Origin of the sequence: Flavobacterium branchiophilum NBRC 15030 = ATCC 35035 (assembly GCF_002217205.1) — a bacterium.
Lineage (GTDB): Bacteria > Bacteroidota > Bacteroidia > Flavobacteriales > Flavobacteriaceae > Flavobacterium > Flavobacterium branchiophilum.
The window spans coordinates 1-57,671 of the sequence record NZ_MUGT01000014.1 but is presented as its reverse complement, the minus strand read 5'-3'; the positions used below and the strand labels follow the sequence as shown (position 1 = coordinate 57,671).

The window sequence follows — 57,671 nt, the reverse complement described above, 5'->3', positions numbered from 1 at the left end:
TATAGGGCGAATTGTTTTGGTCGGTTTCTGAAATAAACGCATAAACCAAACAAAAATTTTCAACCTCTTGAACATACACATCAAAGCGGGTTGTCCTATTTTCAAACTCTAAAACAGCCTTGGTTTTCAAATCGTTTTTTTGAAAAGAAGCTACCTGAATATGGTCTTTAAAACTGATTCCTTTTTGATTTTGAATTTTAAATATAGCTTCTTTTGCTCCCCAAATATGTGTCAAAACAATCAGATTTTCGGCACTGTTGGTTATAAAATTCATTTTTTGAAAATCGATAAATTTGTTTGCAATTTTCAGAATCTTATCCCGTTGCAACTCTACATCTATCCCCACTTTTTGATGGCTAATAATTAGACAAGCCAAGTCGTGCGAATGACTAATAGAAATATATTTTCCGTCGGATAAATGGGGTTTGCCCGAATCATCATACCACAAATCAACATCCAAATAACCCGCCAGTAGCAGCAAATGCCTTACACACAAAAAAGCTTTTTGATGCACTTCAGATTGCATTCCTTGCAATCGAGAGGCACTTTCAGGTTTTAACTCAATTGTAGTTTTTAAATCCGTAAGTTTTTCTGTTATTTTCCAAACAAAAATTTGGGTTTCTGGCGAATGATCTATGATTTTTAATAAAGGCATAAGACTAATTATAAAAGCAAATTTAATTCAAAATATTTGGATTTCAAAATGTTAGCATAATAAACAATTCACAATTTTTGATAAAAATTTTTAAATTCATAACTTATTATGTAATTTTGCAAAAAAATTAAATCTACAAATATACAATAAATGAGTACTACTACATCTATGCCTTATGTGGCTTACAAAGTAAAAGACATTTCTCTAGCAGCATGGGGAAGAAAAGAAATTCAATTGGCCGAAGCTGAAATGCCAGGTTTGATGGCACTTCGTGCAGAATATGCAGCCGAACAACCCTTAAAAGGAGCTCGTATTGCGGGTTGCTTGCACATGACCATACAAACTGCCGTTTTGATCGAAACTTTGATTGCTTTGGGAGCTGAGGTAACTTGGTCTTCTTGTAACATTTTCTCAACCCAAGACCAGGCTGCTGCTGCAATTGCTGCTGCTGGAATCCAAGTATATGCTTGGAAAGGTCTTGACGAAGAGTCTTTTGACTGGTGTATCGAGCAAACCTTATTCTTTGGCGAAGACAGAAAACCGTTGAACATGATTTTGGACGATGGTGGCGATTTGACCAATATGGTTATCGACCGTTACCCTCATTTAGTAGAAGGTATCAAAGGATTGTCTGAAGAAACTACAACAGGAGTACATAGATTATATGAAAGAGTAAAAGCAGGAACATTGCCAATGCCAGCAATTAACGTAAATGACTCGGTTACCAAATCGAAATTTGACAACAAATACGGTTGTAAAGAATCGGCTGTTGATGCTGTTCGTCGTGCAACTGATATCATGTTGGCCGGAAAAAGAGTTGTCGTTTGTGGCTATGGCGACGTAGGTAAAGGCTCTGCAGCCTCTTTCCGTGGCGCTGGTTCTATTGTAACCGTTACTGAAATTGACCCAATTTGTGCTTTGCAAGCCGCAATGGACGGTTTTGAAGTAAAAAGATTGGATACCGTTATTGCAAATGCAGACATTATCATTACTACAACAGGAAATAAAGACATTGTTTTGGGTGCTCATTTCGAAAAAATGAAAGACAAAACCATTGTATGTAACATCGGACACTTTGACAACGAAATAGACATGGCTTGGTTAAACCAAAACTTTGGACATACCAAAAACGAAGTAAAACCACAAGTCGATATCTACAACGTAAACGGAAAAGACATCATCATCTTGGCCGAAGGTCGTTTGGTAAACCTTGGTTGTGCCACAGGACACCCAAGTTTTGTAATGAGTAACTCGTTTACAAACCAAACCTTGGCTCAAATCGAATTGTGGAAAAACAGTGCAGCTTACAACAACGACGTTTACATGTTACCAAAACATTTAGACGAAAAAGTTGCCGCCTTGCACTTAGCAAAATTAGGGGTAGAACTAGAAACTCTTCGTCCAGAGCAAGCAGCGTATATTGGCGTGGAGGTTCAAGGCCCTTTCAAACCAGAATATTACAGATATTAGTAGTAAGATTTTAGTACTAAATATTAAAATAAAACCCCGATTTCATAAAGAAGTCGGGGTTTTTTATACCAAATATATTTNNTTGGACTATTTTATATGTATATTTGGTATTATTTGGAGCTATTTCCAGCTATTCGTTACAATCTTTTCTTTTTTTAAAGAAAAAAAAGAAAAGGATTTCCACTGCTATCTGGGCTAGTGATACCAAACATACATTCGTACTAAAATGAGGCATTTTTTTTCATCGAACGGTTTACAATATAAATCCCCACAAGCGTAACAAAACCACCAATAGCAAGAGCTACCGTTAATTTTTCGTCAAACAAAACCGCTCCCAACAAAACCGCTACTATTGGATTGATATAGGCATAAATACTATTAACATCGGGAGGCAAATGTTGTAAGGCATAAATAAAGGCAATAAATGTAAGAATAGAACCAAATACCACCAAATATGCAATACTCAACCACGAAATGGCAGGTATTTTCAAAACATTAACTCCAGTTCCTGTTGCTCCCACAAAAGCAAATAGCAACAAACTAGAAATAAACATTTGAATTCCTAACCCAAAATAAGGATTAAAATCGGCTGCTTTTTTCTTGGTATATAAACTGCCAAAAGCCCATGTAATGGTAGAAATAATAGAAATAATGATTCCAAAACTAAAATCAGGATTCAAAAAATCGGCCAAATGATCATAAAAAATAACACACACCCCCGAAAAACTAACCACAAATCCTGTAATGGCAAGTGCTGTAGCTTTTTGCCCCCTAGATATATTGATTATCAAAATCCATAAAGGTACACAAGCCCCAATAATGGCCCCCAAACCACTACTAATATACTTTACACCCCAGGTACTCAATCCATTGCTCAACACAAAATTCAATATACTCAAAATGACAATCATTTTCCATTGTTTGCCTTTTGGCCAAGGAGCTTTTTTATAAGTAAAAAACAAAATGTACAACAACCCACCCAAAAATTGCCTCATACCTGCCAGTTGCAATGCGGGCATGTGTTGTACCCCTTCTTTTGACGCTACCCAAGTAGTTCCCCAAACAATACTAACCCAACAAAGGGCCAAAATAGGCAAACCAATTTGATGAATTTTTGAAGATAAATAGGTTTTTAATGGAATAGTCATTTCAAAAAAGGTGTTAGAATTGAACAAAAGCACTCAATATTAGTTGAGCAAAAATAATTTATTTTAACGACATCATGATTGTTTTAAACGTTAAAATTCTAAATCATCTAAATGGTGGTGGTCAAAATGATAATGCAGCACTTTACTTAAACGATAATTGGCTATGTATTTTAATTTAGATACTGATTGGTCATCAAACTCGGGCATGGGCAAATGCCATTTTTGAGCCAACGATTGATAAAACATTTTCTTACTCGGATGATAAGGAGCAACCGCATTAAAAAGGGTATTCCAAACATTTTTGACTACAATTTGCATCAGTATTTCGATAGCATTTTTTTGATGAATCAATAGTATTGGTGCCTCTGGATTGGCAATGTTTTGTTGTCCAGAAAGACTCCAAACGGGGTGTCTTTTAGGACCAACAAGCCCTCCAAATCGAACAATTGTAGTTTCAAATGCCCCATTAGACTGCAACAAGTCTTCTACAATGGCAAGCTGTTGGCCACTTTCGGTTACAGGGTTTGGAGGCGTTTGCTCTGTAATAATCATAGTACTATCAGCATATACCGATGTCGAACTCACAAAAAGTACTTTGCTCACTCCACTATGTTCTATATAAGGCAAAAGGTTTTGTATTTTTTGAACAAAAACCTGCTCGGTGCTCCTTGAGTTTGCTTTTCGAAGCTGTGGCGGAATATTGATAATCAATACCGAAACCCCTTCTAAAAATGTGGCTATATCGCCACGAACGCCCTCGCTATCGAGTGAAATACAAAACGGAACGATACCTGCCTCTTTAAGCTCCGTTAATTTTGATGCTGTTGTTGTAGTGCCATTTACTTCAAACCCTTGTTTGATAAAAGCTTTGCACAATGGAAATCCTAACCAACCACAACCCAATACTGCTATTTTTTTGCTCATGCTTTGATATAAAAAAACGCATCAGAGGTGTTCTAATGCGTATAATTTTTTTAAAAATAAATTAACCCACTATTTTTTGTAAAGAGGTTTTAATACCTTTTATCAACGACGAACTAAACCCTTCGTGTTCCATTTCGTTGAGGCCCACAATAGTACAACCTTGTGGGGTTGTTACCCGATCAATCAACTGCTCGGGATGTATTTTTTCGACCAAGGCCATTGTTGCGGCACCTTTGGCGGTTTGCGAGGCAATGGCCAATGCCGTTTGAGCATCAAAACCAATTTCTATTCCCGCTTGCATCGAGGCTCTTATGTATCGTAGGGCATAAGCCGTTCCGCAGGCTCCCAAAACCGTGGCTGCATCCATCAATTTTTCGTCTATAACAGATACGGTGCCTAAATAATCAAATAATGTAATCACTTTTTCAGCCTTGACTTTGTCTTTTGGCAAATAGGATATACAAGTAGCCGACTCGCCAAAACGAGCTGCAATATTAGGCATTATATGTACAATTGCATGTTGTGTGCCTGTTATTGCTTGTATTTCCTCGATAGACAAGCCACTTACGGCCGATGCTATAGTGGCTTGATTCAAATGGGGCAAAATTTCTTCCAGCACCGCCTGAACCTGATAGGGTTTTATAGTCAAAATAACAATATCAGCTTCCGAAATATGTGTGGTATTGTTTGACGATACTTGAATACCTTCTTTTTCTAAATAACTTATTTTGTCAATGTTTCTGCGGGTTACGGTAACTTTATTCCCTTTGGAAAATTTTGAAATACCCAAAGCAATGGCCACCCCCAAGTTGCCCCCTCCAATGATGTGAATGTTCATAATATTGTTGTTGTGTTGTTGTTTTGAAAGCACAAAGATAACAATACTTTCAAACTATTTCAAATCTTAATATTATTAAATTAATACTAATTTTTAAAATATTATTACATTAAATTCTGATATTATTTATGCAATATAACCCCATGACAATTCCATCAAATATTTGAAGTGTCTGTTTTTTATTTCCCTATAATTACCATCAATTGACAATATATTTTTGCAGCCTTTCATTTTCAAAAAAGTGCAACTTCAATCATTTAAAATAATTGAAAACCAGAATTTTAAATTAATTTATCAAAAGTTTTAATTCAATATTTTTGAGTCATTTGAATATTTCTTTTTTCAAATCATACAAAATAATTTCTTATTTTTGTTTCCTATTTTAAATCATCTTTGATTTTTTATTCCTAATATGTATTATACCCGATGGTTTTGGATATAATAATCTGTAATTGTGAGTTTTTATGGCTCAACTTTTGTTTTTGTATTACAAATAAAATAGAATTTTTATTGTCTATTTAAGTGCGACGCATCGGGTTGTAGGACTGTAATTAGCGTTATGGTATGGATGTGTTTTTTTACAAAAAAATGTTTATGTTTTAAAATAGCAAGCAATAGGCAATAATAAAAACAAATTCCTTAAATTTGCTGGCATTATTTAAAACAAAAAACAATGTTACAAACTGCATTTATTAGAGACAATCAAGAAAAAGTAATCAAAGCCTTGGCCAAAAGACATCTTGACGCTAGAGCTGTTGTGAAAGAAATCGTTGAATTAGATGAAAACCGTCGGGCTTCGCAAGTGGCTTTAGATACTATTTTGTCTGAATCTAATAAATTATCGAAAGATATTGGCGATTTGATGAAAAACGGCGAAAAAGCCAAAGCCGAAATTTTAAAAGCCAAAACGGTTTCGTTGAAAGAAAAAAGCAAAGAACTTGCCGAAATAACCGAGCGATTGTCGCAGCAGCTTACAGAAAAATTATATACGCTTCCAAATTTGCCTGCCGATATTGTGCCAGAAGGCCAATCTGCCGACGACAATTTGAATATTTTTCAAACGGGCGATATTCCAACCTTGTATGAAGGGGCGTTGCCACATTGGGATTTGATAAAAAAATATGATATTGTTGATTTTGAGCTTGGTACCAAAATCACAGCACCTGGTTTTCCTGTATATAAAGGCAAAGGGGCCAAATTGCAACGGGCCTTGATAGCTTATTTTTTAGATAAAAATACCGATGCGGGCTATAAAGAATACCAAGTGCCTCATTTGGTGAACGAAGCTTCGGCTTATGGTACGGGGCAATTGCCCGACAAAGAGGGGCAGATGTATCATGATGCCAAAGACGATTTGTATTTGATACCCACGGCAGAAGTGCCTGTTACTAATATATTTAGAGATGTGATTTTGAACGAAAACGAACTGCCTGTTTTGTGTACGGGTTATACACCTTGTTTTAGACGAGAGGCAGGATCGTGGGGGGCTCATGTTAGGGGGCTCAACAGATTGCATCAATTTGACAAAGTAGAAATTGTAAGAATTGAACATCCTGATCGATCTTATGAAGCGCTTGAAGGCATGGTAGAACACGTGAAGGATATTTTGAATGAATTGAAATTGCCTTATCGAATTTTGAGGTTGTGTGGTGGCGATATGGGATTTGCATCGGCTTTGACTTATGATTTTGAAGTTTTTTCGACTGCTCAGGATCGTTGGTTGGAAATCAGTTCGGTGTCCAATTTTGAAACTTTTCAGTCTAATCGTTTGAAATTGCGGTTTAAAGACAAGGAAGGGAAAAACCATTTGGCACACACTTTAAACGGAAGCTCGCTGGCTTTGCCAAGGGTTTTGGCTGGGATTTTAGAAAATTATCAAACGCCCGAGGGTATTGTAATTCCAGAAGTTTTGAGAAGGTATTGTGGATTTGACCTCATAGATTAAGCGGTATTTTTAATTATTGCAAAAGCATGTTGTGGTTTTACATTTGTGTGAAACAAATTTTTAGAAAGCCATTGTTTTAGGATTGAAATGACAAGCTGTTTTGAAAGCGGGCATTTGAAATGTTGTTTGGATTTGCGTGAGGGATAGCAGTGGAAATTCTTTTTTGCCCTTTTTTTGGGCAAAAAAGATTATTTCACAATATGATATTTCTTTTGGAGTTCAAAAGATTGTTGTTTGAAACGGATAGCCCGACCCGTAGTTTACGGAGGGGCACGCCCAATTTTTTTTTTTGGATGTAACAAATGGTGTTGTTATTTATTTTGCCTGTTTTTTTGAAAATATATTATGAGAAGCCACGATAAAAAATAAATATCGATTAGAAATATGAAATTCAAGTATTGTCTGTGTTTAATAATTTTTTTGCACTCGTTGTTGGTTTTGTCTCAAAACGAACAATTGGCACAATATTATTTTGACAAAGGCGAATTTGAAAAAGCACAATTGAGTTATGAGGCCTTGAGCAAAGACATGCCGCAAAATGCCACCTATTTTTTGAAAACGATAGCGTGTTTGCAACAGCTGGAAAAATATGACGAAGCCCAAAAGCGGATAGAAAGTAAGCTCGACAGCCATCCGATGGCTGTATTGTGGATAGAGTTGGGCTACAATTATCAGCGGCAAAAAAACGAAGAGCAAGCCCAAAAATATTATCAAAAGGCGATGGCAATGATTCAAAAAAATCCAGATGAGGTGTATGGAGTGGCTAGTTGTTTTGAACAAAAATCGTTGGTAAATGAGGCATTGCAAGCCTATCAACTGGGTGTTTCCTTGAATCCGAATTTTAATTTTAATTTTCAAATGGCCGTGCTTTATGGCCAAAAAGGACAATCGGATTTGATGGTAGAGAAGCTGTTGGACGAGTCTGCTGCCAATCCTGGTATGCTGCCTGTTATTCAGAATGCGTTGTCGAGGTATTTGGCAGAGGATGCTTCAGGACATTTTGCCGATGTATTGAAAAAGGCATTGATTTTGCGAACACAAAAGGCCCAAGACATTTTTTGGAACCAATTTTTGAGTTGGCATTTTGTGCAACAAAAAGATTTTGGCAAGGCATTTATACAGGAAAAAGCGATTTATAAACGCAGTCCTGATATGTTTTCAAACCTCATCAATTTGGCACAAATGGCAGCAAATGAAGGCGAAATAGCTACAGCCAACGAGGTTTATCAATTTGTATTGGACAACACGAATGACCCTTATTTGAAAGTTCAGGCTCATTATTTTATTGAAAAGATTAAAATTCAAAAGGCCGTTGCTACGGATTATGCTGCAATAGATGTGGCATTAGAAGGCTGGATTCAACAATATGGTATCAATCAAATTACGTTTGATTTGCAAAAACTGCAGGCTCATTTTGTGACATTTTATCTAAAAAATCCTGAAAAGGCCCAAATGATATTGAAAAGGGCATTGGAATTGCCGTTGAGTTATACCCAAATGGGAGAAGCCAAAATGGAATTGGCCGATATTTTATTGTATCAGGAAAAATTTAATCAGGCTTTGATTTATTATTCGCAAATAGAAAATGACTTAAAGAATGATGTTATCGGGCAAGAAGCGAGTTTGAAAATAGCCAAAACGAGTTATTTTCAAACGGATTTTGAATGGGCCAACAAGCAATTGTCTGTATTGAAAACGGCTTCGACACAATTGATTGCAAACGATGCGATAGATTTGTATTTATTGATAAGCGATAACACGGTGTCCGATTCGACACAAACGGCTTTGAAAAAATTGGCCCATGCAGACTTTTTGGTTTATCAAAACAAAAATGAGGCTGCCCTAGAGGCTTTCAAAAAAATACTGACCGAGCATGCTACAGACGAAATTGTGCCAGTAACACTGTATAGAATGGGCAAAATATATGAAACAATGGAGCAATGGGATATGGCCTTAGCACATTATCAGCACATTATAGACCGCTTTCAAGATGGGATATATGCAGACGAGGCTTACTATTTTTCGGGAAATATTTGGAGTCAAAAACAAGATGTAGCAAAGGCCAAAGCCTGCTACGAGGCCGTTATTATGCACCACGAAGACAGTATTTATTACACAGATGCCCAACGAAAGTACAGGCAACTACGGGGAGATAAGGCTTTATAAACAATAGCAAAAGCACTACAAAATGATGATAATATACAATGTAACAATAAATATTCAAGAGAGTGTCCACGACCAGTGGCTGCAATGGATGCACAACATACACATACCCGAAATGCTGGCCACGGGCAAATTTTTGTCGGCCCGACTAGTCAAGGTATTGATAGAAGAGGACATGGGGGGCATTACTTATTCGGTTCAATATACAACCGATAGCAAAAATACATTAGAGCGGTATTATTTGGAAGATGCACCAAAACTTCGAGAGGCATCGTTGAAACTTTTTGGGGATAAAATGTTGGCTTTTAGAACAGAATTGGAATTAATTGCAGACTATCAATAACGTTTTAAAACCCTATCCAATTCTTTTTTTATTAACAAACAATTTTTGCCCATTGGGCTAAAAAACATGGAACAAGTAAAAGCCAAAAAACACCTCGGACAACATTTTTTAAAAGACGAAAGCATTGCACAAGCCATAGCCGACACTCTTGAATTGGAGGGTTATGATCATGTGTTGGAAATAGGGCCAGGTATGGGGGTTTTGACCAAATATTTGTTAGCCAAGCCCATAACAACTTATGTAATAGAAATAGACAAAGAATCTGTAACGTATTTGGATGCCAAATACCCAGCCTTGAAAGGCAAAATAATATCGGAAGACTTTTTGAAATACAATATTCAAAAAATATTTGAAGACAAACAATGGGCAATTATTGGGAATTTTCCGTATAATATTTCGACTCAAATTGTGTTTAGGGTGTTAGAATATCGAAATCAAATACCTGCCTTTTCGGGTATGTTTCAAAAAGAAGTAGCCGAACGGATTTGCGAGAAAAAAGGGAGCAAAGCTTATGGTATTTTATCGGTATTGGTACAGGCTTTTTATGAGGCAACTTATCTTTTTACGGTAGATGAACACGTTTTTAATCCGCCGCCAAAAGTCAAATCGGGTGTATTACGATTGATACGAAAAGACAATTACAGTTTGCCATGTGGCGAAAAATTGTTTTTTACGGTGGTTAAAACCGCTTTTCAACAACGACGAAAAACATTGCGAAATAGTTTGAAAACATTAAATTTGTCGGACAAATTGCGAGAAGACAGCCTTTTGGATAGCCGTCCGGAGCAATTGAGTGTTGCAGAATTTATAGCTTTAACCCAAAAAATTGAAGCCGATGGAGTTTAAAATAAGCAAAGATTTGATTGTTCAGATAGAACAACTTATTGAAAATAAAGCCGATAACGAACTAGAAATTTTGTTGTCGGATTTGCATCATGCCGATATTGCCGAGGTTTTAGACGAATTGAATTTTGACGAAGCTACTTATATTTTTAGGCTTTTAGAGTCAGACGTGACCTCTGAAATACTTTTGGAACTAGAGGACGATTTGCGAGAAAACATTTTGAAACGCTTGTCGCCCAAAGAAATTGCCGAAGAGTTGGACGAGTTGGATACAGATGATGCGGCAGATATTATTGGCGAATTGTCTCAAACTAAGAAGCACGAGGTTATCTCGGAACTTTTGGACGTAGAGCATGCCAAAGATATTGTAGAATTGTTGCGTTATGACGAAGATACAGCAGGAGGATTGATGGGGAAAGAGTTAGTCAAAGTCAATGAAAACTGGAGTGTCATTACCTGTATGAAAGAAATGCGGATTCAGGCCGAACACGTTTCAAAAGTACATTCGATTTATGTGGTTGATGATGAAAACCGCCTCAAAGGGAGGCTATCGTTGAAGGATTTATTGACTACATCTACCAAAACTCAAATTGCCGATGTGTATATTCCGAAATTGAATTTTGTAAACGTAGATACTAAAGATGTAGAAGTGGCACGAATCATGCAAAAATATGATTTGGAAGCCATACCCGTAGTAGATGAATTGGGCAGACTCGTAGGCCGTATAACGATTGACGATATTATTGATGTGATAAAAGAAGAGGCCGATAAAGATTATCAATTAGCAGCAGGTATTACGCAGGACGTTGAAACAAACGACAGCATTTTAGAACTCACAAAAGCTCGAATCCCTTGGCTTTTGATGGGCATGCTTATCGAGTTGCTAGCTTCGCAAGTATTGGACAACAACCAAGCCGCCTTTAAAAAATATACTACCCTGTTTATATTTGTTCCTTTGCTTTCGGCAACTGCTGGCAACATTGGGGTACAGGCCTCGGCCATTGTGGTACAAGGATTGGCAAATGGCACACTAAAAGAATTTAGTCGTAATTATTTTAGCAAAGAAATTGCGGTTGCAATGATTTCTGGAACCATCATTTCGATGATCCTTTTAGGCTATCATACCATTATGTTTGGTCAAATTCAAGTAGGAATTGCTATTTCTATTTCTATTATTGTTGTTATTTTGTTTGCAGCCACGCTAGGAACATTAGTACCTCTTTTTTTACATAAAAATAAAATAGATCCTGCTATTGCAACAGGGCCTTTTATCACAACTACTAATGATGTTATAGGTATTTTTTTGTATTTTAGTATAGCTAAATTGATTTTGAATTTTTAATTATTGTTTCGTCCCAACCTTTTGTGTCAAATAAGGCTCTATGTTTTTAAACCTTAAAAATGTATGGCCATGAAAAAAATTCTTTTTGCAATCTTAATCGGTATTTCGGCAGTTTCTTTTGCTCAAAAACCGATTTTTACGACCGCTAAAATCAAAAGTGCAACTGTTTATAGTAATGGTGCCGAGCTAAACCACACCACATCAGTAGCTTTGCCTATGGGGGTGAGTGAAATTGTGGTTAAAAACGTGGCCGATTATGTTAATGAAAACACCATTCAAATTGGTGTGCCTGCCCATGTTACGGTGCTTTCGGTTCAATTTACCAAAAATTATATTTCCGAGTTTGAAATAGACGAAACCAACCCAACCATCAAAAAAGTGCGAGACAGTATTGCAATACTTCAGAAAGAATTGAGTAAGTTGGATACGGAAAAAACCGCCCATACCAAAAGCATCGAACTGCTAGACAAAAACCAAAATGTGGCTGGAGCCAATACAGGATTGAACGTTGCCGAACTCATGAAACTAGTGGATTACTACAACCTGAAACATCGAGACTTGCGAAATGCCATTCATTCCATTGAAGAAAAAGAAGCCAAAACAAATTGGAGGCTTGAAAAATTGAACAACAAACTGGAATTGAACACCCAAAAAGAAGAAAGTGCCTCGCAAGGAAAATTGATACTGCAAGTTATGGCAGACATGACCAGCACCGTAAATTTTGACATCAATTACCTTACTGCAAATGCGTCGTGGCAACCGTTTTACGATTTGCGTGCCGACAACATCAACACGGCAATCAACCTAAAATACAAAGCAAAAGTAACCCAAAACACAGGAATAGACTGGAAAAAAGTAAAATTAACCCTTTCTAGCGGCAACCCAACCCAAAACAATACCGCCCCAATTTTGAATGCGTGGTTTTTGAAATATGGTAATTCATACAAACAAGGTTATTTGAATAGCACTTCAAATGTAATCCAATCTTTGCAAGGACAAGTAGCTGGTGTGCAAATAAGTGATACTTCTGGAGCTCCTGGTATTGATAAAAAGATAATGATAAGAGGAGCCGCTTCAAAAGAACCTTTGTATGTTGTAAACGGTTCTATAATTTCTAAAGAAGCCATTCAAAGCATCAATCAAAATGCCATAAAATCCATGAACGTACTCAAAGGGGAAAATGCAACCTCGGTTTATGGCAGTGAAGCAGCCCATGGTGTGATTGAAATAACCACCAAAAATAGTGACGATTATACCTCCATTGAAGAACAAGAACTCAACATTTCGTTTGATATAGACATTCCTTACGATATTTTATCCAACGGCAAAGCCCATAGTGTAGCCCTGAAAGACCTTAAAATTCCGGCAACCTACAAATATTATGCTGCACCAAGAGTAGAAAAAGAGGCCTTCTTATTAGCTGAGGTTAGCGATTATTCTAAATTCAATTTGTTGCCTGGCGAAGCCAACATCATTTTTGAAGGAATGTATGTGGGCAAAACAACCATCAACCCCAACCAAACCGCAGACACCCTGAATTTGAGCATGGGCAGAGACAAAAAAATAGCCATCAAGCGAGAGAAAGTAGCAGACAAGTCGGGGACAAAATTCCTTTCTGGCTACAAAGAACAAATGTTTACGTATGACCTTACGGTAAAAAACAACAAAAAAGAAGCCATAAACATGCTGCTCAAAGACCAATACCCTATCAGTACCGACAAAGACATTACAATAGAATTGCTAGAAAATGGCAAAGCAAATACCAATGCCGAAACAGGTATATTAACATGGCAACTCAAACTAGAGGCTGGCGAAAGCAAGAAAATAAGAATTAGCTACAAGGTAAAATATCCAAAAGATAAAATTATTGAAAATTTGTAGCATATATTATTATTTTTTTTGATAAACAACCTTCAAAACCCACTTGAAAATTAATGCCCAATATATTTTATATGTATATTTGGTATAACCTTCAAGTGGGTTTTGGTTTTCATAAAAAATAGAGGTAATCAATTTTAACAAAAATATAAACAAACACCGTTTTTTTATAATTCAAATTGATTACTTTTGTATTTAGAAAAATTCTAAATAAAGAGATGTTTGATATTCAAAAAATAAGAGCCGATTTCCCAATTCTGGGCACCCAAGTAAACAACAAACCATTGGTTTATTTTGATAATGGTGCTACGTCTCAAAAACCTCGAGTTGTAATAGAGTCCATTGCCCATTATTATGAAAACACCAATGCCAATATCCACAGAGGGGTGCATACCTTGAGCCAAAAAGCAACAGACGCTTATGAACTGGCACGACAAAAAATTCAAAAACACCTCAATGCCTTGCATCCACACGAAGTAATAATGACTTCTGGAACCACGCATAGCATCAATATAGTAGCCAACGGCATGGCCCATTGGCTAAAACCCATGGACGAAATTTTGGTTTCGGCGTTAGAACATCATAGCAATATTGTGCCTTGGCAAATGCTTTGCGAACGAACGGGAGCGGTACTAAAGGTAATTCCAATGGATGCCAACGGAGCTTTAATTTTGTCGGAGTTTGAAAAATTATTATCGGACAAAACCAAGTTAGTAGCCGTAAATCATATTTCAAATGCACTAGGCACCCTCAATCCTGTGGCCTATATGGCACAAAAAGCCCATCAAGTTGGGGCCTTAATTTTAGTAGATGGAGCACAGGCAGTACCTCATTTGAGGCCCAACGTTGTTGCATTGGATTGCGATTTTTATGTTTTTTCTGGACATAAAATGTGTGGCCCAACGGGAACAGGAGTTTTATATGGCAAAGAAGTTCACCTTAATGCACTAGCACCTTTTCAGGGAGGAGGCGAAATGATTAAGGAAGTAACCTTTGAAAAAACAATATATGCAGCATTGCCTCATAGGCTAGAGGCAGGCACTCCAAATATTGCTGGAGGCATCGTATTGGGAGTTGCCATCGATTATTTAAACGAAATTGGTTTTGAGGCCATTGCGGCTCACGAAAAAATGCTTTTAGATTATGCTACACAAGCATTAACTCAAATAGAAGGATTACAAATTTTTGGCACAACGCCCGAAAAAGCCTCTGTAATTTCGTTTAATATCAAAGGAATTCACCCTTATGACATTGGTACAATTATTGATAAACTTGGTATAGCCGTAAGAACGGGGCACCATTGTGCACAACCCATTATGAATTTTTTTGAAATTCCAGGCACCATCAGAGCTAGTTTTGCATTTTATAACACCAAGGACGAAATTGATTTGATGGTTGCAGCTATTAAAAAAGCCATGACAATGTTGCAGTAAGAATACTAATTTTATTAATAGATAAAAAAATGAAAACCCTAACTTTTGTATTATTTTCTTTTTTAGTTTGTAGTTGCAAATCAACAAGTACAAATGCAACAAACCAGAACACCATGACTACCAAAGAGCCTGTTGCAAATGCAACAGCAACCCAACAACAGCAAGATTTTAAATTGGTTTATACGGCCAATTCAAGGGGAAGTTTTTTTAAAATTGAAATAGCAAATCAATCCATACAAATTGTAAATTCGAGAGACGAATTTGAAAAGCCTAAAATTTTTGCCCTATCAGATGCAGATTGGCAAAACATTGTAAGTGAAGTTAAATTGCTACAATACAATGAAATAGCTACTTACAAAGCTCCATCTCAAGCCCGATTTTATGATGGTGCAGGCATTGGAAAATTTGTTATAACATTGGAAAATGAAACTTATACTTCAAAAGATTTTGATGCTGGAAATCCTCCTGTTGCTTTGTCAAAAGTAGTATCATTGATGATTTCGCTTTCAAATAATAAACAATAACAAATGGAAATACAAAAAATACAAGAAGAAATAGTTGAAGAGTTTTTAATGTTTGACGATTGGATGCAACGGTATGAATACATTATTGAATTAGGAAAAAACTTACCATTGATAGACGCATCATTAAAAACAGATGAAAATTTAATAAAAGGTTGTCAATCAAAGGTTTGGATGCACGGAGCCATTGAAAACCATATCATTTATTTTACTGCCGATAGCGATGCTATTTTAACAAAAGGTATTGTAGCGTTATTGATAAGAACTTTTTCAGGACAATCGGCACAAGCTATTTTAGAGGCAAAATTGGATTTTATCGATCAAATTGGACTCAAAGAACACCTTTCGCCAACAAGGGCCAACGGATTGCTGTCTATGATCAAACAAATAAAAATGTATGCTTTGGCTTACAATTCAAAATAAAAGAAACAAATAAAATATGAGTACAGAAAATAAGATAGATACTTATTCGTTAGGCGAATCGATAGTAGAAAAATTAAAAACCATTTACGATCCAGAAATTCCAGTGGACATTTATGAATTAGGATTGATATATGATGTAATGGTAAATGAAGCATTTGATGTAAAAATTTTGATGACCTTAACCTCGCCAAATTGTCCTGTGGCCGAAACATTGCCATTAGAAGTAGAGGAAAAAATAAAAACGATAGATCAAATACACGAGGTAGAAGTAGAAATTACTTTTGACCCCCCTTGGAGCAAAGATTTAATGAGCGAAGAAGCCAAACTTGAGTTGGGAATGTTGTAAATTTTTTTTTAAAAATGGAAGACGAAATACTCAACAAAGTGGCTCAAAGTGCCTTGGTTGTATTTGATTTAGAAGATTATTATCCAGCGGGTCGTCGGGAGCTCATCGATTTGTCTCAATGGCTTTTTGAAGGGTATATCCTAAAAGAAAAAGCATTTAGAACGGCACTTGCTCAACACAATTGGAGCAATTATCAAGATGCTTTTGTGGCCATTACATGTAGTACAGATGCCATTATACCAAAATGGGCCAGTATGCTGGTAGCCGTTCAGTTGCAGCCTTTTTCAAAAAAAATAGTTTTGGGAAACTTAGAAACATTGGAAACCAGTATATATCAAGATATTTTAAATGAATTAGATTATACACAATACCAAGATAAACCCATGATTTTGAAAGGTTGCTCCAAAAAACCCGTACCAGAAGGAGCATACATTTTAGCCCTACAAAATTTACAAACTGTGGCCAAGAGCATTATGTTTGGCGAAGCTTGCTCGGCCGTGCCCATGTATAAACGCAAATAAATATGTTAATTCTTTTGGGCAATCCGTATGGAATCTGTACTTTTGTAGCAAATAATAATTAACAATAATGAAGAAAATTTTTTATGCAATAGTCTTATTATCAGGACTTTGCTCAAACGCACAAGAAAGAACGGTTCAAGATTTAGAAAAAATCAAAAAAGAACTCGATGCCAAACCTAATGGTTGGAAAAAAGGCGGATTGCTAACCCTAACTTTCAATCAATCAGCTTTTAATAACGATTGGACGGGAGGTGGTGTTTCAAATATGTCGGGCAATATTGGTTTGAATTATGATTTGAATTACAAAAAAGATGACGTATCGTGGGACAACAAATTTATTGCTTCTTACGGTTTGACAAAAATCAAAGGCGAAGATTTAGTAAGAAAAACAGACGACAGATTGATCATCAATTCTATTGTTGGAAAAAAAGCCTCAGGATATTGGTTTTATTCTGGATTTGTAAATTTTAAAACACAGTTTGATGCAGGATTCCTTTTAGACGGAACAGGAAAACCAACAGGTGTCAAAAATTCACACTTTATGTCGCCAGCATATATTCAGGCAGGTCCGGGTATGCTATGGAAAAAATCTGACAATTTGAAAGTGAATATTGCACCTGCTACTTCACGCTTAATTTTAGTAGATTCTTATTTTACACAATATGGTTCGTCTTTTGGTGTAGCACAAGGCAAATCCTCTAGATTTGAATTTGGAGCATCTGTAAATGCTTATTATAAAACTACCTTGATGGAAAATGTTACGATTGAAAATAATTTAGGTTTATATGCCAATTATTTAGACAAACCTCAAAATATTGATATAGATTATAATATGAATTTAGTGATGAAAATCAATAAATATATTTCTACAAATTTAGCTTTTCAAGCAATTTATGATGATAATACTATTGGAGCTTTTCAAATCAGAGAAGTATTTGGATTGGGAGTCAATTATGGTTTTTAATTCATTTTGCACCACATCATATCAAAACCTTTAGCCTCATATGCTAAAGGTTTTTTTGTATATCAACAACAAAAGTATCACCGTCGTTCAAAAACGGAAATTTTTTTCGGGCCTCGTTTAAAGCTTTTTTGTCCAGCTCAAATTCAAAAAAACCTTCAGTAGTTTGTGGTGCCAAAATCAGGTTGCCAAAACAATCAACACACTGAGAATGACCAGGATATACTAATTGATGAGCATCTGAACCCACCCGATTAACTCCAATTACATAAGCCATATTTTCGATAGCACGTGCTTTTAGCAAAGCATCCCATGCTGCAATTCTAGCATTTGGCCAATTGGCCACATACAACAAGGCATCATAGCCCATAGTGTTCCGACTAAAAACAGGAAATCGCAAATCATAGCAAACTTGAAGGGCAATTTTAAAACCCTCGAACAATATTATTTGTGGCTGGCTACCTGCAGTATATATTTGATGTTCGCCAGCCAAGGTAAATAAATGCCTTTTATCATAAAATAGCACTTTGCCCGATGGCAAAACAAATAAAAAACGGTTGTAAAAAAGGCCATTTTCTTGTATAGGAATACTACCTGCAATGGCAGCTTGGTGTAGTTTTGCCATTTTTTGTAGCCATAAAACGGTTTGTTCCTGCATGGTTTCGGCCAGCAATTGTGCATTCATCGAAAAACCCGTAGTAAACATTTCGGGCAAAAGGATAAGATTTGTATTTGAAGAAATTTTAGAAAAAATGACCTCTAATTTATTGATGTTTTTGATTTTATTTTCCCAAATTATATCAAATTGTACTACTGCTATTTTCATTTATTATCATTTATTGTAATTTATTATTGATATATAGTATATTTTTTAATCCTATTATCTGATATTGGCATGTTTTATAAATATTTGGATTATTCATTAAATAATTTGTATTTTCGCCAATAAAAAAGTAAACTCTACATATATGTTAAATTTACATATCAAAAGTGCTCAAAACTTTATCAAACTCCATTTTTTAATTGTGAGTTTTTATATTGTTACGTTTATTTTTTTTCTATATTTATTTGGCCAATCGCAATATACTTTTCCTGTTTTTATAGCTTTAGTTTGCAATAATATCATTTATTATATTGTAAAAGAAATGAACAGCAAAAAAGGTATTTTGGTTATGTTTGTTTTTTATAACATCTTATTTTTAACCGATATTTTGTTGGTTTGGAATTTTTTACCATTAGAATACGCTTGGTTTATCAATTTGATAATTATATTGTTTTTTAATTTTAATATCAGATATGCTGTAACCTATTTGATCGCTTTGGCATTTGTATTGCCACTAACTCCTTATGCTTCAGAATATTTTGTGCAATATTTTGGCTTCAATTCCATCAATGTATTTACTACACAAAAATCTGTTTATATTTGGAATGTTGTACAATTGTTTACCATATTTTTGTTTATGTTGTTGGTTTATCATTTTAAAAAAGAATTAAACCAAATTTACAAAAAAAATAGCGAACTTAAAAAATCGGATACCCAAAAAATGCAAAATACAGAAAAACATTTTGTAGAGGCAGAAATTGATTATGACCAAGACCACAGAAAAAACAACAGAAAACTACAAACTAAAAACAAAACAGAGTTTGTTAAATCAGACAACTTTGTTATTCTGTTTAAAGATATTGTACAATATATAGAAAAAGAAAAACCATACAAAGACCCTAATTTTTCTTTAAATGATTTAGCCGAACATTTTCAAACCAATATTAATTATATTTCAAAATCGATTAATATCAATCAAAACGGCGAAAATTTCAAAAACTTAGTCAATTACTACCGTATTGAATATGTCAAACAAGAAATAGATAACGGATTGAAAAACAGAAAGTTAAAAGATTTATATACCGCAGCTGGATTTGAATATCAGGCCACTTTTAATCGTGTGTTTAAAGAGTTTGAAGGAGTAACGCCATCAGAATACATCAAATCCGTTAGAGGCATTACCGATGCTCAAAATAATTAATACTTTTTTATTTATAATTGGATTGCAAATGTCAATCGTAATGCCAAATTGTCTTTGATATTTTCAAACTGATATGGCCCATATCTATAAAATCCACTCAAACCAAATCCTTTGTAAAGCTGATTGATTTCTATCCCCGATTCGTAATAGCCTTTTTCGAGTGTTTTAAATGGAAGTCCAATATGTTGCGACATGCGATTCATGTTTCCGTAAGCAAATCTTGATACTAATACAATGGTAGGTTTCTTTTTTTGAAAAAGCGGCACATCGACAAAAGCATGTTTGGCTTGTAAAAAAACATAATTGCTCGAAAAAAATTCGTTGTAAAACATTGTTTCAAAACTATTTTTACCCGCCGTTGTTAGTCTTTCCCACAAATTGTCTTTTGTAGGATTGTTGGGCAACATGTTAAACAAATGGGTTATTGGAACATCGCCAACCGTTAGTCCGGCATTTAGTATCAGCCCCGTTTTTTGTTTGTTCAGATACTCTTTTTCATAATCAAATTTGAAATCTATTTTAAAAAAATCAAAATCGTTTTCAATAATTTTTGGCAATGTTTGGGTCAATTGAAATGTAAATTTTGGGAACCTTTTTTCTATTTCAAACCTACCAATTGGCGTTTGCATATAATCGCTAAACGGATTCCATTGAATAGAAACCTGTGCCGTTGTTAGGTTAAAAATGCGGTATTCTCTACCCAAATGGGCAAACATATAGTTGAATTTAGGCTCAATAATGTTGTGTGATATTTCCCAAACGCTTTCGGTTTTTGGAATAATTCGAGTTTCAATATAGGCTCTTAAACTAACAATGTTATAAAAATTGGTAATATTAAAGGGCCTTCCATCATATATTTTGAATGGTGTTTTTTCTACTAAAAATTTGGTACTTCCCAGCTCTCGAACATCATCTGTATAGGACATTCCAATCCATGAATTTGAAAAATTCCCAACCCGAACACTACTTCCAAGATGGTATTTAAACACCCCATCTTTGGTTCCATAAGCCGTATAACCCTCTAGTTTATAAAGGCTCGACAGTTTTTCGTTGCTCATACCTCCAATACCAAATCGCAAACCTTCGTGGTTGTTAAATGTAAATATCTTTTTCAAATCCACATCTATTTTCCCAATTGGCAAATAGCCAAACCTAAATTTTCGGGCAATGGCTATTCGGGATTCTAATTTGTTTTTGACAGACAAACTGTCCAAAACCCGATAGGTATTTGGGGTTCTATCGTCTAAATGTTGTATGCAAAGGCTGTCCATCAATTGCCGATGCACTTTTGTTGGTTCTTCCTTGGCCTGAATGGCAATAGAAGGGCGTTTGATATTTACGGGCTGGTCTATTTGGATGTCAAAATTTTTCGATTCTGAAATTAAATACAAATAATCTGATAATTTTTTATCATGCGATGGCATTTCTAATATATCATTATTATCAAAATGAATTTTCAAACCTAAAATTTGAATGTCTTCGTTGTTTTTGCCTTTTGTAATGATAAATTTTTTGTGTTTTGGAAACCAAATGTCTTTTTCAACACTATATTCAAAATCATGAACCCCCGAAATGTTCAAAATGCCACCTACTCCTAAAACAGCTTTTGCTACTCCAAAATTGGATTTGTCTATATAAAGCACCCCTTCTAACCCCTTGGATTTACTCTTTTTTTTGTTTTTAAAATATATAACGGCAGTTTTTCGGCCTTCTACCCATGCCTCGTCTAATAGTGTAAATTCATATTCATTATACAAATGGTCTGATAATGGACTAATGTATTTGGTTTCGGCTAACTCGTAGTGGTTGTTATATACCGAAAAAGATTGTAAGTTGAAACCTAATATTTCATACAATGGTTTTTTGAATCCAGCCATTTTGGCGTCTAAAATGGTTTCTTTTAAATTATTTTTTGCATATTGAAAAAGCGATAATTTTTCTAATAAAAACAAATGATTTTTTGTAATAATTTGTTTTAATTTATAGTCGGAGGAATCTATTTTTGTTAGTATTTTAAATCCATTTCGGGTAATAAAAACACTGTCAATATTGCCTTTTAACGAATCGGGTGTTGCTGTAACTAAAGTTTTGTTATACGTTTTAAAATCAAATGTTTTAAATCGCAACAACGGATCATTATGTTTTTTATAAAAAATAACGTTTTTTATGATTTTTTGTGCTGTATTTTTTTTGGATAAGGCTTCTTTATTTGTATCAAATGGTTTTAAATAGATGTTTTTATAGTATTGATGGGCCTTTACTTCTAGTTTTTGACTTTCAAAACCAACCCTCGAAATTTGGATGGTGGTTACGGTATCCAAAATAGTGAGCAAAAATTTGCCTTTGGCATCTGTAAAATAAAACATTCCATTGTTTGTTTTGATGCTCACAAACGGAATGGGAGCATGGCTAGATGCGTCTTTTACAACGCCTTTAAATGTTGTTTGAGCTTTTATTGGCAGGGCTAATAGCATCAAAGCAATAAAAAACCAATAAGTTTTAAACGACATATAGAATCAAATTTTCAACAAAAATAGAAAATTATGTTTATATTAAAAGTTTTTTTTTAAATGTTGTGGCTAAATAATTTTTACAATTGCCTTTGTGGTTTTGAATCAAATAAGTAGAATGTCGGGTTTGAACAAATAGAAATGAAAACAATTGATTTTCAATAGAATATATTGATTTCTATGGGTTAAAATACGGATGCTTACTTGGTACGAATAAATCAAACTGTGATAAAAAATCCTTGTCAATCTACCTCATTTTGACAAGGATTTAGTTGTTGATGTTGTGCATTTAATATTCAGATGAATATCGATCGAAATTTAGACAAACAATACAACCAACAACGGAATAACCAAACCTGCTGCGGCAAGTTTCCAGCCCCGTTTGCTAAAGGTATTTTTGCCAACGGTAATCATCAGCATGCCCGAAATAGCAATGGTTATCAACGATATACCAAAAATATCCGAGTAGTAAATCCACCAGTTGGAGGTGTTTTTGTGCAACTTCATGGTCTGGCTGATAATTGGTGTTTTCACAAATGTTTCTATTTCGCCTTTGCCAGTTTTTAAGTCAATTTCGACATCATTTTTTTCAAAGGATATTTTTAATTTATCTTCTTTTACTTTGTAACGGCGAAATTTATCCTCAATGCCCAATTGTTGGCCAAGGTCTTCGGCAAATTTTTCGGTTATTTTTTGGTCTTTTGGTAGGTTTACTTTTATTGACTTGGTTGCTACGGTATATTTTTCGGGATGCCACATATCTCTGTGGTTCATCATAATACCTGAAAATGCAAATGAAATGATCAGGCCTACATAAAAGTAGCCTAAATCTCGGTGAATGTTTCGGGCAGTTAGTTTTGCCATAGTTTTATTTTTTAGTTTATATATAGATGGTATTTTATGTCAATGGTTTAAATAAAATTTATTAAATTTTTATCGAACCATTAAGATATTAAGTTTCATGAAGTCTTAATTACCTTAATTTCTTAATGGTTTACATTTTTGAATAGTTTTTTTATAATATTAAACATTTGTAAGAAACCAATACATTACGTCGTAAAACCTTTTTTTTGAAATTTTTGTTTAGAAAATGTCTTTTGAAATCTATTCGTCATGTCTAGCCCCGATAGAGCCGATATCCTTTTTGTTTTTTTTTTTTTTAAAAACAAAAAGATAAAGGCGAAAGCGGGACAGATTTTCTGTTGAAACGAAATTGTCTGCTTCTAAAATTTATATTTTAAACTCGTCATAATTTGGCGAGGTGCAATAGGATTGACGCTGTAATTTTCGTGAACGGTATAGTTTAATTCGTTGGTAATGTTGGAAAGTTTGCACAAAACACTCCATTTTTTGCAGGTGTAACCTGCTGATATATCGATAGTTGTGTAGCCTTGCAACGGAATATCTCTGTCGTTGATGGTTACGGCTCCAGTGGTTGGATTGACAACATATTGATCGTTCCAACCACCAAGACGGTTGCCAATGTAGTTGGCAATGGCACCCATAGAAATGCCTTTGAACTTGCCCGACGGAATGTTGTAAAAAAAGCTCAAATTGGCTGTATTTGCTGGCGTTCGAGTCAATCTGTCGCCTTCTATAAATCCGCCATTTACAATGTTGGTTTTGCTGAAACGGCTGTCGTTGTAGCTGTATCCTGCGGTGATATTTAAACCTTCTATAGGTTTTGCGGTGATGTCAATTTCGATGCCTTTGCTTGTGGTTTCGCCATTCAAAACCTTGATATTGGTGTCGGTATTTGGAGTAACGCCATCGGCTTTGAACTCGGCTGTTTGTGCCAAATTGCTGTTGGTGATTTGGTAAACGGTAATGTTGGTGCTCAAAATGCCGTTCCAAAAATCTTTTTTTACACCCACTTCATATTGGTCAATTATCGAAGCTTCGATCGGTTTTAAGTCGGCTGTAGTTCCGGTATTTGGGGTAAATGAATTGGAATAACTTGCAAAAATAGCAGCGTTTTTATCAGGTTGGTAAATGAAACCAATTTTGGGCGAAAAGGCTTTGTCTTTTAATTTGATTCTTTTAGAAATGGTTACAGGATTTGCAAGGAAGTTGTGCGTTGCAGCTTGGGCTTCTTGCCACGACCAACGGATTCCAGCCAGCATTTTGAATTTTTGGGTAAACGAAATCAAATCCTGAGCATAGATTCCGAAACGATTGGTTGTTGTGATTACTTTTTGAGTATTGACAGCGTTTGGCTCGGTAATGGTTTGATTGTTTGGGTCAAATGTAAAGACGTTTATCGTATCATAATTGGCAGGCGAAAACACAAAAGTATGTGCGGTAGCTACTGAATTTTCATAATCCATGCCCGAAAAAGTTTGGTGTTTAATTTTACCTGTTTTAAAACAACCTTGCAAGCTAACTTGATTGCCCAAAATTTCTTCTAGGTTTTTGTATTGACCCAAAGGGCGGCTCCAAGTACCGTTTGGATTGGTAATTTGAATACGTTCGGTGCCTTTCCATTCACGGTCATAATTTTGGTAAGACGAATTGAAATTAAGCTTCCAATTTTTGGAAAACGAATGGTTCAATAGGGCAGAGGCACTAGCGGTTTTTGTATTTCCGTTGGACCACAAAGCACCATAATAATTACCTCTAGGCACATCAAAAATTTGTTTGCCAATAAGTATCGTACCAAAATCGGGCGTCCAATCATCATTCATAAAATCACCTTGAAGGGTAAGCTGTGTTTTTGAACTTATATTCAATAAAAAAGATGGGTTGATGTAATAACGCTCTCTCTTTACGACCTCTCTAAAACTTTCAGCATTTTCGTAAGAAGCGTTCAATCGATATGCAATTGATTTGTTCAATGGACCATAAAAATCGATAGATGGTTTGTAAAACGCAAAACTACCTGCTTGCATGGCAATTTCGCCTCCTTTTTTGAAAGATGGAGTTTTGGTTACTAGATTCAAAATGCCACCAGGAGCCACATTGCCATACAATAAAGCCGAACCGCCTTTGAGAAATTCTACTTTATCTAAAGAAGAAACCTCTGGAATAGATCCAGAGTTGTAACGAAATCCGTTTTTAAACATATTATTGGCCGACATATCATAGCCACGAGACCAAAACGATTCTTGAGCACCACCACGAGCCGAACCTACATACACACCATTGGCATTTTTAATAACTTCGCTTAATCGAATGGCTTGTTGTTGTGTAATGATTTCATTATCAATAGTTTGCATACTTTGCGGGATGTCCATAGGTTTCAATCCAGACCGAACGGCACTTACTTTTCGTTTGTTGGGACTCTCTTTAATTACGATTACAATTTCTCTTAGTGTTTCCATTTGTTCCTCCAGAGTAAAAGTAACTTTGGTAGTTTCGTTGGCAATTACTTTAATATCTTGAGTTTGTTTTTTCAAACCTTCTGCTTCAATGGTTATAGTGTGCAAACCAACCGGGAAATTTTTAAAAAAGAATAACCCATTTTCATCTGTTTTGGACACCGATGTTTTTTTGCCTAGCTTAATAGAAATATCCGAAAGCGGGTAGCCGTCCTTTGAAATAATTTTGCCTTCAATAGATCCCGTTTCTTGGGCATAGCTTATAAAACAAGAGATTAATGCGATGATTAGGAAGTTGATTGTCTTTTTCATGATATATATTTACCAAATACGTTTATTTAGAATAATTAAAAATAACGTTACAAATATAAAACCAACATTTTGATTGTGCAAATTTTATATAGATTAAATTTTAATAACATTAATAAATTTAACCAACTATCTGAAAAACAGTTTGTTAATATATTTAAAAACAGTAGTTCAATCTTAAAAAAGGTTTTTTTGTTGGAAACGGTTGATGAATAAAAGCTATGTACAAACAGATTGCATCAAAAAAAATAAATGAACCGAAGTGCAATTGAAATGTATAATTTGATAAAGCAATATAACCATTTGATTGCGATGCAAAAAAATTTAAAATCATTTTAACCTTATTTTATAGAACAGTAACTGCGTCCAAACGGACATAATCATCAGTAAAATAGTGGAACTTAAAACCTGTTTTTGATGTAAATAACATTCATCGACATAGAGACAACAATCAAAATACTAAAAAAAGAAATGGAATCATTTGAGAGAGATGTATTTTTGAAAAACTTTTTTTATAATGATTCAAAAAGACCAATAAAATCACAAAATCAAACTAATGAATACTTAAAATAATTGTGCTTTATGATATTGAAAAACGTCTAATTACACCTATTTGAATAAAAAATAAAAAACGGCATTAATCCACAATGGCAAACCATTCATCCGACATTTTAAAACTTTGGTCTAATAACAAAAATATATGCTATTTGAAAGAGAGTTAAAAAAAGAGTCATTAAAAAAAATTAAATAAATGTAATTCAATATACTATTGCAAGTTAGTGTTTTAAAAATTCAAATTTAGGGTTTTTAATTTAATTTAATTTTTATATTTGCATGCACAAATATTTTACTTTATAATGAAATTCAAATTGCATTTATACCTACTATTATTATTTGCTCCGCTTGCATTTAGTCAAGCTGTAGCAGATAGTACGACTATGTATATTAATGGAATGGTTTATATTCAAAAAGGAAGTGTATTAACGGTAAAAGAACTTCATATTAATTTGCATGATGCTTCTATTGAAGGTGAAGGCATACTAAAGCTAGAAACTCAAACCAAACAAACCATAAAGAGTAACAATGCTACAATTGCCCATTTGGAGGTTGAAAATAAAAACAAGCTTGAAATAGAGGGGCAAATAACTTTTGTAAACGAAATTGTTTATACTAAAGCTATTCAAATAAAATCTTTAGAACGTTGTGGCAATCCTATTCTAAAAAGTGCCATAGCCTACGAAAAAGCAAAGTACACAGAAAAAAAACCACTTTACTTTAAAAATGCTAAATTCAAATCTAGTAAACCCTTTGACATCTCATGTCAAAATGTTTTGGATTGGCAAATACAAAAGTTATTGTTATTTGAACCAAATCATTTTGTAGTCATTACACAAAAGACTACCATTTCATTTAAAAACATTATTTTTAAAAATAATACACTTCTTCCACATTTGATGCCTCCTTTAGTCTAAATGAACTTACTTTAACAAAGGACGCTACATTCATATATTTTTATAACTAAAAAGGAGCTACTATAACTACTATTGAAATATAATAAGTAGGTAGTTTGTTGTGAATATACGAAATTAAATATCATATAATAAAATTAATTAATTCGAGGTGTATTTTATAGACACCTTATAAACAACGATAATTATTTATCAAAAAACCATAATTTATAATCGCTAAATTTTTTTTAAAATGAAAAAACCAAAATTACTATTATCACTATTACTGCTTACAGCAGCAGGCACTTATGCACAAGTAGGAGTTGGAACAACCAATCCGCAAGGCATTTTTAATGTCGATGGAGGCAAAGATAATGCAAGCTCTGGAACTCCTACAACTGCACAACAAGCCAATGATCTTGTTGTTTTATCTACAGGAAATGTAGGTGTTGGAACAACATCTCCATTGAATAAACTAGTTGTAAGAGGCACAAATAATCAGCCATCAGCACAAAATGTGGATGCTACTAATGCTATACTAAGAGTAGATGGCAGTTCAAACCACGCATTGGATTTTGGAGTTTTAGGCAATTCGCCTTATGGAGCCTATATACAGTCTCAAAATAAAACTGGAGCAACTGGATTGCCTTTAGCATTGAATCCTTCGGCAGGAAAAGTTGGTATTGGAACAGTAGATCCTAGTGAAGCATTAACTGTTATAACAAGTGCCAATGCAGCGGATTTTGGTTTATTTTCAAATGTTACGGTTCCGCCTGCATCAGATGTTGTGGCAGCTCAAATTAAATTAGGGCATTCAAAAGATTGGTTTACAGGTATTCGAAGTGTATTGCCTTCAGGATCTGCCAATACAGGACTAATGGATTTGCAATTGACATCAGGTACTGCCTCTAATGACAATACTCAAGTGGCAAGACTAACTGTGAAAGCAGTGTCTGGAAGAGTTGGTATTGGCACTACAACTCCAGCTCAAATGTTGGACGTGAATGGTACCATTAGAGGAAAATATGGAGTATTATTAGAAACACAATATGGTACAGTTATTGAAAATTTTTATGCAGTTAATGGCGGAAATAATGATTATGTTGGATTAATTCCTTCAGGTGCTACAAACAATTTAGGAATTCTTTTCAAAGCATCGACAAGTGGAACTTCTGGATTGGCGGAAGTAATGAGAATTGCACCTAGTGGGAATGTAGGGATTGGATTGCTTCAAACCAATGCTACTACTGCAACACCTAATGCAAAATTGGATGTGCAATCTGCTGTAAAAGAGGTAGCACGATTTACAAGTAGCCAAACTTTAACTAATTTTGGTCATATTGCCATTGGTAATGCTACTGGTTCGTGGGCAAAATTAGCGGCAGGGTCGGGTGCATTTGCTTTAAGAAACTACTCAGATGATTCTACGATTATTTATTCTGATTTGGTAACAGGTAATACAGGTATAGGAACTACTGATCCTAAAACAAAATTAGAAGTGAATGGTGCTGCAACCAATACATCATCAATTGCTGCAACAGGAACTACAATCAATTTTGCATTAAGTAACCTAGCTGGAACTACAGCAAGTGCGGGAGCTTTTACCTTACAAAATTTAAAAGATGGTGGTTCATATACTTTAGCAGTTAAAGGAACTACATCTGGTACATCAACATTTTCAGCAACAAATATTGCGGGCACTACATTGACGGTTCACTTGCCATCTGACAACGGTGCAACAACATCTGGAAAACACACGTTATACAACTTTTTAGTAGTAGGAACAGATGTATATGTATCTTGGGTGTCTGGATTGTAATCATAAAATTAATCATAAACAGATGAAAAATCTCAAATCGATATTTACAGTTTTATTGCTACTCCTTCAAACGGTTGTAGTAATAGGACAAGTAGTAGGAACCCCAATACCCGTTTTTAAAAAGAAAGCGGTTATTAATATTCCTGCTACTCTTACTCTTGGTCAAGACTATTCCTATTTTATTGCATCGGCATTTGATCAAGATTATTTGCCATATACAAGCCCTACCTCTGCGGCTGTAACAACTGCGGTTGCAGCAGATGGTACCAACGAAGCTGTTGCAGTTGATGTTCAAGGAGTTATTACAACTTCTGGATTTACTTATAAAATACCTATTTCAGCTACTGGATCTGGTACATTACCTGCTTATAGTACAAATATTACAATTGATGCTAGTTTAACAGAAGATGGTATAAGTAGAGATTTAAATTTGTCTTGGGCATCACAATCATATACTGCTAGTACTACAAGCATTACTGCAACCATAAAAGCTGTGGGCGGTACACTTAACGTCAAGAAATTGGATATAAATGGAGGTATTGGAGACGATGTATTAGGTGTTTTATTAGGTACATTTAGTTATCCATACAACAGTTTTGGTAGTAACTCCTATTTTAGTATTCGTGCAATTTCAGGTATTCCAGATAAGAAATTTGGTTTGGCCGACAATGGAGGTGCAGGAACCGAAAACAGACACCAATTTTTGTATTTGCCAATAGAAGCTGAAGATGGTAATATTTGGTTGAATAACAATTTGGGAGCCAATTATACCAATGTAAATAGTGCAAGTTTTAATCCAAATGGACAAGCTACTTCTAAAACAGATACAAATGCTTATGGAAATATGTTCCAATGGGGAAGACCAAGCGATGGACATGATTTAATAACTTATACTACTGCTACCGTAGCAGCACAAGTAAATGGGGAAACTTTAACACAAAATGATGCACCAACAGATGCACTTTTTATTAAAAAAGACGACTGGAGGGTGAACTCTTCAACTACACTCTGGGAAAGCGAAACTAGTACTAATAATCCATGCCCTTATGGATTTAGAGTACCTTCGTTAACGGAGTGGTCTAACTATATCACAGCGGCAAACATTAATAACCACACAACCGCTGCCGCTGCTACCTTAAAAATTACCATACCAGGATTTCGGGCTTCATCAACAGGTCAAGTAGATTTTGAAGGACAAGAAACTTTTTATTGGAGTAATACCAACGCAGCAGAAGTATTTAGAGCTATGCGAATGAGAATTTATAATGCGGGTACACAAACTAGTAGCGGACTTAAAGGAGATGGATATCCCATTAGATGTATAAAAGACAACACTCCAGCAGCTACGCTTACTACATTAAATTGTGCTGGAGCTACACACACAGGAACTCTAAAAATGGGATTGGCTCTTAGCAATTTAACTACCTCTGTACCATATTCTGGTGGAAATAGCGGAAAATTCAATCAAGTAACGGTCAATTCAACTGGAGTAACAGGGCTTACTGCAACACTTGTACCTGGACTAATTGGTACCTCAGGAAACTTAGTATTTAGTATCACTGGAACACCAAGTGGCCCTGGAACAGCCAGTTTTCCATTAACCATTGGTGGGCAGTCTTGTACGTTTACACGTACTGTAGATCCAGCGGCTACTTTCAGTTGTGGAAGCACTATTGTTTCTACAAACGACTGGGTACTAACAAATGGCAACTCCTACACAGGAACCATTGCAATTCCATACACTGCGGGTAATACAGGACAAAACTACCCAGCCGAAACTATTACTGCAAATGGAATCACATTTACTAGAAATTCAGGTACTTATGCTACATCAGGCAATATGACTTATAGTTTTACGGGAACATTCACAGGTACAAGCAACTCGGTTTTCGATATCACTGTAGATGCTTTTGCAGGCGGTTGTACCATTCCCATTTTTGATGCCATTAGAGGAGCTTTAGCACAAGCTGGTTGTGCAAGTTGTACCAATTATGATGCTGCTGCTATTAATAATGCGGTAGCCATAACCAAAACTGAATATGATAAAATTGCTTTGATTTTAGGAGCTGGAAAAAGTGGATTATCAGATGCTACTATAGCTACAAACTCAGCAAATCCACAAAGTTTTGCGGGCGGTACTACATTGTCAACAAATAGTAATAGTAATACTAAAATACCTGCTAGTAACTACATCATGGCATTTCAGGTGAGAACATGGGGTACTTCAGTAACCTCTATGGCGGGAATGCAATTAAAAACAAGTACAACACATATTTCTGGATATACTAATTATGGAGGGACAACCCCTTCTACAGGTTCTGCAAATGCAAGTACCAATTATTATTTTGTATTCAAAAGACCAACTGCTACAACTGCAGCTGGATCAGACTCCTTTTTTGCAATATATATAGCACAATTAGGACAAGTACAAACTTATCCTATTGGAACAGGTACAAGTTATTCTTCAAATTCTAATGCTAATTCATTTGCCTCTGCATATCCAACTCCGTTTACGCTTTATGCTCAAACACTAAGTACTGCAACAAAGCAATGGTAGTGCTATATTAATATCATTTTTTTTATAATAAGGCTCTATTAATTTTTTTTAATGGAGCCTTATTTTATATAGGCTATTTGTGCTCAAAAACAGAAAGTTTTATGTAAATTTGGCGTCTATTCTAAAACAAAATTAAAGATGAGAATTTTTATCTGTTTTTTATTATTGTGTACGGCTCATCTAAAAGCTCAAAGTATCAAAGGTCGTTTTTCAAAAGTACTATCTAATGACATAAGCCTTTGGGGATTTGACGGATTAAAAGAATATGAACTAGCTAAAACCAATACCGATTTGGATGGAAATTTTATTTTGAAATATCCGAAAGACTATATTGGTTCGAGCATTTTAAAATCAAAAGGAGCTTCCAATATCATCGTTTTATTAGCTGGTGAAGATATTGAAATAAACTGGGATGACCTTACCGATTTTAAAACACTTGAATTTAAAAATTCAACAGAAAATGAATTTTTTGAAAAAGCGATTGCTCTAAATCAAGATATTCAAAAAAAAATACCCGCACTTTCCTATTTATTACCGTTATATAAAGATACGGAAGCACAAAAAAAATGGTTAAAGGACGAACTTGCATTTCAGAATACAAAAATAACCGATTTTTATAAGAAAATAAACCCACAACTTTATGTAAGTAGTTATATAAAATTTAGAAAATGTATTGCAGCTATTGAAAATATTAAAACGGAAACCGAATATATTAACTCTGAATTGGCTGCGTGCTATAAACAGACCCATTTTAACGACAATAAAATATGGCATTCTGGACTAATTAAAGAATGGCTTGTTAATTATTATCAAATGTTAGAAAAAGTATTTCCTAGCACATCACTTAGTGTTCAATTAATAATAGCTAACCAAGTTTGGTTGGATGACTTAAAAACAGACCCACTACGCAAACAAGAAATAGCTACATTTTGTTTTAATTGGTTAGAAAAAAAAGGATACATAGCACCTGCTTCGCAAATAGCATTAGCTATGTTAAATGAAACAAATTGTAATTTAGACGTCAAAACCCAAAGTATCTTTGAACAATATCAAAAATTAGCTATTGGAAATACTGCTCCAAACATCATTTTATCTGAAAATAAAAATTTATTAAACCTATCAAACACCTACAAATTTGTAATATTTGGGGCGAGTTGGTGCCCTAATTGTCAATCAAATTATCCTTCATTGATAGGTATTTATGGCAGATTGCAAAAACAAATAGATATTGAATTTATATATATATCGATTGATACTGATGTCAAAGCTTTTGAAGCCTATTATAAAGGAGCTCCTTTTATTACCTTTTGTGACGGAAAAGGTTGGGATAGCCAAGCCGCAAAAGACTATTACTTAAACGCCACACCAACCTATATTTTGATGGATAAAAACCTTAAAATTATATCAAAAATAGCAAATCCGTACGAATTGGAAACTTATTTTCAAAAATAGCATTTGGCTTTTTTATAATCAATGGGGCTTTTTATCAAGAAACAACAACGTTATTTAATGTTTGAAATCAAAATTGATGTAAAAAGGACTAAAATGATGACTTATCTCCTCAATCTTATTTAATGGTTTTTTAAATCAAAAATAAATAAAAATCTTACCGTTATTTTCATGAACAATGTGAAATAATACCAAATACATGTTTATAAAATAGAGGTTTCATTCGTTTGGCAGATTCAAGAATTATAATATTTGATGTTTTTGTAAAGGTTTTTAAAAAGCAGCATTACAATAACGATAAAACTTACAAATCCCTTTTTTAATTTTTTTAGCAAAGTGAAATAAAAATACAACAACCAATCATTTAAAATAGTAGCTTTGTGTTTTTTAAAATGACAGCATGAAAAAAGCATTGATAACGGGCATTAATGGACAGGACGGATCTTATTTGGCCGAATTTTTATTGGAAAAAGGGTATGAAGTTCATGGAATTATCCGTCGAAGCTCTACCTTTAACACGGAGCGAATAGAACATTTATATATTGATAATCTTATCAAAGATTTGCATGCACAACAAAAAATAAAACTTCATTATGGAGACATGACCGATGCTACGAATTTGATTCGACTAATACAAGCTTTAAAACCGGATGAAATATACAATTTAGCAGCACAATCGCATGTGAAAGTTTCGTTTGAATTGCCAGAATATACGGCACAAACAGACGCTATTGGTACACTTCGATTATTAGAGGCAATCAGAATTTGTGGATTAGAATCTACTACCAAAATATATCAGGCATCAACATCAGAATTATATGGTAAAGTGCAAGAAATACCTCAAACAGAAACAACTCCATTTTACCCTCGTTCTCCTTACGGAGTAGCGAAAATGTATGCGTATTGGATTACAAAAAATTATAGAGAATCCTATCAAATTTTTGCAGTAAATGGTATTTTATTCAACCATGAATCCGAAAGAAGAGGGGAAACATTTGTTACACGAAAAATTACACTAGCTGCAGCCAGAATTGCTGCTGGATTGCAAGAAAAATTGTATCTTGGTAATATAAATTCTTTAAGAGATTGGGGCTATGCCAAAGATTATGTAGAGTGTATGTGGCTTATGCTCCAGCAAGATTGTCCAGAAGACTACGTAATTGCTACTGGAGAACAACATAGTGTAAAAGAATTTTGCGAATTAGCATTCAACGAAATTGGCATCACCTTAACATGGCAAGGCGAAGGAGCAAACGAAAAAGGAATTGATTCCAAAACACAAAAAACACTAATTGAGGTTGATCCAAAATATTACAGACCAGCAGAAGTAGCAACCCTTTTGGGCAATCCAAATAAAGCCAAAACACAATTGGGCTGGAATCCACGCAAAACATCTTTTGAAAAATTAGTTCAAATTATGATGCAACACGACCTAGAATATGTAACCCAATATAAAAACAATGTTTACTAAAACTGCCAAAATATTTGTTGCAGGATCAAACGGAATGGTAGGATCTGCAATTGTTAGAAACCTAAAAGCAAAAGGATTTGTTAATATTATTGAGAAAAATTCCAAAGTATTAGATTTAAGAAATCAACAACAAGTATTAGATTTTTTTGAATCTGAAAAGCCAGAGTATGTATTTTTGGCGGCAGCAAAAGTGGGTGGTATTCTAGCAAATAATACTTATCCAGCTGCCTTTTTATATGATAATTTGATGATTCAAAATAATGTCATACATGCTGCTTATTTAAATCAAGTAAAAAAATTACTCTTTTTGGGCAGTTCATGTATTTATCCAAAACTAGCTCCTCAACCCATCAAAGAAACATATTTGCTTACAGGAAGCCTCGAACCCACAAACGAAGCGTATGCGATTGCAAAAATTGCAGGAATTGAAATGTGTAAGTTTTATAGAAAACAATATGGTTGCCATTTTATATCGGCAATGCCTACTAATTTATATGGTATAAATGATAATTTCGACCTTCAAAATTCGCATGTTTTGCCTGCTTTGTTGCGAAAATTTATCGAAGCCAAACAAAATCATGTTCCTGAAGTTAGCTTGTGGGGAACAGGAAAACCTATGAGAGAATTTCTTTTTGTATCTGATTTGGCCGAGGCTTGTTGCTTTTTGATGGAGCACTATGAAAGCGAAGATACTATAAATGTTGGAACCGGAACAGATGTAACCATTTTTGAACTAGCACAAATAATAAGTACAATTGTAGGCTATACGGGCAACATTATTTTTGATACAACCAAGCCCGATGGAACCCCAAGAAAGCTTTTAGATGTTTCTAAAATCAATCAATTAGGTTGGAAAGCCCAAACTTCGTTAGAGGAAGGAATTAATATTACTTATAATTGGATATTGCAAAACAAACCTTTTTAATACCAAATATACATATAAAATAGTCCAAAGATGCGTAGTTATTTTTTAGAAAAAAATTAAAATAAATCGTTGCATAGCTGGGCTACGAAACTATATTTTTTGACTCATTTTAGCAAAAATGACCCAATAGATTGGGCTATTTTATATTGTATATTTGGTATAATTACCAAAAAAGCGTTAGTAATTAAAAAATATCGGTGATAGGTTTGTTTTGGTATTTAATTAGCAAGAAGAACAATTTAAAACTATTCCAATACCTTGGGATGTAGTTTTTTGGGCTTGAAATACATCTGTGTAACCAACCTAAATAAATATAATCTATCCATTTTGGGATTTGAACTTGACGCCCTGTTTTAAAAGCAAGAGCGGCTCCAGTGCAAATGATGACTGGTTTGTAAAATAAATTTTGTTTTAAAAAAAGGCCTAATTTTTCTTGAGTACCGCCACCAATATTAATAATAATCCAGTCTGGTTTTTGTAAATTAATTTGATTTAACAACTGTTCATCATGAGTGTTTTGTTCATAAAAAGGAGCAGTATATACATTTTGGTCGGAAATGGTATGGCCAAGACTTTCAAAATATTTTTGATTGATTTGACCATCCAAATCTGAAGGGTTGATCAAAAATATTTTTTTATTTTTCAAACTTGAAATATTGTCAATAAAATAGTTGATAAATTCTAATCCAGAAATTTTGTGAAGCTTTGGACTAAAAAAAAGATTCCAAATCAGGGTCATGTAACCACTATCTGGAATGATAATATCCGAATGGAGCAAGGCCTGATAATAGTGGGCATCGTTTGGAATATTGGCAAGTCCAGGAGCTGCAGGCACCGTAAGCAGGCCTCCGCTCGTATTTAATAAATCAAACACTTGATTGGCTTTGCCTTTATAAAAAGGTATTCCTAAAATAGAAACAGATTGATAGGTCATTCAGAATAGATTATTTATTAAAATCAGCACAAAAATAACAAAAAATTAGAATAACTTTGCATTCTTTTTTAAAGCTTTTACATGACACAATATTTTACATTATCTAGTTTAAAAAACAATCATATTGTGTTAAGTGGATTTTATAAATCACTATCAGGACTGTCATTGTTTGTTTCAATGAGTTTGTTATTACGATATTTGGATAAAGAAAATTATGGTCTTTGGAATTTAGTATTTACAATGTTTCAATGGGTTTTATTGATGGATTTTGGTATTCAAAGTGCACTAAAAACAAAAATACCCCATTTGATATTAGAAGGCAATACAAAATTAGTACAGTTATACATCAAATCTACTTACAAAACATCGGCTTATATTGCGCTATTACTTTTTTTAATATTTAGTTTTTTTGTGTTTACAAATCACTTGGGAACCATTTTCAATCTAAATATCTATCCTGAAAATTATTTAAAAAAATTATTTCTACTAAATTTTTTATTTTTTTGCCTAAATTTTATAGCAAACATTCATAAATCATTATATGTTGCATTTTTAAAAGGGAAATATGCCGAGCTTTCAATATTCATCAATCAGTTTGGCTTTATGATATTATTGTTTTTTTTACATCATTTTTACAAAAATATTTCATATTCAAATAAATTAATTGCAATAACAATTATCAATGGCGGTTTTTGCTTTATAGTAAATTTATTTTTTACCATACGATTTTTTATAATCGAAAAAATGAATCTATTTATAAAAGGTGATTTTCCAAAAAAATTATTTTTAGAAAGTATCAAATTGGGAACAAAATATATGATTATTCAACTTTCGATGATATTTATTTTTACAATAGATAGTTATATCATTTCCTATTATTTTGGACCAAATCATATTGCAGCGTATGATTTTGTTACAAAATATTTTCAGTTTCCATTAATGATAATTATTGCTGCATTTTCGCCTCTTTGGAGTATGTTTACAAAAAATTACTTAGAAAAAGAACGAAAAAAATTATTAAAACAATTTAAATTATTCAATAGACTATTTGTTGTCATGGTGTTGTGTATTGTTGTTGCTGGTTTTTTATATCCTTATATTTTAAAATTATGGACAAGAAATAGTTTGACTACTTCATCGAGTTTGATCATTTGGGTAGCATTGCTCACCGCATTGCGAATATTTTTTAGTTTTTACAGCAATTTTTTGAACGGAATTGGCAAACTTAATTTTTATATGATTTTACTAATAATAGGGTTGTTTTTTAAGATTCCATTAACTTTAGTTTTAATTAATTTAAAATTTGGAATAAATAGTGTAGTTTTGTCTTCAGTAATCATTAGTATAATTTGGGCTATTTTAATACCAAAATACTGTTACAATATATTAGACAAAATTTAATTAATAATTATAAGGAATAAATGAATTCATTTTTATACAAAAATAAAAATTTTTTGCTTAAAGTAAAAAGAAGTTTAAATAGCTTGTTTCATATAGATGTAATAAAATATCCAAATGATGAATTAGTAAGAAGAATTAAATTATTAGAGTACCATAACATAGATGTAATACTAGATATTGGTGCAAATATTGGTCAATATGGATGTTTGATGAGGAGTTTGGGCTACAAAGGAGCTATCATTTCATTTGAACCAACTCAAAAAGCTTTTGAAACTTTGCAAAAAAATGCAAAACAAAGTAAAAATTGGAGTGTTTATAATTATTCTTTGGGCGATAAAAACGAAAAAACCTATATTAATATTTCACATAATTCTGTAAGTAGCTCTATGCTTGATGACTTGCCGTTGCTAACACAGGCAGCACCAAAAGCAAAATTCATAGAAAAAGAAGCAATAGAAGTAAAAACTTTAGATACTATTTTTGAAAGTTTAAATATAAGTGGTAACAATATTTATATGAAAATAGATACTCAAGGATACGAAGAATTTGTATTGAAAGGAGCTACTAATTCCTTAAATAAAATAAAAGGAATACAAATAGAAATGTCATTGATACCAAGTTATAAAGGGACAATAACATTTGAAAAAATGAAATCAAATATAGAACAATTAGGATTTGAACTATTAGCCATAGAAAATGGTTTTTTTGATCATTCAACAGGAAAACAACTAGAGGTAGATGGGATTTTTTATAAAAAAGATAAATTATGATGCACAAATTATCTGTAATTATACCCGCTTACAACGAGGGAAAAACAATACATATTATTTTAAATAAGTTAAAAGAAACTCAACTTATAGCAGGAATAGAAAAAGAAATAATTATAGTTAATGATTATTCTAATGACAATACAGAGGAAGCGGTATTATCTTACATTAAAAACAATGCTGAGTTGAATATTCAATACTACAAGCATCATCAAAATAAAGGAAAGGGAGCAGCATTACATACGGGTATAAAAAAAGCAACGGGTGAATTTTTAATAATTCAAGATGCAGATTTAGAATACGATCCACAAGAATATAATTTGTTGTTGAAACCCGTTGTAGATGGTTTTGCAGATGTTGTATATGGTAGTAGATTTATGGGAGGAAAGCCTCATCGGATTTCCTTTTTTTGGCATACAATTGGAAATAAATTTTTGACTTTTATATCCAATATGTTTTCAAATCTGAACTTGACAGATATGGAAACTTGTTATAAATTATTCGACACCAAAATAGTTCAGTCCTTATCTTTAAAAGAAAATAGATTTGGATTTGAGCCTGAAATAACAGCCAAAATTGCTAGAATACCCAAAATTAGAATCTACGAAGTAGGCATTTCTTATTATGGTAGAACTTATGAAGAAGGTAAAAAAATTGGATGGAAAGATGGTTTTAGAGCGATATATTGTATAATAAAATATGGTTTATTTAAAGCAAAATAAGATGGAGCATAATATAAAAGAAATAGATGTAGAAGGACATATCACACTAAACGTGATAGAAAAAGCAGATAAATTTAACGAATGGATGTATCATACCATCAAAAAAAATTGTAAAGGCAAAATACTTGAAATAGGAAGTGGTATAGGTAATATTTCTAAGTATTTTATTAAAGATAAATATGATATTACACTAAGTGATTTAAGAGAAAATTATTGCGAAATCCTAAAAAAAAAATATACTAACCCAATTGTAAAGATTGATTTGGTTCATCCAAATTTTGATTCACAGTATAAAGAGTATTTAGAAACGTTTGATACAGTTTTTGCTTTAAACGTAGTAGAGCATATAGAAAATGATGAAAAAGCCATTGCGAATTGTAAAAAATTACTAAAAGCAAATGGTGTACTGATCATTCTAGTCCCAGCTTATCAAGCCCTATTCAACTCGTTTGATGTTGAGTTAGAACACTTTAGAAGATATACTCCAAATAGCTTAAAAAAAATAATTTCAAAAAATGGCTTAACAATTCAACATACGTTTTCTTTTAATTTTATAGGAATCTTTGGTTGGTATTTTTCTGGAAATATCTTAAAGAAAAAAACTATTCCAGAAGGTCAAATGGGTATATTCAATCTATTAGTCCCAATATTCAAATTTGCAGATTATATTACTTTCAATAAAATTGGGCTTTCCGTGATAAATGTTTCTAAGAAATAAATGTAGTACTTAAAAATTAATTTTATGCTTATATACTTAATATGCTTTGCTATAATGTTTTTTATTTTTACCATAGTTGGAAAATCTTTTGTACTAAAAATAGATAGCTATAATTATTATGACACTTTTGATTCTTTTTTTATTGGAATTTCTATAACAGGAAGTTTTCTTAATTTATGGAGTTTATTCTTTCCAACAGATGGAATAGCATTAATATTATTGATATTAATATCAATTGTTTTATTTTATTATTTATATAAAAAAAATACAAATATTTTTAAAAATCAGTTTAATATTCTTTGTAATTATTACAAAAATAAAAAATATTATTTATTGGCAATTGTATTAATTACGCTAATAATATTGTTCTCATCCTTAGTTTATCCAAAACTTTTCGATTCTGATTTATACCATATTGCCGCAATACGATGGAACGAACTATATAGTGTAGTGCCTGGATTAGCTAATTTTAATAATCGTTTTGGATTTAATTCTTCTATCCTCGTATTAAGTGCTGCTTTTACTTTTTCTACTTTTTTCAATCAATCACTCTACATTATTAATGCATTAATATCATTAGTATTTTTCATCTGGTTAATAAAAATTTCATTTGAACATAAAGGTATAGTGTCTTTTATTAGCCTTTTTTTTATTTACTTTTTTTTTGAGCAATATACATTAGACATATCTTCACCAGGTACTGATTTAATGCCAAATATTTTAGCTTCCTTTATTTTTATTAAATTATTAATTCTAGGATATAATTTCAAAGAAAAATATTTGCTATATATTATAATCCCCTTTTTTTGTATTACTTTAAAACTCTCTATGACTCCTGTTATTGTACTTAGTTTGTTTGCATTACATCAAAAAAACAAAAATAAGATATTTATTTTAAAAAATACGCTTATTTATGCAATTGTGCTTGTATTTCCATGGATAATTAGAAACATAATTCTTACAGGTTATGTCTTGTATCCATTTGAATATATAGATTTATTTAATTTTGATTGGAAAGTACCCGTAGAAAACGTTGTTGATATTAAAAAATGGGTGAGTTCATGGGCAAGAATACCATTTAAGGAACATGAAGAAGTACTTGGAAAATCATTTGCTGAATGGTTTCCTATATGGTGGGAGGCAGTAATTTTAAAAAACAAAATATTATTTTATATCTCAATATTAACCCCTGTTTTTGTCTTAATAAAATATTTTAAAAACAAACTTTTTTTTAAAAAATCATTTATATTTTCAATTTTTATTTGTTATTTGTGCTTTATATTTTGGTTTATTTTAGCACCTGATTTTCGTTTTTCGTTTTCATTTATTTTATTGTTAAATAGTGCTATTTTTTTTATGTTTTTTGAACAAATTATTGCAAAAATACGATATCTTGATTATGTCAAATTTATTTTTATACTGTCCATACTTTTAATACTTATTGATAAGTCTTTTTTGCTATTTACGAAGGATTACAAGTTTGATAAAATAAATACCTATGCTATATTGCCAAAAAATTATAAAAAGCATGTAAGACGCAGTGGATCAGAATTTACAGACAATATCTATTTTAATTCTAAAAACGAAAAAATCATTTTATATGGAGTTGGACCAAATAATATTCAGAGATGTTACGATTTAGTTCCTTGTTCACCTTTCTTAAGCAATAATCTTAAATTAAGAGGAGAGTCATTACAAGATGGTTTTAAATTTGAGAATAAACAATAATTAGCTAAAATAATAACATATTCCCTAATCATACACATCTATGGTTGTATCAAAAAAATTGAATTATAATTTAAAGCAATATTTATTGTATTCATCTATTTTTGCAGTTTTTACCGAAGCCTTTTTTTTTCATTTTATTATAGATTTAAAATTATTATACCTAATTATAATTTTAAATTATACTTTGGTTTTTTTAATAAATAAAACCATACATATTAATAAATACTTTTTAATCGTATTAGTATCGCTTCTAATACACGCTTTGATTGCAAATATCATTATTGGTATTCCTCCAAATTATGCTTTAGCTCAAATCATTGGCATATCTATCATTGGCGTTTATTATTATAATTTCATTCCGATGTTTGATTTTATTATTATAAAAAAAATATACTTAAAAATGAGTTTATGGGCAGCAATTATTGCTTATCCAATGTATTTTATGGGTATTTCATTTAATCCCCAGGGCGATCAGCGATTATGTAGCATATTTACAGAGCCAGCACATTATGCCATTGTAGTCATTCCGGCTTGTTATTACTACTTAAAAATAAAAAACTACATTCCGTTTTTGATAATTTTTATAACCTTAATTATTTCTAGTTCCTCACTTGGATATTTAGGGATAGCTTTAATTTTTATTTTACCTAATATTTCATTAAAAAGAATATTATTCCTATTAATTTCGATACCATTTATTTTAATAACCTTTGTATATATTTACAATGAATATAATTTTTTTAAGTTAAGAGTTGATGATACAATAGAGTCGTTAAATGCCGTCAATACCGGAAAATTTAAAGAATATACAAATTTGAGTTCCTATGCATTATTAAGTAATGTATTTATTGCCAATCAAAACCTGCAGGATCACCCATTTGGTAGTGGCATTGGAAGCCATGTATATGTTCATAAAAATGTTTATTTTCACAGAATGTCACCTCCAAAATATTTATATGTCATGAAAAGAGCAGATACAAATGCAAACGATGCCAATTCATTATTTACAAGAATGGCATCTGAAATAGGCTATATTGGAATATTTGTGGTAATTATGTTTTTATGGCATTCCAAAAAGTATTTTTTAAACAAAAAATTTTATTTATCTCAAGGGTTGATTATTTATATTTTATTAAAACTATTTCGAGACGGGCATTACTTTCCGCCCGAATTCTTTTTCTTTATATGGCTAATATATTATGAAGTTATAAATGTTAGAAAAGCCCAGATTTAAAAGAATTCCACAAATTATATGTGTATTTGGTGTTATAATCCCTACAACTTATTTGATATAATACAAAAAAAGCTGTTCATTTATGATATGAACAGCTTTTCTATTTATACAGGGTGTATTTTATTCGGTGGCTAATAAACCTATTAACTCTTTTGTTCCTATAAATGATGGCGGATATTTATTAGAATGGTTTAATGTAAATCTAGAATTTTTTTCATCCCATGAAAATGATTCATCAGTAGCAAATAATTTAGAATATTTATCATTACTACCATCAATTAATAACTTGCCATTTTTGATGGTTACATTTGAAATTAATAAATTTTTCTGATCTTTATTAGTACTTACAGTAATTTTAAAGTTACTTGGAAAAATATTTTTTGGCATATCCACAATTATTTTTTGATTTAATGGAGACCCCTTTACTTTCACACTTGTAGGTTTATCATGTACAAAAAAACCTTCGTTTTCATAAAAAACAATCAAACTATCGTCTTTTTCATAAATTCCTTCTATTTCTAAAGTAAATTTATCCCCACTCACTTCAAGGGTTTCTTGTTCAGAGTCTGTTTTCTTTTCTTTTCCACAGGAAACAATTATCAAAGCAGATAAAACTAAACCAATTATTTTTTTCATTTTTTGTTTAAATTAAAATATTAACTTTGCAAAAGTATTAATATTTTTTATAGCATGAACAATTTTATTAATAATTTTTTATTTATTCTGTTTTGCTTGTTTTTTTGTTTTCCTTTCTTTAAAGAGAATATAAACAATGCCATTTTCATAATCACAAGTTTAGTTTGTCTTTTTGTTCAATATAAAAAAAAACAATTTAATTTTGATAAAAATATCATTATATACAGCATACCTTTTTGGATAATTCTTATTTTTTGTATATTAAGAATGACCAACTTCAGCGATTTAACTCCTATTAAAAATGCACTATATTTCTTTTTAATACCTTTTATTTTTAACAATATACCTATAAATTTTTTTACAAATAAAAATGTTACCTTATATTTGAATTTATTAAAATATGTTTGTCTTATTATTTGTATTACTTATATTGTATTATTCCTAAATCAATATAGTTTTTTCGATTTATTTTTATATAGTTATAAAGTTCCTAAATTTAGAAATTTTGTTTACAACGAAATTCCAATTTTTAGGATACATCCTACTTATTTTACATCGATATTAATTTTATGTATTTTCAATTCATTTATAAAATTCATTTACCAAAAAAAATATTCGGAAATGATATACGTTGTTTTTTATATTACTATCACTTTCATGTTATCCGTCAAAATAAATATTATCTTTATTTTTATCTTAATATCTTACATCATTTTATTTAAACTTCATTCAACCAAGTATTTACGATACTTGGTGTTTTTTATATTCATTACATGTTTTGGTATTTTTGGTTATAATGTTCCTGGTGTAGAAAAAAGGTTTGTAGAATTGGTAGAGTCTTATAGCTCTAAACCTCAAGGAAAATCTTACGACTCTACAAACATCAGACGAGCCATTTTTGAATGTAGTGTAGATGTTGCAAAACCCAACTTATTATTTGGTGTTGGTTTTGCCCAACTTCAGACGGAATTATTAGATTGTTACAAAAGCAAATACGATTCCGATTTTTATAAAAATCCTAAATTAACGCACAACTATTTCTTTTATATACTTTTGTCAAGTGGCCTTTTAGGGCTGTGTATATATTTTATATGGGTATTCAAAATTACTAATTTTATTTACAAATACAACCAGTTACTCTGTTCTATTATCATGCTAAATATTTTTATTTTGAATTTTACCGAAGACTTTTTCTACAGACAAAATGGAGTGTTTTTTTTCAACCTACTATTTTTTACTTATTATTTCAACCATAAATATCAATACCATCAACTTAATGATTGATAAAATTCTAAAGTCTCTTTACTGCATTTAGTCCAACTGTATTTTTTAGAATTTTCAATCCCTTTTGCTATTATTTCGTTTCTATACGTTTGTTTATTTAATAAATTTTCAAAATAAATGTATGCCGATGGGTCTAAATGATTAAGCAATAAAGCAGCATCTGCAACAATTTCCTTAATTATGGGTTGATTAAAACCAATTACAGGACAACCAGATTTCATGGCTTCTACTATAGGAATGCCAAAACCCTCATATTTAGAAGGATAAATCAATGCAAATGCATTGTTATAAAGCAAGTTCAAATGGGCATTTGACACATTATCCAAATGTAAAATAGCACTAGATATTGAAGTCATTTTTTTCAACTCTATTTTATTAAAACGGCCACCGCCAACTACAACAAGTTTGAAATGAGTGTGTTTGATAACTTCCAATACATAATCGAAATTCTTATAATTAACTCTTCCTCCAACAAACAATAAATATCCATTTTTTTCAATATTCCATTCTTTTAATTGGGCAAAATCTTGTAGAGTATTTTCTTTCGGAAAATAATCATCACTAACCCCAACTGGAATAACAGCAGTTTGTTGATGAGGTTTTGTTGGACAAAATCGTTGCATGTCTTTGTAAGTATTGTTAGAAACACAAATAACGCCTTTGCTTCTTTTTATTGCAGCATATTTAATATAATTATGAAGTTTTCTTTTGTATATTGGAGAAAAAAAATCATGTATAAAATCATGTACGGTTGTTATTTCTATAGCATTTTTAGCATGGGTCAATGCTCTATAATAACTAGAATGGTATATGATTTCATCTTCAATGTTATAATCTATTGGCAATAACCTATTCCATTTTTGATATTTTGTTTTAAATATTTTTTCACTAGAAATATTCAATTGATTTCTATGAAAATTAGACTCCATTTTTTGATTTTCTATATAAGTAACTTCAATATCTTGATTCTCTATATATTTGATAAGTTCAAACCAATAATTTGAAACGCCACCATTATTTACATTAGAAAAAATAATGTTGTCTAATACTATTTTCATTTATCATCATTGTTTACTCGAGTTTTCATAACATCCCGTTTTTATTACCTCCGCAAATGTATAAAAAAATCAAACAGAAACGTATTTATTATTTAAAATTCCAAAAACGCTTTTGGGGCTGTCCGCTTTATAAGAAGATACTTTGTATATTTGTACCCAAAAAATCAACTGTAATTGCCATGATTCAAGATAAAAATCCACAACGCACAACATTAGAAAAAATGGGCAAATTTGCTCTTATCCATCATTTGAATCAACCTTTTTGCCCTTCTCAACCCTCTACAACAAACGCCATGTCAGACGATGCTGCCGTATTGGATTTTGATCATCAAAAAACCCTTGTTGCACATGATTTGTTGATAGAAGGGGTTCATTTTGACCTGGCTTATATGCCGCTCAAACATCTAGGTTACAAAGCCGTAGTGGCCAACCTCTCGGATATAGCTGCCATGAACGCCCGCCCAACTCAAATTACAGTCTCGGTAGGCGTTTCAAACCGTTTTACCCTCGAGGCTCTCGACGACCTTTTTGATGGAATCCGAAGAGCCACTTTAGATTATACATTAGACCTTGTGGGCATACAAACAACAAGTTCACAAAAAGGGCTTATCATAAGTATTACCACATTGGGCATGGCAAATGAGGCCGAAATTGTTTATAGAAATGGGGCAAAAGACACTAATCTACTAGTAGTTTCTGGCGATATTGGCGCCGCATATATGGGGCTTCAGGTGCTAGAACGAGAAAAACAAGTGTTTCTTGTAAATCCAAACGTGCAACCCGACTTGGAAGCCTATGCTTATTTAATAGAAAGGCAACTTCGGCCACAAGCCCGAACAGATGTTCGAACGCTCCTTCATGCTCTAGAGATAGTGCCAACGGCCATGATAGACATTTCAGACGGTTTGGCCTCGGAAGTGTTGCATCTTTGCAAACAATCTCAAGTGGGTTGCCATTTGTATGAAGACAAATTGCCACTCGACCCGCAGTTTATGAACACTTGCGAAGAATTTAACCTCGATAGTACCACCGTGGCCTTGAGTGGAGGCGAGGATTTTGAACTTTTATTTACTATTCAAATTACGGATTTCGACAAAATTAAAGGCAACCCAAATTTTAGTATTATTGGGCATATCCTGCCCCAATCAGACGGTATTCATTTGATTACACGAGCCAATACTAAAATCCCTTTGAAAGCCAGGGGTTGGGAAAATAGCGAATTTTTATAATTTTAATAGATAAATATGATAGATAAAAGTTTTTTTTAATACTTTTGTACTTATTATAAAACAAACTTACAACTTAATTTTTTTAAAAATGAAAAACAAATTCATCTTACTTACACTTCTTATTTCAAGTGTAGTAGTAGCTCAACAAAAAGATAATTTTTCAAAAAAAAACGAACTTAAATTAAATGCTCTCTACCTCGTTTTAGGTGCTTTTGACGCCTCTTATGAACGATTACTCAACGAAGATTCGGGTGTTGGTGCTTCCTTAATGTTTGCAAACAGCGAAGATACGTCCGAGGTTTTTGGATTGACAACTTATTATAGAATGTATTTTGGAAAAAAACCCGCAGCCGGTTTTTTCTTTGAAGGATTTGGAATGCTCAATACACAGCAAGGCAAAGATTATTTGGCTTATACTTATGAAAACGGCAATTACAATTACTATACTTTCAAACCCGAAAAATCAACCGATTTTGCACTAGGATTTGGTATCGGAGGAAAATGGATCAATAAAAAAGGAATATTTTTTGAAATTAGTTCTGGTGTTGGTCGCAATTTATTCAACCCAAAATCAAAAGAGTTGGATTACAAATATGTGGGGCGTGGCGGCATATCTATTGGTTATCGCTTTTAGACCTAGCACAATCAAAAAAACACCTTTTGTTTTTGGATGTAGTAACCAAAACAAAAGGTGTTTTTTTTTTTACAATAGCTAATGTCATTCAAACAGGCATCATTTTTAGGGCTAAATGCTAAACTAGCCTCAATGTTTTTTGGACGTTCCCACAAGGGTCGGGTTACCCGTTTCAAGCAACGTTCTTTGAACTCCAAAAGAAATATAATATTGTGAAATTATATTTTTTTAAAATCACATTCAGAAACTATATTCGTGCAAAATAACATACCCCTTTTTGGGGCTGGGAGGCTTCTAAAAGGATTTTCACTACTATCCCTAACGGAAAATGCTACAAACAACAGCATTTTTATGCATGCATCAAATGTTCAATTTCTTGAATTTCAATAGGAATATTTTGCATTAAATTAAAAGGATTTCCATGCTCTTGTACAACCACATTGTCTTCCAATCGAATACCAAAACCTTCTTCGGGTATATATATGCCAGGTTCTACGGTAAACACCATGTGGGGTTTTATAGGTTCGTGCAACAAGCCATAATCATGAGTATCTAAGCCCAAATGATGTGAAGTACCGTGCATAAAATATTTTTTATAAGCGGGCTTTTCAGGATTTTCGTTTTGTACATCGGCTTTGTCCAAAAGTCCCAATCCTAGCAGCTCCGAAGTCATTATTTTACCCACTTCAAGGTGGTACTCTTTCCACAAAACACCCGGCTGCAATAGGTTTGTTGCCTCATTTTTCACCTTCAAAACGGCGTTGTAAACCGCTTTTTGACGATCGGTATAACGACCCGAAACGGGTATTGTTCGGGTTAAATCGCTAGAGTAATTAGCATATTCTGCAGCAACGTCTAGCAATATCAAATCGCCCGCCAAACACGGTTGATTGTTTTCTATATAATGCAACACATTGGCATTTTTGCCCGATGCAATGATTGGGGTATAGGCAAATCCTTTGGAACGATTGCGGACAAATTCATGAATCAATTCGGCCTCAATTTCATATTCCATGACATTGGGTTTTACAAAAGAAAGCAAACGACGAAACCCTTTTTCAGTAATGTTACAAGCCGTTTGAATTAAGGCCAACTCTTCAGGCTCTTTGACAGATCGAATCCTTTGCAAAATAGGGTTGCTCTTAGCAACTTGATGTGCAGGATAAGCTTCTTTCCACCATTTTACAAAACGGGCCTCACGGGTTTCAGTAGCTACTGCTGCCCGATAATGTTCGTTGGTATTGATGTACATTATTTCAGAATAAGTCATCATTTCGTTCAAAATTTTATGAAAATCCTGCAGCCAATGTATGGTTTGAATACCCGAAACTTGTTGAGCGGCTTCTTTGGTTAGTTTTTCGCCTTCCCAAACGGCAATATGCTCGTTGGTTTCTCTTAAAAACAACATTTCTCGATGCTCTGGATAAGGAGCGTCTGGAAACAAAAGCAAAATACTTTCCTCTTGATCTACTCCCGAAAGATAAAAAATATCCCGATGTTGTGCAAATGGCAAAGTGCTGTCTGCCGATACTGGATAGATGTCGTTTGAATTGAAAACCGCAACACTATGGGGTTTCATTTGAGCAACAAATTTGGCTCTGTTTTTTATAAATAACTGATTGTCAATAAGATGATATTTCATGCGGTATGATTTTTTAATTTTTAATTTTTAAACTTGTTCTATAAATGAATCAAAATAACAAAATGTTTTTGGTTTCAACATACAAATATATATTTTTTATTGATATGAATTTGGCTTTATCTACAAAATCAAATTGTAGTTACAAAAAGTACCGCCTCAAGATGTATGGGATATAAAAGTAAATGAATAAGGCTTTTTTAGTATATTTGCCCAACTTTTTTTTGAAAAACCAATATATGATACAATCGATGACAGGCTATGGCAAGGCCAATTTGCAGTTGCCAACCAAAAAAATAATCGTAGAAATAAAATCCTTAAATAGCAAGGGATTAGACTTAAACGTTCGGATGTCGTCTGTTTATAAAGAAATGGAGTTGGGATTACGCAACGAAATAGCCTCTAAACTCGAACGTGGAAAAATTGATTTTTCGATATTTATAGAAAATGTAACCGAACAAACCACCTCAAAAGTAAACGTTCCAATTGTAAAAGCTTATATAGCCCAACTCCAAGAGGTGTATGCCACTGCAGATCAAACAGAGTTGATGAAAATGGCCATAAGAATGCCCGATGCCCTAAAAACCGAACGAGAAGAAATTGATGAAAATGAATGGCAAGAAATACAAAAAGCAGTGCAAATAGCCCTACAAAACATCCAAGCATTTAGAATTTCCGAAGGCCAATCACTCGAAAAAGAGTTCAGACACCGTATAGCCAATATCAAGCAATATATGCAAGAAGCATTGGCATTAGATCCAGAAAGGGTGCAAGCCATCAAAGACCGTTTGCAAACAGCCATCAATGAACTAAAAGTTAGTATTGACGAAAACCGATTTGAACAAGAATTGATTTATTATTTGGAAAAATTAGACATCACCGAAGAAAAAGTACGGCTTTCAAATCATTTGGACTATTTTATCGAAACCCTCGAAGGCCAAGAGGCCAATGGACGAAAACTAGGTTTTATTACTCAAGAAATGGGACGAGAAATCAACACAATGGGCTCCAAATCAAACCATGCCGAAATGCAAAAATTGGTTGTACAGATGAAAGACGAGTTAGAAAAAATAAAAGAACAAGTATTGAATGTGCTTTAAAATAAGATAGGAAAATGCAAAAATATTCTGTAAATCAACACCTTATAGAAACAATTATGTCTTGGGTTATTTCAGGCGAAATTGCAATTCCCGAGATTCAAAGACCTTTTGTTTGGGATAGTTCCAAGGTAAGAGATTTAATGGACAGTTTATATCAAGGCTATCCAATTGGCTATGTTATTGCATGGAAAAATCCTAATGTTAGGCTTAAAGACGGTACATTAAGCGAAGGTAAAAAAGTTTTAATTGACGGACAACAACGGATTACTGCCCTAACCGCAGCAATTCTTGGACAGTATGTGATTAATAAAAATTATCAACGAGTAAAAATAAAAATAGCATTTCATCCGATAAATGAGCGTTTTGAAGTTCAAAATCCTGCCATAAACAAAGATAAAACTTGGTTACCCGATATTTCTGAAATTTTAAATGGAAATTCAAGTGTTTTAAAAATCATTAGAAACTACTTAGTATTAAATCCAGATACTGATGAAGAATTAATTGAAAATACTATTACAAAACTTGTAAATATACCTAAAAAACAGATTGGTTTAATAGAACTAGCTTCAGATTTAGATATAGAAACAGTAACAGAAATATTTATAAGAATTAATTCAAAAGGAGTTGTTTTGAGTCAGGCAGATTTTGCCATGAGCAAGATAGCCTCTAATACGGAATATAAAGGAGATGAATTAAGAAAAGCTATTGATTATTTTTGTCATTTAGCAATTGCTCCTGATTTTTATAAACACATTGTAGATAACGATATTGAGTTTTCAAAAACGACTTTTTTTCAAAAAATGCAATGGCTAAAAACAGAAAACGAAGATTTGTATAATCCTGATTATAATGATTTGATTAGAGTTGCTTTTACTACACAATTTAATAGAGGACGACTTTCAGATTTGGTCAGTTTGTTATCTGGAAGAAATTTTGAAACGAGAACTTACGAAGATTCTATAGCTGAAAAATCTTTTGATTTATTAAAAAAAGGGGTCTATAATTTTATAAACGAAACCAATTTTAAACGATTTTTGATGATTGTTAAATCGGCGGGATTTATTTCACCAAAATTAATTCGTTCGCAAAACGCATTAAATTTTGCTTATATTGTGTATTTAAAACTGAAAGATCTAAATGTAAATGCTATAGTCATTGAAAGTTATGTTCGTAGATGGTTAGTTTTTTCAATTTTAACAGGTAGATACTCTGGCTCACCCGAAAGTACTTTTGATTTTGATATCAAACAAATTGCACAAAAACCATTTGATGTATATTTAAAAGAAAAAGAAGATGGAGAGCTTTCAGATGCATTTTGGAACGCATCATTACCTCAAAGTTTAGATACTTCAGTAGCAAGTAGCCCTTATTTTCATGTTTTTTTAGCATCACAAGTCAAAACTAATGATAAAGGATTTCTTTCTAAAGATGTTACAGTGGGCGATTTAATTTCGCTTCGTGGAGATATTCATCATTTATTTCCTAAAGATTTTTTGAAAAAAAATGGTTTGGATAGAAGCAAATACAATCAAATCGCAAATTATGTTTATATGCAATCAGAAATTAATATTAAAGTAGGAAATAAACCTCCTAAAGATTATTTTAAAATAATTGTCGACCAAATTAATAATGAAAATCAACAAGTTAGCGGAATTGCAACGGAGAATGAGTTATTGGACAATTTAAAAATGAATTGTGTACCTGAACAAATATTGAAAATGGACTATATTGATTACAATGAATTCTTAACAATGAGGAGAAAATTAATTGCTAATAAAATTAAAAATTATTATTTTTCGTTATAGTAATCACCAAAAAACATTATTAAAACCTAAAAAAATGCAAAAAGGAAAACTTATCGTTTTTTCTGCTCCTTCAGGTTCAGGAAAAACAACAATTGTAAAACATTTGTTGGAACACGAAAATTTAAACTTAGAATTCTCTATTTCGGCAGCAACTCGACAGGCTAGGGGAGAGGAGGAAAACGGTAAAGATTATTATTTTATGTCGTTAGAACAATTTAAACACCACATCAAAAACGAAGATTTTGTAGAATGGGAAGAAGTGTATAGAGACAATTTTTATGGCACGCTAAAAAGCGAAGTAACCCGAATTTGGGACAAAGGAAAAAATGTTATTTTTGATATAGATGTTGCGGGTGGTTTACGAATCAAATCTAAATTTCCTGATGAAACCTTGGCAGTTTTTGTAAAACCACCAAGCGTTGATGAATTGAAACGACGACTCAAAGAACGCTCTACCGAAAGCGATGAAAAAATCAATATGCGAATTGCAAAAGCCCATGTAGAGCTGGCAACAGCACCCCAATTTGATACCATAATTAAAAACTACGATTTGGAAACCGCCAAAAAAGAAGCGTATAAACTTGTTTTAGATTTTATTAATAATGAATTGATTTAATAAGAATTTAATTATTTTTATCAATTAAATATGAATACAATAAGAAACAATGCTCAGTACTAAAACCCCAACAAAGGCAGTATCTTTTTGCCATTGCAAGGGAACAAATTCTAAAAAAGCGGTACATATTATGGACAAAGGGACAAAGGTAAATACCAGTAAACTATTGTTTTTTGGGGCCGAAACAGCAAATATAAATAAACCAATGGCCAGCCAAAACAACACAATTTTGTAGGTAGCCCCTAGTACTAAAGGTCTTTTTGAAAGCGAGAGGAGTAGCGAAACCGCAAAAAACAACAAGGTTGTAAGGTATATGGAAAAACTAATATTGTCGTTTATAGAAGCAAAATAATTGATGTCGAATGTAAAATGAGTAGATTGTATAAAAGCGTAAAACAAATTTTTACTAATAATTAAACTGCCAAGTGCAAATAAAATAAGCACACAAAACAAGGCAATAAATGGAATTAACCAATGGCGGTAATCCCTAGAAGCATGAAAAACAATGGCTACATATACTAAAAGTAAAAACCAAATACTCCAAAAATGAAATATGGTAGCAATAAAAATCCAAAATGAGGCATCAAATATTTTTTCTTTTGGAAATTTTAAAGTTTGCATCAAAATGAGCCTTCGGATTGCTAAAAGCACCAAAAAATTGGCACACAACATGCGTGTTTCATTAAAAACAGAGGGAAAAAAAATAAAATACATCAACCCAAAACATATAGAATAAGTGCCTCCTTTGCTCAAACCATTTTTTTGGGTAATATACTCGGCAGTTATTAACGATCCAAGGATTGCCAATAACGAAAGGGTTTTTTCTATCCAAAAAAAAGAGTCGAAAAAAACTATTTTTTGATTAAAAATGTAAATAATATAGAAGCCAATTATCAATAAACCAATCAAAATATAATTTATTGGATTAGATTTCTTAAAAATAGTTGTTATCATGCGGATATTTTATATTTTTGCAAATATAAATATAATTTTTATAGAATATGAAAGCATTTTTCGAAGGAATACAATGGTTGTTTGAAAAGGTACTTTATATCCCTCAAGATTTCTTGAAAGATTTGGAATTAAAAAGCTGGTTTGCTGCTAATATTTTCAATTGGATTTTTATGGGAATTTGTACTTATTATATTGTTTATTGGATAAAACAATTAAAATTACACAAAGCAAACAACGACGAGTATCAAGATACTACGGCACATTCGTATTTAGACAAATAAGCTCCTGAAATTTTCAGAAGCTTATGTCTTATTTTTTTACAAATCAAAGCCTATATCTTTTCTAAAGTACATCTTATCAAAATGTAGTTTGTCTATGTTTTGATAAGATTTTTTTACGGCTTCACTAAAGTCTTGACCAAAAGAAGTAATGGCCAAAACACGACCACCGTTGCTCAACACTTGATTGCCTTCGAGTTTTGTTCCTGCATGAAACACCAATGATGTTGCTATACTATCTAGTCCAGAAATGATTTTTCCTTTTTCAAAATATTCTGGATAACCACCAGAAACCACCACAATGGTTGTGGCACTTCGGGGATCTATTTCTAAAACCACTTTATCCAAAGTTTGTGTACTTACAGCCTCAAACAGCGCTACTAAGTCTGATTGTAGTCTAGGAATGACCACTTCGGTTTCTGGATCGCCCATTCGTACGTTGTATTCAATCACAATAGGCTCACCCTCTACATTGATCAGGCCAATAAAAATAAAACCTTTATAATCTATACCATCTTTTTGAAGCCCAGCCACAGTAGGTTTTACAATTCGATTTTCTATTTTTTCCATCAACACGTCATCTGCAAATGGAACAGGCGAAACAGCCCCCATGCCCCCAGTATTTAGGCCAGTGTCGCCTTCGCCTATGCGTTTGTAATCTTTGGCTGTTGGCAATATTTTATAATTTTTACCATCTGTTAATACAAAACAGCTCAATTCGATTCCATCTAAAAATGCTTCGATAACCACTTTTGTACTGGCTTGTCCAAATTTTTGATGCACCAGCATGTTACGCAGCTCGGTTTTGGCTTCGTCCAAATTATGGATAATCAAAACTCCTTTACCAGCTGCTAATCCATCGGCTTTTAATACAAAAGGCGGTGGCAACGTTTCCAAAAAAGCACAACCTGCCTCAACAGTTGCTGCCGTAAAACTGTTGTATGCCGCCGTTGGAATTTGATGTCTGACTAAAAATTCTTTAGCAAATTCTTTGCTACCCTCTAGTTGTGCCCCCATTTTTGATGGCCCAATTACAGGAATGTGCTGTAATTTTTCGTCATTTTTAAAAAAATCATAAATCCCTTGAACTAATGGATCCTCTGGCCCCACCACAACCATACCTACTTGCTCGGCAATGGCCAATTGTTTTAATGCCTCAAAATCTGTGGGGCTAATGTTGATGTTTGTTGCGATGCTTGCCGTACCAGCATTGCCAGGGGCAACAAGTAGTTTGGAACATTTGTCGGACTGCAACATTTTCCATGCCATAGCATGTTCTCTGCCGCCCGAACCAAGTAATAAAATTGTCATTGTGTATGTTTTTAATGATGCAAAAATAGTTTGTTTTAGAATGATAAAATAATTTATTTTTTATACTTTTGAAATATTTCATTTCAAACCTACTAAGCCCCACTTTATGGTCTCTTTATTCCAGTTATCACTCAAATTTTCGGGTTTTCCAATCAAAGAAGCTCAATCAGAATTTGAAACCATTCTGAAAATTCCAGAAGCACAATACCATCATTATATTAATGAAAAAAAAAGCGATATTGTGCTTTTTCATCAACAAAACAACCCTTTTTATAAAGCTATTTTACAATCAAAAACTATACGTACTTGGCAAGACATACCTATTTTGACCAAAAAAGATTTTCAAAAACCTCTTGCTCAAAGACTGTCAAACGGCTATACTCCAAAAAATGTTTTTATCAATAAAACATCTGGATCTAGCGGCGACCCGTTTGTATTTGCCAAAGATAAATACTGCCATGCACTTACTTGGTGTGGTATTATCCATCGATTTGGATGGTATGGCATTGATTTTGATCAATCTTTTCAGGCCCGATTTTACGGTATTCCGCTCGATTTTATTGGGCATACCAAAGAAAGGCTCAAAGACGTTTTGAGCCACCGCTACCGTTTTCCTATTTTTGATATGTCTGATACCATTTTAGAAACCATTTTATTGAAATTTCAAAAAAACCAATTTGATTACATCAACGGCTATACCAGTTCGATTGTTTTGTTTGCAAAATTTTTGAAAGCTCAAAACATCATCCTTAAAGATGTTTGTCCAACCTTAAAAGTGACGGTAACAACATCCGAAATGCTTTTTGAATCGGATAAATTGTTGCTCGAAACCCAGTTTGGAGTTCCGGTTGTAAACGAGTATGGTGCATCAGAGCTCGATTTGATTGCTTTTCAGCATCCAAACGGTAACTGGGAGGTTAATTCTGAAACGATATTAGTTGAAATTTTGGACGACCATAATAAGGTGTTGCCCAATGGACAAGAAGGCCGCATTGTAATTACGTCTTTGTTTAACAAGGCACATCCTTTTATCCGATATGACATTGGCGATAGAGGAATTTTAGACGAAAAAAGTACGATAAAAAAACCTATTTTAAAACAACTTGTTGGTAGAACAAACGACATTGCTATTTTGCCAAGCGGCAAAAAATCGCCAGGACTTACGTTTTATTACATTACCAAGAGCATCATTGATGACGATGGCAATGTAAAAGAGTTTGTAATCAAACAACTTCAAACGGCTGTTTTTGAAATTGAGTATGTGAGTGATAGTGTTTTGAGTTCTAATCAAATAGAACGTATAGAACAAGCCATTGAAAAGTATTTGGAAAAAGGATTATCCTTTAAGTTTATTCGCAAAGACAAACTGATAAGAAGCAAAAGTGGCAAACTGAAACAATTTATTTCATTAGTAAGTTGATTTGACTTTTATTTCAAAAAAACAAATCATTACCTTTGCCTTGTCAATATTAATCCAAAAATTTGAATCAAAATGCAAAAAGACATCATGATCCCGACTGTTGAAAACATTCATTTGGCTGCCGTACAAGAGTGGAACGATGATTTTATGGAAAAAGTTTGGTATGCTTATTTGATAAATGATTCAGATTATCAGTTAGATAGCGTAATGATTGTGTCAAAAGCATTTGGAACCATCAATGGCGAGATGAAAAAAACATCTATCCTTAGGCATGCTTTTATGGAAGTAAAACCCGTGTCGGTTGTAAAAATTGAGATGTTAGAAAAAAGTGTTTTGGCACTTCACAATGAATTTATGGTTACGTTTTTTATAGACAATAAATTGTATGACAAAAAATATACTTTCAAGGCGAATAGTATAGCGCTCGAAAATGCAACCGAAGTGCCTTTGCTATTTGTAGAGGGTGTTATGGTTAGCTAAGAAGGGTTGAATACTATTGTTTTCAGGATGTTGCATTAGGATAGTAGCCGAAATCCTTTTAGAAGCCCCCAACCCACAAAAGGGGTGTGTTATTTTGCACGAATATAGTTTCTGAATGTGATTATCAAAAAAGATTATTT

At 33.0% G+C, this 57,671-nt stretch carries 49 protein-coding genes (1 of these 49 running past the window's edge); 35 read left to right on the top strand and 14 right to left on the bottom strand.

What is annotated here, in order from left to right:
• Positions 1-655 carry the 5' portion of a 4'-phosphopantetheinyl transferase family protein gene (locus B0A58_RS02070; protein WP_089079676.1) on the bottom strand. The gene continues 5 nt to the left of window position 1, outside the view, so only the first 655 of its 660 coding nucleotides appear in the window; the start codon lies at positions 653-655; its stop codon lies beyond the left edge, outside the window.
• Positions 656-805: 150 nt separating this feature from the next.
• Between B0A58_RS02070 and ahcY the strand changes: the two genes are divergently transcribed.
• Positions 806-2,125, top strand: coding sequence for an adenosylhomocysteinase (gene ahcY, locus B0A58_RS02065; protein ID WP_089079675.1), 1,320 nt, complete (start codon positions 806-808; stop codon positions 2,123-2,125).
• A 221-nt stretch (positions 2,126-2,346) separates the two neighbouring features.
• Here the strand turns inward: ahcY and B0A58_RS02060 are convergent, their stop codons facing one another.
• The 3 genes from B0A58_RS02060 to proC form a co-directional block, all read right to left on the bottom strand.
• Positions 2,347-3,273, bottom strand: a complete 927-nt coding sequence (locus tag B0A58_RS02060; protein WP_089079674.1) for a DMT family transporter — start codon at positions 3,271-3,273, stop codon at positions 2,347-2,349.
• A gap of 90 nt (positions 3,274-3,363) precedes the next feature.
• Entirely contained in the window at positions 3,364-4,197 is an 834-nt protein-coding gene (locus tag B0A58_RS02055; protein WP_089079673.1) for an NAD-dependent epimerase/dehydratase family protein, read from the bottom strand.
• 61 nt (positions 4,198-4,258) lie between these two features.
• Positions 4,259-5,035, bottom strand: coding sequence for a pyrroline-5-carboxylate reductase (proC, locus tag B0A58_RS02050; protein ID WP_089079672.1), 777 nt, complete (start codon positions 5,033-5,035; stop codon positions 4,259-4,261).
• Positions 5,036-5,708: 673 nt separating this feature from the next.
• On the opposite strand from proC, the gene serS reads away from it, so the two are divergent.
• The 12 genes from serS (at position 5,709) to B0A58_RS01990 (ending at position 17,757) form a co-directional block, all read left to right on the top strand.
• A complete protein-coding gene (gene serS / locus B0A58_RS02045; protein ID WP_089079671.1) occupies positions 5,709-6,980 on the top strand; it encodes a serine--tRNA ligase in 1,272 nt (423 codons plus the stop codon).
• 384 nt (positions 6,981-7,364) lie between these two features.
• Positions 7,365-9,146, top strand: coding sequence for a tetratricopeptide repeat protein (locus B0A58_RS02040; protein ID WP_089079670.1), 1,782 nt, complete (start codon positions 7,365-7,367; stop codon positions 9,144-9,146).
• Positions 9,147-9,171: 25 nt separating this feature from the next.
• Positions 9,172-9,486 (top strand): DUF4286 family protein, encoded by a 315-nt coding sequence (locus B0A58_RS02035; protein WP_044032642.1) that lies wholly within the window; start codon positions 9,172-9,174, stop codon positions 9,484-9,486.
• 66 nt (positions 9,487-9,552) lie between these two features.
• On the top strand, positions 9,553-10,332 hold the full coding sequence (gene rsmA / locus B0A58_RS02030) for a 16S rRNA (adenine(1518)-N(6)/adenine(1519)-N(6))-dimethyltransferase RsmA (RefSeq protein ID WP_014085445.1): 780 nt from the start codon (positions 9,553-9,555) through the stop codon (positions 10,330-10,332).
• Complete coding sequence (gene mgtE, locus B0A58_RS02025) at positions 10,322-11,671, top strand: magnesium transporter (protein WP_014085444.1); 1,350 nt, start codon at positions 10,322-10,324, stop codon at positions 11,669-11,671. Before rsmA ends, mgtE begins: the two co-directional genes overlap by 11 nt.
• A 63-nt stretch (positions 11,672-11,734) precedes the next feature.
• A complete protein-coding gene (locus tag B0A58_RS02020; RefSeq protein ID WP_089079669.1) occupies positions 11,735-13,552 on the top strand; it encodes a DUF4139 domain-containing protein in 1,818 nt (605 codons plus the stop codon).
• Positions 13,553-13,767: 215 nt separating this feature from the next.
• Positions 13,768-14,982 carry an aminotransferase class V-fold PLP-dependent enzyme gene (locus tag B0A58_RS02015; RefSeq protein ID WP_089079668.1) on the top strand — a complete coding sequence of 405 codons (1,215 nt, stop codon included), beginning with the start codon at positions 13,768-13,770 and terminating at the stop codon, positions 14,980-14,982.
• A 29-nt stretch (positions 14,983-15,011) separates the two neighbouring features.
• The gene (locus B0A58_RS02010; RefSeq protein ID WP_089079667.1) at positions 15,012-15,506 is read left to right on the top strand and encodes a hypothetical protein; all 495 of its coding nucleotides are present in this window, start codon (positions 15,012-15,014) and stop codon (positions 15,504-15,506) included.
• A gap of 3 nt (positions 15,507-15,509) precedes the next feature.
• The gene (locus B0A58_RS02005) at positions 15,510-15,926 is read left to right on the top strand and encodes a SufE family protein (protein ID WP_089079666.1); all 417 of its coding nucleotides are present in this window, start codon (positions 15,510-15,512) and stop codon (positions 15,924-15,926) included.
• Between the two features lie 16 nt (positions 15,927-15,942).
• On the top strand, positions 15,943-16,272 hold the full coding sequence (locus B0A58_RS02000) for an SUF system Fe-S cluster assembly protein (RefSeq protein WP_014085439.1): 330 nt from the start codon (positions 15,943-15,945) through the stop codon (positions 16,270-16,272).
• A gap of 14 nt (positions 16,273-16,286) precedes the next feature.
• Positions 16,287-16,793, top strand: coding sequence for a DUF2480 family protein (locus B0A58_RS01995; RefSeq protein ID WP_014085438.1), 507 nt, complete (start codon positions 16,287-16,289; stop codon positions 16,791-16,793).
• A 67-nt stretch (positions 16,794-16,860) separates the two neighbouring features.
• A complete protein-coding gene (locus tag B0A58_RS01990) occupies positions 16,861-17,757 on the top strand; it encodes a DUF3078 domain-containing protein (RefSeq protein WP_089079665.1) in 897 nt (298 codons plus the stop codon).
• A gap of 43 nt (positions 17,758-17,800) precedes the next feature.
• On the opposite strand, the gene B0A58_RS01985 is transcribed toward B0A58_RS01990, so the two are convergent.
• Complete coding sequence (locus B0A58_RS01985) at positions 17,801-18,580, bottom strand: amidohydrolase (protein ID WP_089079664.1); 780 nt, start codon at positions 18,578-18,580, stop codon at positions 17,801-17,803.
• A gap of 142 nt (positions 18,581-18,722) precedes the next feature.
• Here B0A58_RS01985 and B0A58_RS01980 point away from each other — a divergent pair, with 142 nt between their 5' ends.
• Positions 18,723-19,778, top strand: coding sequence for a helix-turn-helix domain-containing protein (locus B0A58_RS01980; protein WP_089079663.1), 1,056 nt, complete (start codon positions 18,723-18,725; stop codon positions 19,776-19,778).
• 11 nt (positions 19,779-19,789) lie between these two features.
• Here the strand turns inward: B0A58_RS01980 and B0A58_RS01975 are convergent, their stop codons facing one another.
• From B0A58_RS01975 to B0A58_RS01965, 3 genes are all read right to left on the bottom strand, one after another.
• Entirely contained in the window at positions 19,790-22,288 is a 2,499-nt protein-coding gene (locus tag B0A58_RS01975) for a DUF5686 family protein (protein ID WP_089079662.1), read from the bottom strand.
• A 318-nt stretch (positions 22,289-22,606) separates the two neighbouring features.
• Positions 22,607-23,152 carry a PepSY-associated TM helix domain-containing protein gene (locus B0A58_RS01970; RefSeq protein ID WP_089079661.1) on the bottom strand — a complete coding sequence of 182 codons (546 nt, stop codon included), beginning with the start codon at positions 23,150-23,152 and terminating at the stop codon, positions 22,607-22,609.
• A 359-nt stretch (positions 23,153-23,511) separates the two neighbouring features.
• Positions 23,512-25,917, bottom strand: coding sequence for a TonB-dependent receptor (locus tag B0A58_RS01965; RefSeq protein WP_089079660.1), 2,406 nt, complete (start codon positions 25,915-25,917; stop codon positions 23,512-23,514).
• Positions 25,918-26,771: 854 nt separating this feature from the next.
• Here B0A58_RS01965 and B0A58_RS01960 point away from each other — a divergent pair.
• The 6 genes from B0A58_RS01960 (at position 26,772) to fcl (ending at position 35,583) form a co-directional block, all read left to right on the top strand.
• Positions 26,772-27,386 (top strand): hypothetical protein, encoded by a 615-nt coding sequence (locus B0A58_RS01960; protein ID WP_089079659.1) that lies wholly within the window; start codon positions 26,772-26,774, stop codon positions 27,384-27,386.
• A 229-nt stretch (positions 27,387-27,615) separates the two neighbouring features.
• A complete protein-coding gene (locus tag B0A58_RS01955) occupies positions 27,616-29,181 on the top strand; it encodes a hypothetical protein (protein WP_089079658.1) in 1,566 nt (521 codons plus the stop codon).
• Positions 29,182-29,203: 22 nt separating this feature from the next.
• Positions 29,204-31,738 carry a fibrobacter succinogenes major paralogous domain-containing protein gene (locus B0A58_RS01950; RefSeq protein WP_165766277.1) on the top strand — a complete coding sequence of 845 codons (2,535 nt, stop codon included), beginning with the start codon at positions 29,204-29,206 and terminating at the stop codon, positions 31,736-31,738.
• A 138-nt stretch (positions 31,739-31,876) separates the two neighbouring features.
• The gene (locus B0A58_RS01945; RefSeq protein WP_089079656.1) at positions 31,877-33,190 is read left to right on the top strand and encodes a TlpA family protein disulfide reductase; all 1,314 of its coding nucleotides are present in this window, start codon (positions 31,877-31,879) and stop codon (positions 33,188-33,190) included.
• Between the two features lie 397 nt (positions 33,191-33,587).
• Positions 33,588-34,658, top strand: a complete 1,071-nt coding sequence (gene gmd / locus B0A58_RS01940) for a GDP-mannose 4,6-dehydratase (protein ID WP_014085427.1) — start codon at positions 33,588-33,590, stop codon at positions 34,656-34,658.
• Positions 34,648-35,583, top strand: a complete 936-nt coding sequence (fcl, locus tag B0A58_RS01935) for a GDP-L-fucose synthase (RefSeq protein WP_089079655.1) — start codon at positions 34,648-34,650, stop codon at positions 35,581-35,583. Before gmd ends, fcl begins: the two co-directional genes overlap by 11 nt.
• Positions 35,584-35,767: 184 nt before the next feature.
• On the opposite strand, the gene B0A58_RS01930 is transcribed toward fcl, so the two are convergent.
• The gene (locus B0A58_RS01930) at positions 35,768-36,517 is read right to left on the bottom strand and encodes a WecB/TagA/CpsF family glycosyltransferase (RefSeq protein WP_089079654.1); all 750 of its coding nucleotides are present in this window, start codon (positions 36,515-36,517) and stop codon (positions 35,768-35,770) included.
• A gap of 81 nt (positions 36,518-36,598) precedes the next feature.
• Here B0A58_RS01930 and B0A58_RS01925 point away from each other — a divergent pair, with 81 nt between their 5' ends.
• From B0A58_RS01925 to B0A58_RS01900, 6 genes are read left to right on the top strand one after another with little or no spacing between them, the layout of a single operon-like run.
• Complete coding sequence (locus B0A58_RS01925; RefSeq protein ID WP_089079653.1) at positions 36,599-37,918, top strand: oligosaccharide flippase family protein; 1,320 nt, start codon at positions 36,599-36,601, stop codon at positions 37,916-37,918.
• A 53-nt stretch (positions 37,919-37,971) separates the two neighbouring features.
• On the top strand, positions 37,972-38,688 hold the full coding sequence (locus B0A58_RS01920; RefSeq protein WP_068801160.1) for an FkbM family methyltransferase: 717 nt from the start codon (positions 37,972-37,974) through the stop codon (positions 38,686-38,688).
• The gene (locus tag B0A58_RS01915; protein WP_014085416.1) at positions 38,685-39,407 is read left to right on the top strand and encodes a glycosyltransferase family 2 protein; all 723 of its coding nucleotides are present in this window, start codon (positions 38,685-38,687) and stop codon (positions 39,405-39,407) included. Before B0A58_RS01920 ends, B0A58_RS01915 begins: the two co-directional genes overlap by 4 nt.
• Before the next feature lies 1 nt (position 39,408).
• Positions 39,409-40,125: a class I SAM-dependent methyltransferase gene (locus B0A58_RS01910; RefSeq protein WP_089079701.1), complete on the top strand. Its 717-nt coding sequence runs from the start codon at positions 39,409-39,411 to the stop codon at positions 40,123-40,125.
• A gap of 24 nt (positions 40,126-40,149) precedes the next feature.
• Positions 40,150-41,853 carry an LIC_10190 family membrane protein gene (locus B0A58_RS01905; protein WP_146870296.1) on the top strand — a complete coding sequence of 568 codons (1,704 nt, stop codon included), beginning with the start codon at positions 40,150-40,152 and terminating at the stop codon, positions 41,851-41,853.
• A gap of 58 nt (positions 41,854-41,911) precedes the next feature.
• Entirely contained in the window at positions 41,912-43,087 is a 1,176-nt protein-coding gene (locus B0A58_RS01900; RefSeq protein ID WP_133063055.1) for a hypothetical protein, read from the top strand.
• A 120-nt stretch (positions 43,088-43,207) separates the two neighbouring features.
• Here B0A58_RS01900 and B0A58_RS01895 read toward each other — a convergent pair whose 3' ends face one another.
• Positions 43,208-43,723 carry a hypothetical protein gene (locus tag B0A58_RS01895; RefSeq protein WP_089079650.1) on the bottom strand — a complete coding sequence of 172 codons (516 nt, stop codon included), beginning with the start codon at positions 43,721-43,723 and terminating at the stop codon, positions 43,208-43,210.
• A gap of 54 nt (positions 43,724-43,777) precedes the next feature.
• On the opposite strand from B0A58_RS01895, the gene B0A58_RS17015 reads away from it, so the two are divergent.
• A complete protein-coding gene (locus tag B0A58_RS17015) occupies positions 43,778-45,007 on the top strand; it encodes an O-antigen ligase family protein (protein WP_089079649.1) in 1,230 nt (409 codons plus the stop codon).
• Here the strand turns inward: B0A58_RS17015 and B0A58_RS01885 are convergent.
• The gene (locus tag B0A58_RS01885) at positions 44,992-46,065 is read right to left on the bottom strand and encodes a glycosyltransferase family 4 protein (protein ID WP_089079648.1); all 1,074 of its coding nucleotides are present in this window, start codon (positions 46,063-46,065) and stop codon (positions 44,992-44,994) included. The two genes, B0A58_RS17015 and B0A58_RS01885, sit on opposite strands and share 16 nt — an antisense overlap.
• A 179-nt stretch (positions 46,066-46,244) precedes the next feature.
• On the opposite strand from B0A58_RS01885, the gene thiL reads away from it, so the two are divergent.
• The gene (gene thiL / locus B0A58_RS01880) at positions 46,245-47,294 is read left to right on the top strand and encodes a thiamine-phosphate kinase (RefSeq protein ID WP_089079647.1); all 1,050 of its coding nucleotides are present in this window, start codon (positions 46,245-46,247) and stop codon (positions 47,292-47,294) included.
• Positions 47,295-47,382: 88 nt separating this feature from the next.
• Positions 47,383-47,928: a DUF3575 domain-containing protein gene (locus B0A58_RS01875; protein ID WP_089079646.1), complete on the top strand. Its 546-nt coding sequence runs from the start codon at positions 47,383-47,385 to the stop codon at positions 47,926-47,928.
• Positions 47,929-48,277: 349 nt separating this feature from the next.
• Here B0A58_RS01875 and B0A58_RS01870 read toward each other — a convergent pair whose 3' ends face one another.
• The gene (locus tag B0A58_RS01870) at positions 48,278-49,570 is read right to left on the bottom strand and encodes an aminopeptidase P family protein (RefSeq protein ID WP_014085407.1); all 1,293 of its coding nucleotides are present in this window, start codon (positions 49,568-49,570) and stop codon (positions 48,278-48,280) included.
• A gap of 236 nt (positions 49,571-49,806) precedes the next feature.
• Between B0A58_RS01870 and B0A58_RS01865 the strand changes: the two genes are divergently transcribed.
• Genes B0A58_RS01865 through gmk form a run of 3 tightly spaced genes read left to right on the top strand, consistent with a single transcriptional unit; the run spans position 49,807 to position 53,088 of the window.
• Entirely contained in the window at positions 49,807-50,667 is an 861-nt protein-coding gene (locus tag B0A58_RS01865) for a YicC/YloC family endoribonuclease (protein ID WP_089079645.1), read from the top strand.
• A gap of 14 nt (positions 50,668-50,681) precedes the next feature.
• Positions 50,682-52,472 carry a GmrSD restriction endonuclease domain-containing protein gene (locus tag B0A58_RS01860; RefSeq protein WP_089079644.1) on the top strand — a complete coding sequence of 597 codons (1,791 nt, stop codon included), beginning with the start codon at positions 50,682-50,684 and terminating at the stop codon, positions 52,470-52,472.
• Between the two features lie 34 nt (positions 52,473-52,506).
• Complete coding sequence (gene gmk / locus B0A58_RS01855; RefSeq protein ID WP_014085405.1) at positions 52,507-53,088, top strand: guanylate kinase; 582 nt, start codon at positions 52,507-52,509, stop codon at positions 53,086-53,088.
• A 24-nt stretch (positions 53,089-53,112) separates the two neighbouring features.
• Here gmk and B0A58_RS01850 read toward each other — a convergent pair whose 3' ends face one another.
• Positions 53,113-54,042, bottom strand: coding sequence for an LTA synthase family protein (locus tag B0A58_RS01850; RefSeq protein ID WP_089079643.1), 930 nt, complete (start codon positions 54,040-54,042; stop codon positions 53,113-53,115).
• A gap of 47 nt (positions 54,043-54,089) precedes the next feature.
• On the opposite strand from B0A58_RS01850, the gene B0A58_RS01845 reads away from it, so the two are divergent.
• Entirely contained in the window at positions 54,090-54,323 is a 234-nt protein-coding gene (locus B0A58_RS01845; protein ID WP_014085403.1) for a DUF6341 family protein, read from the top strand.
• 36 nt (positions 54,324-54,359) lie between these two features.
• On the opposite strand, the gene purD is transcribed toward B0A58_RS01845, so the two are convergent.
• Positions 54,360-55,631 (bottom strand): phosphoribosylamine--glycine ligase, encoded by a 1,272-nt coding sequence (gene purD, locus B0A58_RS01840; RefSeq protein WP_089079642.1) that lies wholly within the window; start codon positions 55,629-55,631, stop codon positions 54,360-54,362.
• A gap of 106 nt (positions 55,632-55,737) precedes the next feature.
• On the opposite strand from purD, the gene B0A58_RS01835 reads away from it, so the two are divergent.
• The gene (locus B0A58_RS01835) at positions 55,738-57,051 is read left to right on the top strand and encodes a phenylacetate--CoA ligase family protein (RefSeq protein ID WP_089079641.1); all 1,314 of its coding nucleotides are present in this window, start codon (positions 55,738-55,740) and stop codon (positions 57,049-57,051) included.
• 72 nt (positions 57,052-57,123) lie between these two features.
• Positions 57,124-57,531: a hypothetical protein gene (locus B0A58_RS01830; protein WP_014085400.1), complete on the top strand. Its 408-nt coding sequence runs from the start codon at positions 57,124-57,126 to the stop codon at positions 57,529-57,531.
• Positions 57,532-57,671: the final 140 nt, after the last annotated feature.

Bases quoted from the DNA above. Each gene is read 5' to 3' on its own strand.
- ahcY (WP_089079675.1), top strand. From the start codon at position 806: ATGAGTACTACTACATCTATGCCTTATGTGGCTTACAAAGTAAAAGAC.
- B0A58_RS02060 (WP_089079674.1), bottom strand. From the start codon at position 3,273: ATGACTATTCCATTAAAAACCTATTTATCTTCAAAAATTCATCAAATT.
- B0A58_RS02055 (WP_089079673.1), bottom strand. From the start codon at position 4,197: ATGAGCAAAAAAATAGCAGTATTGGGTTGTGGTTGGTTAGGATTTCCA.
- proC (WP_089079672.1), bottom strand. From the start codon at position 5,035: ATGAACATTCACATCATTGGAGGGGGCAACTTGGGGGTGGCCATTGCT.
- serS (WP_089079671.1), top strand. From the start codon at position 5,709: ATGTTACAAACTGCATTTATTAGAGACAATCAAGAAAAAGTAATCAAA.
- B0A58_RS02040 (WP_089079670.1), top strand. From the start codon at position 7,365: ATGAAATTCAAGTATTGTCTGTGTTTAATAATTTTTTTGCACTCGTTG.
- B0A58_RS02035 (WP_044032642.1), top strand. From the start codon at position 9,172: ATGATAATATACAATGTAACAATAAATATTCAAGAGAGTGTCCACGAC.
- rsmA (WP_014085445.1), top strand. From the start codon at position 9,553: ATGGAACAAGTAAAAGCCAAAAAACACCTCGGACAACATTTTTTAAAA.
- mgtE (WP_014085444.1), top strand. From the start codon at position 10,322: ATGGAGTTTAAAATAAGCAAAGATTTGATTGTTCAGATAGAACAACTT.
- B0A58_RS02020 (WP_089079669.1), top strand. From the start codon at position 11,735: ATGGCCATGAAAAAAATTCTTTTTGCAATCTTAATCGGTATTTCGGCA.
- B0A58_RS02015 (WP_089079668.1), top strand. From the start codon at position 13,768: ATGTTTGATATTCAAAAAATAAGAGCCGATTTCCCAATTCTGGGCACC.
- B0A58_RS02010 (WP_089079667.1), top strand. From the start codon at position 15,012: ATGAAAACCCTAACTTTTGTATTATTTTCTTTTTTAGTTTGTAGTTGC.
- B0A58_RS02005 (WP_089079666.1), top strand. From the start codon at position 15,510: ATGGAAATACAAAAAATACAAGAAGAAATAGTTGAAGAGTTTTTAATG.
- B0A58_RS02000 (WP_014085439.1), top strand. From the start codon at position 15,943: ATGAGTACAGAAAATAAGATAGATACTTATTCGTTAGGCGAATCGATA.
- B0A58_RS01995 (WP_014085438.1), top strand. From the start codon at position 16,287: ATGGAAGACGAAATACTCAACAAAGTGGCTCAAAGTGCCTTGGTTGTA.
- B0A58_RS01990 (WP_089079665.1), top strand. From the start codon at position 16,861: ATGAAGAAAATTTTTTATGCAATAGTCTTATTATCAGGACTTTGCTCA.
- B0A58_RS01985 (WP_089079664.1), bottom strand. From the start codon at position 18,580: ATGAAAATAGCAGTAGTACAATTTGATATAATTTGGGAAAATAAAATC.
- B0A58_RS01980 (WP_089079663.1), top strand. From the start codon at position 18,723: ATGTTAAATTTACATATCAAAAGTGCTCAAAACTTTATCAAACTCCAT.
- B0A58_RS01975 (WP_089079662.1), bottom strand. From the start codon at position 22,288: ATGTCGTTTAAAACTTATTGGTTTTTTATTGCTTTGATGCTATTAGCC.
- B0A58_RS01970 (WP_089079661.1), bottom strand. From the start codon at position 23,152: ATGGCAAAACTAACTGCCCGAAACATTCACCGAGATTTAGGCTACTTT.
- B0A58_RS01965 (WP_089079660.1), bottom strand. From the start codon at position 25,917: ATGAAAAAGACAATCAACTTCCTAATCATCGCATTAATCTCTTGTTTT.
- B0A58_RS01960 (WP_089079659.1), top strand. From the start codon at position 26,772: ATGAAATTCAAATTGCATTTATACCTACTATTATTATTTGCTCCGCTT.
- B0A58_RS01955 (WP_089079658.1), top strand. From the start codon at position 27,616: ATGAAAAAACCAAAATTACTATTATCACTATTACTGCTTACAGCAGCA.
- B0A58_RS01950 (WP_165766277.1), top strand. From the start codon at position 29,204: ATGAAAAATCTCAAATCGATATTTACAGTTTTATTGCTACTCCTTCAA.
- B0A58_RS01945 (WP_089079656.1), top strand. From the start codon at position 31,877: ATGAGAATTTTTATCTGTTTTTTATTATTGTGTACGGCTCATCTAAAA.
- gmd (WP_014085427.1), top strand. From the start codon at position 33,588: ATGAAAAAAGCATTGATAACGGGCATTAATGGACAGGACGGATCTTAT.
- fcl (WP_089079655.1), top strand. From the start codon at position 34,648: ATGTTTACTAAAACTGCCAAAATATTTGTTGCAGGATCAAACGGAATG.
- B0A58_RS01930 (WP_089079654.1), bottom strand. From the start codon at position 36,517: ATGACCTATCAATCTGTTTCTATTTTAGGAATACCTTTTTATAAAGGC.
- B0A58_RS01925 (WP_089079653.1), top strand. From the start codon at position 36,599: ATGACACAATATTTTACATTATCTAGTTTAAAAAACAATCATATTGTG.
- B0A58_RS01915 (WP_014085416.1), top strand. From the start codon at position 38,685: ATGATGCACAAATTATCTGTAATTATACCCGCTTACAACGAGGGAAAA.
- B0A58_RS01910 (WP_089079701.1), top strand. From the start codon at position 39,409: ATGGAGCATAATATAAAAGAAATAGATGTAGAAGGACATATCACACTA.
- B0A58_RS01905 (WP_146870296.1), top strand. From the start codon at position 40,150: ATGCTTATATACTTAATATGCTTTGCTATAATGTTTTTTATTTTTACC.
- B0A58_RS01895 (WP_089079650.1), bottom strand. From the start codon at position 43,723: ATGAAAAAAATAATTGGTTTAGTTTTATCTGCTTTGATAATTGTTTCC.
- B0A58_RS17015 (WP_089079649.1), top strand. From the start codon at position 43,778: ATGAACAATTTTATTAATAATTTTTTATTTATTCTGTTTTGCTTGTTT.
- B0A58_RS01885 (WP_089079648.1), bottom strand. From the start codon at position 46,065: ATGAAAATAGTATTAGACAACATTATTTTTTCTAATGTAAATAATGGT.
- thiL (WP_089079647.1), top strand. From the start codon at position 46,245: ATGATTCAAGATAAAAATCCACAACGCACAACATTAGAAAAAATGGGC.
- B0A58_RS01875 (WP_089079646.1), top strand. From the start codon at position 47,383: ATGAAAAACAAATTCATCTTACTTACACTTCTTATTTCAAGTGTAGTA.
- B0A58_RS01870 (WP_014085407.1), bottom strand. From the start codon at position 49,570: ATGAAATATCATCTTATTGACAATCAGTTATTTATAAAAAACAGAGCC.
- B0A58_RS01865 (WP_089079645.1), top strand. From the start codon at position 49,807: ATGATACAATCGATGACAGGCTATGGCAAGGCCAATTTGCAGTTGCCA.
- B0A58_RS01860 (WP_089079644.1), top strand. From the start codon at position 50,682: ATGCAAAAATATTCTGTAAATCAACACCTTATAGAAACAATTATGTCT.
- gmk (WP_014085405.1), top strand. From the start codon at position 52,507: ATGCAAAAAGGAAAACTTATCGTTTTTTCTGCTCCTTCAGGTTCAGGA.
- B0A58_RS01850 (WP_089079643.1), bottom strand. From the start codon at position 54,042: ATGATAACAACTATTTTTAAGAAATCTAATCCAATAAATTATATTTTG.
- B0A58_RS01845 (WP_014085403.1), top strand. From the start codon at position 54,090: ATGAAAGCATTTTTCGAAGGAATACAATGGTTGTTTGAAAAGGTACTT.
- purD (WP_089079642.1), bottom strand. From the start codon at position 55,631: ATGACAATTTTATTACTTGGTTCGGGCGGCAGAGAACATGCTATGGCA.
- B0A58_RS01835 (WP_089079641.1), top strand. From the start codon at position 55,738: ATGGTCTCTTTATTCCAGTTATCACTCAAATTTTCGGGTTTTCCAATC.
- B0A58_RS01830 (WP_014085400.1), top strand. From the start codon at position 57,124: ATGCAAAAAGACATCATGATCCCGACTGTTGAAAACATTCATTTGGCT.